The organism is Paraburkholderia sejongensis (assembly GCF_020880815.1).
GTDB classification, from domain to species: domain Bacteria; phylum Pseudomonadota; class Gammaproteobacteria; order Burkholderiales; family Burkholderiaceae; genus Paraburkholderia; species Paraburkholderia sejongensis.
The window spans coordinates 1-43,715 of the sequence record NZ_JAJITD010000030.1; the positions used below are offsets into that span (position 1 = coordinate 1).

Here is a 43,715-nt window from a genome sequence, read left to right on the forward strand (position 1 = left end):
CGCACGGCTTCCAGCTTGAACTCGAGCGTGTACTGCGCTCGCTTTGCCTTGCTTGTCATCAATGTTTTCTCCTTGCGTGAGTTTACCGCTCAGCAAGAGATTCGTTTTTCGGGGGCAAGCTCAATCCGGGCCTACGATGGGACCGCAGGAATTCGATCCCCGCTCGTGAAACGCATTATAACCCCCAACTTTCCTCCATTAGATCATCAGTTCGCGTGGCGCTACGACTCCAGACCGCTTACTGTCGCATCGCATCATGATTTTTCAGAGTACGGTAAGGTGAGACACACTGAATCAGCGCACATTCGAGTAAAACGAATCGCATGCGGGACCTGAGCGGAGTACTTGCCGTCGCCATACAGCACATATCTCGGTTGCTGCACCATGCTAGGCGACATGTGGGATTCGCGATTCCTCACCGATAGGTTCTACCGACCTCGATCATCTTAAATAGTGATCGATCTGAAAGATCAACCTTCTCCCGGAGCTGCTCAGCCCGATGACTAACCACAATCAGAAGTTTGAAATTCTAGATGGGCTGCGAGGCATTGCCGCAATAAGCGTTATGCTCATGCATTTCTTGCAGGATCTGTCAATCCCAATGCTACAGAGTGCATATCTCTCTGTGGACATATTTTTTATAATAAGCGGATTCATTCTCACACACTCGTATGGCGAAAAGTTGAGTAAAGAATCATGGAAAGTCGAATATTTGAAACGGAGATTGATACGTCTATATCCGATGGTATTTATTGGACTTACGATCGGAGTTGTGAGTTTAATCGTAATGAAAATTAACGAAAACACCACGTTATCGTTAGGGAATTTGGCATCGGCATCAGGTCAAAATTATCTTCTCATCCCCTACCTCGGCCATTTTTCAGTGGCGGGCTTCGTCGACACCGTCAATCAGAATCTCCCTACAAACAACGACCCGGGCCTATTCCCATTGAATCCGCCGGTCTGGTCGTTATTTTTTGAAATGTTTGCCAGTGTTATCTTAATTGCGGCAATCAGGCTTGGGGAGCAGCAGCTATTAAGAATGGCATACGCATGCCTTATTGCATTTGTGATTTACGGAATCCTGATAAATATCAACGACCATAAAATGGCTATGAATTTCAATCAAGGCTGGTCCGCAGATAATTTCATTGGTGGTTTTTTTAGGGTTGGCTATGGTTTCTCTCTCGGGGTTATTATTCGAAAGATGTATGACACCAAAATTCCAGCTAAGCCGCATTGGTTCCTTGTTAGATTCATTAAAAATGATAAAATACTGTTTCTCGCTTTTTTATTGATTGTCGCGTTCCCGACATCAATTAAGGGGACGTACTCGCTAGCGGTTTTGTTATTCATGGCTCCCGCACTTGTCTACCGGGGTGCCATGCTTAATCCGAGCGAAAAAATTATTGCGAAAATCTGCTCGTTCCTAGGCTGGCTCTCGTATCCACTTTATTGCGTGCATTTTCCGATAGGGCGCTTGGTATTTGCATATATACCGCATAGCGATCTTCATATCGTCAGAACAGCAATGTTCGCCGCATGCCTTTCGATTGCGACCGCCGCGCTGCTGGCAAAATTCGTCGAAGAGCCTATAAGAGCGCACCTCAATAAACGTTTGTTCAGAAAACACCAAGCCGCACCCGGTCGTCCTGTCAATGCCGCTTGAGTTAGTTGATCATCAACGCGTGTGGTAACCTGCTGGGGCACTGTCAACTTGCGAAAGTGAAGCGGCATGACAGCGCGTGTGACGAAAATCAGAAAGCAGTCGACAGAGTAATGAGATGGCCACCCCCGCCCCCCCACGAGCGGGTTACGCTCGCGGAGTATTTCCTCACGCGGAGAAGCCATCATGCAAGAAGTCACGCTGGTTGCGATTGATCTGGGCAAGCATTCTTTTCACCTTCACGGATACGATCGGCACGGTAAAGCCGTGTTTCTCAGGAAGGTGAGCCGCAAGCAACTGGTCGAGCTCTTCATCACTTTGCAACCGTGCAGCGTAGTCATGGAAGCCTGTGCCTGCGTATTTCGGCGAACGTGACAGCGATTTCGGTTGAAGGTGAACGGGCGACCGGGTTGCCGGAATGCTCGGAATATCGGTTAGCGACCGGGATGGAATGGACACCGCCCTCCCTCCGGGGAAGTGGGCACGCTGGAGGGCCCCTAGGACCGAACGGCATCAGTGTGCCAAGGTGGAGTTGCGACTCAACCACTTGAGGAACGGAGGCCCCAGATGGATGCTACGACATATGGACTCGACATTGCAAAGCGGGTGTTCCAGCTGTACTGGGTGGACGCCCAGACCGGCGAGGTCGCAAATCGGCGGTTCGGACGCGACGACCTGATTGCGTTCCTAGCGAAGCGACCCGCGGGTCGAATCGCCCTCGAGGCGTGCGGAAGTGCTCACTGGTGGGCGCGTAAGCTCCGGGCGCTAGGTCACGAAGTTGTGCTATTGCATGCCCAATTCAATCGACCTTTCGTGCAAACGAACAAGTCCGACGCGGCGGACGCCCGGGCCATCTGGACGGCAGTGCAGCAACCCGACATGTGCACTGCTGCCAAGACAGAAGATCAGCAAGTGATGCTGAGCCTTCACCGTATGCGCTCGTTGCTCGTAAAATTCCGGACGATGCAGATAAACCTACCGGTTCGAAGCCGATCGTTGCGCACGTGAGACCCTGCGTCTCACCATCTTCTATCCATCGGCAGCTGCGGCGCGCTTCTCTTCTGGGCCCAACACATCCAGTCAGCCTTGCTCTGGCGGCTGCATCTGGCCGCGCAGTCGTCCGAGACGCTTTTCTTCATGGTGCGGCCACTCGCTACCCTTCAGGATGCGTCGGCGGCGCTGCTGCGCCTGGCTATCAAGCCTTCAGCTGACGGTCTGACGGTCGATATCGTGAAGCGGCGCGGGCCGTCCGCGGCAGATCCGCTCTCGATCCCGTTGCGACTGACGCCGGTTCCCCTTTCCCGGCATAGTCGGGTTTCCCGTCGCTCGCGCACTCCCGTCGCCTCGCGGAGTCTGTCCTGATGCGGTCATATGAATCTGTGGAGCCCATCGGTTCCCATCGGATTTTTACTCCGGAAACCAGATGTGCCGCAGCGCGAGCTTCACGATATTTTCATCACTCATCTTTTTTCGCTGTTGACGTGGTCGGAACTACACTGGATACGAATAGCGCGTCCCAGTGGGAACCCTCGCCGCATGCGGGCGATGCGCGGCAGCGCACACAACCACGATATCTGCAAACGGCAATCGGGTTTCTCAAGGGCTAACCCGTTACACTGTCTTTGGAGCCCGCTCCTTTAGCACCTGAGTAGGCTGAAGGCCCCGATGGACACGTCGCTCTAACGAAAAGATATGGAAATGCGCATCAGTTACGAACACAGCCTTGCTTCGTCTCCAGACCACTTCATCGTTCAGGTCCCATCCCAGCTCGTGAGCGATATTCCTGCGAACGTCCGCGCGCATTGCTGCCCGAGTACATCGCCAACCTCATCATCGAGCGCTCGTCGACAATCGGAATTCGCAACCTCCGGATTCTGTAGTCCTCGAGGCCCGGCATTCCCGTTGCGATCCTTCCATCACATCGCTCACACGCTGGCCATGCCAAAGAGACCTCGGTCAGTGCATTGACGGTTTAGGGCTGCCAAGACCTGCTTGCAGCCCGTCCTCATACTTATGCTTCGGCAGACGTACTCACGACCTCGGACGCCGCTTGCGGTGAAACGCCTTCGACCTGAGCTACCGACTTCGCGGCGCTTTTCGCGGCACGGGGCTTGCGCAATACAGGTGGCTTTGCCCTTGCAATACCAACAGTCCTGCGGCTGTTTTTTTTCGCGGGTGCAGCGGCTTTTTTTACAGGAATTTTCCTGGTCACCGGTTTCGCTGTTGTCGACCTCTTGCCGGCCGGCTTTCTTGCAACCGTGTTGCCGGAGGGGACTGCTTTGCCTGCGCTCGTCTTCGGAGTGCCGGCCGGCTTCGCGGTTGTCGCGGTCAGGAACTTTGTCCGATCCTTTGCGCTGGCGATCCACCCCGGTGCCCGACCACGACCGCTCCACGTCGCGCCCGTTTTGGGATCCTGATACATCGGAGCCTGCGTCGCTTGGCCAGTCTTCCCGGTTTTCGGCGCTTTATTTGCAGCCGCGGTCGAGTTCTCTGTCGTCCCCGCAATCAGGAACCTGCTGCGGTCTCTCGCCTTAGCTATCCACGCGGGAGCCCGACCGTGCCCAGTCCAGGTCGCGCCCGACTTTGGGTCGACGTATTTCGCAGCCGATGCTCGCGGCTTTGCCGACGAACTGGCGCCAGGTTTGCGACCGCGACGCTTGGCCACCGACGCTTCAATATCAGCAACGGTCAGGGCGTGCTGATCCATGAGGCCCCGGATTTGCGCAATCACTTTGGCAGAGGCTTGAGTGGCTACCGCGGCCGCCTGGGCCTCGAGCTTTTTGATTTTTTCCTGAATGGATTCCAGCGTTGCCATAGGTTGCTTTCCTTTGCATTAGATGATGAGCCGCACTATGCCATATCATTCGGCGAATACAACACCCGGAACGAAACCGGAAGAAAGTTAATACGCTGGGGGCGCCCGGCACATCGCTGTTGCAGATATGGATACTCAAATAGTGCGGCTGCGCATGCGAAGGAGTCCGGGTCGTGGGTTGAACAGATTCGCAAGCGCCGGCCACCAAACGTGGTGACCGTTGCGTTGACCGACGCTCCGGGCCAAGGTGCGACGTGTTCCCCGGAAAGGCGGCAAACCGGGCGGCATATTCGTGGAGTTACATCTCGACGCGTCGGATCCTGAGAGCGAATCGCGACTTGAAATACTTGTGGGCTGTCTGAATGTCGAGTTCGCAGGCCGCTTGGCGAAGGCGAATAGCGTTGCGAGAGCAACCAGCCGCGTCGTTGAGCCATCCGTAGATCCGCGCCGGCACTATCTCGTTGAGCAGCAACGGAGACTCAACAGGCCGGTCCCCCTTTCTCGCCTCTCAACACCTCCGCACTTGTCCGGCTCCGTAGGCTCGAACCGTGGCACTGCGAGGCCTCCTGCTGTCGCTCCCGACGATCAATCTGCGCTGGAACATTGGCTGTCTAATTATGGGAACCCAACGACGAGGAACAGGTACCAAAACGAGGTAGAGCGTTTGCTGCTGTGGGCGATTATCGCGAAGGGAAAGCCACTGTCGAGCATTGATGTCACCGATGCAGACGAGTACATCAACCAGTTTGTCGTGGATCCTCAACCGCGCTCGGTCTGGGTAATGAAGGGGCGGCGCTCGCGCGAGGAACCGACTTGGCGTCCCTTCCGTGGACCCCTCTCATACGAGAGCCGCCGGAAAGCATTTGCAACACTGAGGAAGTGCATCGACGATCTGGTCTCAGATCAATACCTTGTAGAGAACCCGTTCGAAACCGTTAAGGTTTGTTGATTTGCGCGGAAGCCTGACCCGCGGGATTACGGACAATCCTGGACTACCTAGAGGTAGTCCGTGTACTCATACCAAGACCGCATTCGAGCAGTTCAGCTTTATCTGCAGTTGGGCAAGCGCATCAGGGCGACCATCAGGCACACGGGTTACCCGACAAAGAATGCGCCGAAGGCATGGCATCGCGAATACCAACGGTCTCATGATTTGCGAACCGGCCATGTCCGTGCCGCACGAAGGTTTTCAACTGAACAGAAACAGACTGGCGGCGATCATTTTCTGAGCCATGACCGATGTTCTGCTGCGACCTGAAGGCTTGACACCCTGAAACAAACCTATCCGTTGCTGGACCTGTTAGCGCAACTGGAAGCGGTTTTTAACGCTGTGATTGGGAAGTTCGACGGGAAGAAGAAATTGCCGGTACCTCCCCGAGCAGGAATGCAGCGGCGCTTGTACGGAGGGAGCGAAGTCTGGACGATTCGAACATATTGGAGGCGTGTCAGGTCTCGCCGCCCGATTCCCGGGAATTAGTTCGCGTTGACGACATCCTTGTCGAACATCTTCGACACGTGCCGGAGTTCGCGTCTTCTACCAGAGCCTCGAATTCGCCACGTGAAGAAAACGGCATAGAAGCATTTGCAACAATCTCTGTAATTCGCACAGCTTAAATCTAGTCGACAACGACTGGGCGACGAGACACTCGCGCGGCCCGTGCTTTCGGCAATCGCTTTGCGGCGACGAAGGATCCGAATGCGCTGTACACCTTGGGATCCGTGAGCTGCGTGAGCAAATCCATGGGATCGGTCTTGATCATTTTTGCAATCAGTATCGCTCCGGGGCTGGTCGCGAATTCTGCAGCTATGCTAGCTTGTTCTTCTGGGACGAGCGCGTTGTAGTGCTCCCATCCCAGTGACACTTCTTTCTGTTTTTTGTCTGCGTCCGCAGCGCTCACCTCGGCTTCTCGAGTGAATGCGTCCTGTCGCGCTACCTGCTGGGCTGACTCGAGTGCCAAGGCCTGCTGATGGATGTCCTTGTCAATCGTACCCAATAGATAATCCTCGCGTAGCGCCTTCATGAAATAGCCGCCAGCGCGCACCTTAACCTTCCCTCGGGCAGCCATGTGGCGAGTATATTCGATGGCCTGCTTGATCCGGTCATCGGTGTATGTCGACCGATTGGCGATGATCTCATTGAACTCAGCCCTGTTAAGCGCGAACTCCGTGCGCAGTGTGTCGTACAGCGATTTCAGAACGATGAGCGCCGTTTTCTGTTCATCGCCGTGTCGCTGTCCTTGCAACCGGAAGCGTAACTGGCCGATGCGCTTGGACCCTGGAACGTTTTGCGTGAGCATGTCGATACGGATGCCTGTAACTTCGAGGATTTCCGTCATCGCGACCTCAAGCACCTTGCTGCGGAAGTGTTTGAAAAGATCGTAGGTCTTGGTCTCACAACCCATCAAGGCTCGCATTGCAGTGACCTCGAACCATGGCGTGATTCCGTCCTCCATGTAAGGCTGAAGTCGGTCGTAGAGAACTTTCGAGTGAATCGACTTGAATACGTATCTCAGACTGAGAAAGTGCGATGCACTCGGATTTTTAATGGCGCGTTGCAGCCGCTCCGCCAATTCAAAGGTGAACTCACCGTCGTCGACGAATGCTGGCCCCATTAACGGAACTGAACCCCAGCGTTCTTTGGTGGGATCGGCGACGTCGATTTCAGTCAATTCGATCGCAGCCTTTTGGGCTTCGCGTATCAGCTTGGTCAGATGTCGTCTGTTTTCGCTCGTGGTGCACATTAACCATTTAAAGAGCCCGAAGTCGACGCGATATTCCTTGCGGATCTCTGGATCATCGGCGACGAGAAAGTATGCAACGTCGACCAGCCGGCGAGCCGCGAGGCTGAGGTCGACGATTTTGACGAACGCGTTGCTTCGTCGAAAACCGAGATCATGCGGGGCGGCAACAATGCTTTCGCCTCTAGCGGTGTAGTCTTCAAACAAAGCCAGAGCCAGTTGATGCGCCGCAGTATCCATACCCTCTCCAAGTCGTCTGGGCGGGAGAGTGACCTGGTAAGGTCGAAATGTCAAAACATTTTCGGTGACTTTGCCTCGCTGATACCGTCTTATCATTCGCCCAATAGGTGTACGGGTGGATGCCCGGGCGTAGGCCTGGATGGCATGAGGGCTCCTCAATGCCGGCGATAGCACAATTTTGGTGACCTTTTGCATTCGGGGGGTTCTTGAGGTTTTGCGTGAATTGAGGTTTCCGCATGTCGACGGTGCGACCTCTCGCGATGGTTTGGTAGTTAGTGTCTTTATGAAAACAAAACATACAAACCAAGCAGATGCCTGGGCTAAAGGAATCAAGTAGTTAGCGCGGCAAAGTCACTCATAAGCCCCGGATGGGTACTGAAATTGTGAGGCAAGGTCACTGTGCACGACTGATACGTCACCGAATTTGTGGTCGGTGCTGATCCGCGGTATCCGAAGGTCACCAAAATTGTTCCGAAGGTCACTGAAATTGTGGAGATGGGCTGACAGCCCGGCTGGACGGCGTGAGCGGGGAGTTGGTCTCGGGAAAGGTCACAAAAATTGTAGGATCGTCGTCCTGTTGGCGCTGCAAGGCCGGGGAACGTGTCGAGCATTCCGATGCTTAGGCACATCAAGAAGGAAAAGGTCACCAAATTTGTGGCGCTCCGCCCGTCCGAACGTTAATACGGTCAGGCAAAGTCACCAAAATTGTGGGATCGGCGGTCGTTTTGAACGGGCCAAGGTCACCGAAATTGTATCCTTCGGGTGAAGGAATGAGCCTGCGCGGTTCCGGTGTGTTAGCGGATGACGGCGCGTTGGTAGCCTCATCCGTGTAGGGACGGGCGCAAAAGCGTGCTAACCGATTGATGCTATTAAAGAAAATTCGCCCGCGGCGCCGCCTTCGGACAAGAGCAGTGCCTTTCTGCAAGGTCACCGAGATTGTAATGAGGTTAATCGGAGGCGGACCAAAGTCACCAAAATTGTGGGGTTGAACGCTCCGGCGCTGTGGGGACCTCTCGCCGTATGCGCAACTCGGGCCAAACCTAGTGACTTTGGCCCGTCGGCGGCCTTAAAAAGCCAACAATTTTGGTGACCTTTGGCCCGGTACCCGATAAGGCAACAATTTTTGTGACTTTGCCTATTGGCAGAAGTACCGGAAGCCATTCGCGCCCCGTTTCCTTGCGCCTTTCCCTGCAAGAACCGACTCGGCGGCCCAACGTGCGCGGCGCCGTTTGGCGCGAAGCTCGCCCTGAGGGTTTAGAAGCCTGTGGCGGGCACAGCGATTCCGCTGATGGTTTGGCCTCCACCCAGCGTCCCGAGGCCTTCTTAAGGCCTTCTAACGCGCCGATTTTTCGCCCGGAATTTAAAGTAAAAGATGAAGTTTTGCGTCCCATCGCTTATTCTACGCAACATCACAAATTTCGAGGGGATCGTTGAATATGCTAGTGAAGAGTGAATTTCCGGAACTGAACAGGACGGTGACTCTTGACGGAGTGGAGGAGCTGTCCAAGAAGCTCGACCAGCTCACGCGCGATTTACGCAAGGACATTTTGACGCCCAATCCGCGCAAACATGCGCCGACCTTTACATCGACGCAGCTTGCTGAGATGTGCGGTATCGACCGTGCGCGACTTCACTACTTGGCGACCCGCGAAGGCAGCACGCTTCCCGTCGGCGAGGTTCAGGGCAATGGCCGTAGCCGCAATTTCAGTCTAGCCGAGGTCCGCGCATGGGTTCAGCAAGTAGCTCCCATTAAGCGGTCGCCGTTGATCGAGAAAGGCGAGGCAGAGGGGCGGATCGTCGTCACGTCGAACTTCAAGGGGGGCAGTTGCAAGACCACCACGACGATGTGTATTGCGCAAGGGCTCAGCCTACGAGGTCGCCGGGTGCTGTTGGTCGACTTGGATCCGCAGGCGTCGCTGACTGAGTTGTGCGGCCTGTATGCGGAAAAAATGTTGGGCGAGGATGACACGGTCCTGCCTTTCATCTACCAACCGAACGAAGCTAGGCTCGAGGACGTCGTGCAGCCGACCTACTGGGACGGGATCGACGTGATTCCCGCTCACCCTACGCTTTTCGCAGCCGAGTTCTGGATCCCCTCGCAAGTGAAGACCGTGAAGGGGTATAAGTTTTGGTCCATTCTTCGTGATGGCTTGGCGCCGCTGCGCGGCAAGTACGACTACATCATTCTCGACACCGCACCGTCGCTGTCGTACCTGACGATCAACGGACTTATGGCCGCCGACAGCATGGTGATGCCGCTCGTCCCGGAAAGTTTGGATTTCATCAGTTCCGTTTCTTTCTGGAGCCTGTTCAATGACATGACGCCGGCGTTCAGAGAAGGCGGCGACAGTGACAAGAAGTTTGACTTTGTCAGTGTCCTTCTTTCGCGCGTTGACAATAGCTCGACCTCCTCTGCGCCGATCGTTCGCAGCTGGGTGCAAGCGGCCTACGGTCACTGGATGAGCCAGACCGAAGTGCCGGCAAGTTCGGTGATGAGCACGGGCGCTGTGGGGTTATCGACAGTGTTTGACGTATCGAAATGGGAGGGCGGCAACAAGACGCTTGCCCGGATACGCGAGCCGCTGGAAGAATACTGCCGCTGGATGGACGACTTCTACGCCAACAAGTGGGGGACCGCAGAATGAACATGCGCGAGCGCCTCAAGGCAAACACACAGAATCTGGTGCCGGCGGCCGAGCGACAAGTCGTAGAGCCGGCAGCGGACAATCGCCCGAAGACGGGCATTGGCTTGATGACTAAGCTTAGTCAGGCTGAACAACGAATTGCTGAACTGGAAGCGCAAGGGGCTCAGAGCGTCTTACCTGTCAGCAAGATTCGGCCGAACCCGTGGCAACCGCGGACAAGGTTCGCTGAGGCCAAACTTCGTGAGCTCGCGGAAAGCATCAAGGAAGTAGGCTTGATGCAGCCAGTTCTGGTCCGGCGTATCACGTTGCAAGTCGGCGAAGAGTATTTCGAACTGATCGCCGGCGAGCGTCGTTGGCGCGCGCACCAGCTGCTGAAACGGGACGACATCAAGGCGATTGTCGTCGAGGTCAGCGACGCGGACATGGCCGTCATGGCGCTGACCGAAAATATCAGCCGGGAAGATTTGACCGACTACGAGATCGGGAAGGCGATGCGACGTGCTGAGAAGGAGTTTCCGGACCGGAAGAAAATGGCTGAAGAGATGGGCTTGAGTCGGAGCTCGCTTTATCGCTACATGGCGTTCGAGAATCTTCCCCCGTTCATGCTCGAAGATCTGGAACGTAGTCCAGCGCTTTTTAGCGGTAACGCCGCTAGCGACACCAACACGGTGTTGAAAAAGTTTGGTCCGCCGGCGCATGAGGTCGCTGGTGAGCTTTGGAAGCAGCTCGTCAGCGGTAGCGTTGAACAAAGCAAGTTCGCGAAACTTCTTGAGGGCTCGATGCTACGGCGCGGAACCGTGCCGGCGACCACGAACCGGGATATCCATAAGGTATATGCGGGTAAGGCTCACGCGGGCAGCATAACGAAAGACTCGGTCAGCTTCACGGTCAAGTTGAAGAGCGCCATCCTCACCGAAGCCCAGGAGGAACGGATTCGGTCGGTGATCAACGAGCTTTTTGGGGATATTCCGCGATCGTAGTCAGAGGTCGTGGCTTCGAAGCCCCTCTCCGGAGGGGCTTTTTTTTTTGCGTGTTCCTAGTAGGAACAGGACATGTGACGGGTGTCGACGATGCGAGCCCTTCACCGCGATTTCGCAGTCGTGCGCCATGCGCGACATAGGGCACATGCGTTGTTGTCGCGTGCGCGGTTACTAGTAATGGGGTTTTTTAGCGGGTGAAGCGGACTGCTTGGACGGCGCGGCACTGTTTGATGCTCGCAGGAACCAGGCTAACGATCCGTAGCGCGCAGCGTTCACGTGACCGCGGTGCCTGCGGCCCCAACTCTTCCACTGGACGCTGGGCGCGCCATCCGCTGCTGCCGTGTCTCCGTATTTCGCATAGGAGGGCCCATGCTACGACGAATCGGCCAACGGCGGCCTATTTGGATCGTTGTTGTGTTAGGGCCGTGCGGCTGCAGCTTGGGTTTCGCCTTGCGGGTGTTCCTACTAGGAACTCCTTCAGGTCACGGCGCGCTAAACCGGCCGCGCGACACCCACTAGTCGGGCTGCAGTCCGAAATGATGGCCGCGCGCAGTGTCTCACGCGCGTGCCCCGGCTTCGGCGCAGGCCGGTGCCACTGAAGGCCCGTGTTCCTAGTAGGAACACTGAACGCTGCGACAATCGATGGCCGCCAACCGCTGCGCCACGCCGGGCCGCAGGTGGAGGAGCGCACGGGATAAACGACGCACAACGGACACATATGCACGAAGGCTCACTGTGCTTCATTGCATGCCGCTGCCGGCGCGTGTTCCTAGTAGAACAGTGGACCGTCCTGCGATCGAGCACGCCGCCCGGCAGCGTGACGCGAGGCTGGTAGTTTCGAAGCGCGCCTCGTGCACGCGCCACAGTGAATTCACGTAGGCGTACCGTGCTTCGTCGCTGGGCGTCGCCATTGACGGCGGATGCTTCTGGTCGAAACCCTGAGGACTCGACCGGTCGGGCACAGCCGACCCGCAGCGACTCACGGCCTTGCGTCGCGCTGCGCGCAGTGCCCACGAAGAACGACATCTCAAGCGGGGCCCCTTTGACTCACACGCCGCCGCGGCTGCCGGCGCGGGTTCCGAGTAGGAACATGGAAACCTCGTCCACTCAAGCACGCCCGACCGGCAGGGCGAGGGAGAACGAAAACATAAGAACGAATACGCCGCACAAGGAAACTGCACGTCCCCTGTGAGACGGCCGCGTGCCGCGGACACTAAGGAACAGTTACCCGGACGTATCACCGGTTTAAGCGCGCTCTTTCCGGCTGAGGGGCCATGCCGGCGCGCGCATATTGCACTGTCCGAGTTCCCATGATCAAGTGACACTCGATCGCTAAAACCGCGAGACTGGACGACGGCTGCCTAACGCAAGTGCGAAGAGGATATCGGTGCTCGCACGGCAAGGTTGCGGCCCGGCAGTACCTAGCAAACGCCGAAGTCCCATCGGCGTTTGATGCGCCTCGTGAGGCAGCGTCGGATGATTTCCCGCGATAATTGTCGCTCCTTCGTCCAGCACTGAGTGCTTGATAAGGACGTGAGAGTATCGCTGCGGAAAGTCGCTGCTTTCAGTTGGTGAAATCTCCGGCCCCGACCCGAATCGCGCCGAGAGACTGCAAACACGAACGCAATTGCCGCGATCCTATGGGCGCAATAGACGCTGGGGTGTAGGCGGGTTTTCGTTCCTGTTTTGATGGGTGTCCCGTTGGCCCTGATGTGTGCCTTGCGTTCGCTTGGTCTCTTTCCACAGCAGCTGACTGCGCCTCGCCAACTCACGCAACTCGCACGGCTGCACGGTTGGTCCCTCTTGCAAGCACGTCCCGTTAGGGCCACCCACCCCATCGCTACGGCTCCCTTCGCAGAAGCCATCCCGCCGCCAGCAACATGATCAGTTAAGTCCAGGGAGAGCGAGACCATTTGTGGATCGGTTGATAGGCGCCGGACTTTGATGCAGACGCGTGGATGGTACGGGTAATCACCGAAGGTTTGCGCAGTTGCACCTTGTTGCCGTCGCAAGAGGCTACGATGTTCCGGGGAAAACCAACCGCGGCAGGCGCGCATATTCGCTCGCATCAGGAGCGGGACCTGAGAATACCTTTGCCTTCGAAAACAGCGAGCGAGACGGGTAGCCGCAAGTTCCGAGCGCAAGAGCGGCCAATGCAAAGCGCTCAAATGAGGGCCGCCAGGCTTACAGTTGCTGGTCCCGTGAAGAGACGTTTCGTGCATCAAACGGACCACGACGCGGCATGGGCTCGCCCACCGCGCCGGGATAACTCGTCGAGTTGGCCGTGCGGCTGATCGGGTTGGGAATTGACGTGAGCTACCGCCGCGCTTACCACTTGCAGATCAATGGCAAGGATGAACGGTCGCATCGCTCGCTGAACGCCGACGTCTTGCTGCAGCACGCGTTGACCAACAATGCACGCGTGGAGCGGGAACTGGAGCGTTGGCGTCATGTGCGCAACAACGAGCGACGGCACGAAACGTTGGGCATGGCTGCGCTCCTCACGCGTTAATAGACCTCGCCCCCCCCGCCTGCCGCCGACACTGCCCGAGTCGGAGTGCGCCGCCGCGGAGGATATCCTCAAGGTCAATTCGAATGACCTCGTGTGTTTCCTGGGCCACCAGCTGCGCCTGCCGATTGCATTCAAGCGGTTATGAATGGCCGCCACGCCGAGGAGATGCCAAGACCACCTGATCAGTCAGGTTCTACAATCATTGCGATGCCCGACTTGACCCCGAGCAAGCCGAAACCTTAACCATGACCTGTGAACGATGTCCTCGTACCTAGACAATCACGAACAGCGGCTCGCCATTTGATGGGCGTTGAACATTCAATGGTCAGCTCTAGTTCGACCTTCCACCATGCTGATGTATAGAATCAGTTCTTCTAATCTCGGAGCCTCGAAGCAGACCCCCGATCCGGATCCTGAACGATGGGTAACTGCCGGATAACGGTTCGACAGAATGCTTCGGATATCTAATCATTGCCGCTTTCTCAGCATGGCCGGTCGCCGCGTTCGCAAACCAAGCGGTTGCACGTCGCAACGGCGCGTGAAACACTCGGAGAAATTTTAGACATCGCGGGAAAGCACGTCAGGCAGGGCTTTGCGGCCATTATGAACATTTGTTTCACGAGAGTTTCGCAGCGACGCGGAAAAAATGGCGGCACTTCGTCGGCGGAATGAGCAGCTTGTTGATGCTGAGGTCATGCTGTAGTGATCATTACGTGATTTGTAGCGGAAGTGATTGCGTGTCGACGCGCTGTCTTCGCTGGAGCGATCGTGTCGAAACTGAAGCCGGCCGACCATGGTCTCGACAAGGAGCCGATTTCCACCTGCCGCATTCGTCCGCGATCGATTGCTCGGGGCGCTGTACCGGTGAGCATAAGCGCTGGTTTTTCTGCACAGCCTGCTGCCCGTCAGTCGAAAAGTTCGCCGCTTCGTCACGGGGCGTGAAGACGTTGGCGCGTAGGGAAGAACCGAGGGCAGCGTCAATGTGCTAAATCCCGACCCGCTCACGAGAAAAAGAAGGCATCGAATGGATCGAGGGATTGGCGCACCCGTCCGCGCTGGAGACGCGCTGCGAGAGACCCCCTCGCAGCGTGCCGCGAACTGACCGGCGGGCGGACAAGTGCCCTCACTGCACCTCGCGATCTGATGGATCGCCGCATTGGCCGGCTGCCCCAATCGACGTCATGATCCACCATCGGTGCCACGCATCTTGCAAGTTCCCTTCGTCTTGCACGCATTTACCGAAAGGTTTTACATCTTCTGTCCACCCCCCGTAACTTGGACGACAACTCAGCCCTTCAAACGAGTGGCTCGCGCGAACTCGGCAGGCTCCTTGAGGGACGAAAGTGCGGCGTGCGCTGTGCTCGATGTGCTTACGAACGACCCCAATGAGTGCCTCGCTGCACTATGCGATGTAAGACTCCGACGATGAAATTCCGGCGCCATAGCTTGCGCTGGATGCTCGGATGCCTAGCATGTCGTGTAGGAACGGCTTCGGCCGGTCACGCAGCTCGAGAGGGCGTCTTCTTCATCACTAGACCGGACTGCAAGGCGGCGAGCGCTCAGTAAAACTCGACGCGTGCGAACCGGCTCAACTGGCAAAAGTGAAGGGGCGGGTAGTTGGGGCTATCCGACCCTTCGTTTCTGGACCTCGTGTCCGAGGAGCCGGCGACTCCACCGGTTTGCCGCCCGAGGTAGCCAGCTGTGAGGCCGGCGGCGGACACAAGGGCGCCACCGGAGGGCGTCGCGCTGAGTGCGCTCGTTTCCCCCGAGACTCACGTCGCTGGCTGGGTCCTTTCGCTGTAAGATTCGACGAACCACGCCCGTGGGCGGAAGCGGCCGCACGCCCGGACGTGTGGGACGTTCCGGCGGCCGGATGCGCCCACCGTCGCCAAGGCGCGACGGCGATTGCGCGCACACATGCCGATCGGGTAGGGTGGGAACCTCACTCCACCACCGTCGCAGAAAAGACAATGAACAAACAGGAACTGATCGATGTCGTCGCGGCGAAGACGGGCTCCACGAAGACCGAGACCGCCGAAACGCTCGATGCGCTGATCGGCACCATCACGGCAACCGTGAGGAAGGGCGATACCGTGCAACTGATCGGGTTCGGGGCGTTTTCGACAAGGGCGCGGGCTGCGCGCGTTGGCCGGAACCCTGTGACCGGTGCCGAAATCCAGATTTCCGCGGCAAAGACGGTGAAGTTCACCGCAGGCAAGGCGTTTAAGGACGCCGTTAACGGCGCCTGAAACGGATCATCCGGTCGGACAGTGTTGACCAGGACGGTTGTCGCGAGCGAGCATCCGCGAACTTGTGACTGCTCCGGTTGCCGGTTGCGGCGATTTCTCTACGCGGTGTCTCCGCTTAGATCTCGCGATCGCAGCCTCGGAGCCCTGCGACACGTCCATAACCGGTATTCCCAGGGGCGCCGGCGAGGCGCTACGGTGCCGGGTTGATCTCGCAATTGGGGCCCAAACATGAACCCGTCGACGTGGCGGCCGCCGACAGCGGCTAAAGAGCGTCGACCGGGCACTAGACTATGTGTTGGAAGAGTCATGACGCAAGACTGGATCGAGCCGTTTGTGTACGCAGATCTTCAGCAGGACATCGCGGACGTCGTTGCGGCGACACGAGCGGCTGCGGCGCGCAATGTCAACGCGATAATGACCGCGAGCTACTGGGCGATCGGGCGGCGCATTGTCGAGTTTGAGCAGGGCGGAGCAGAGCGCGCCACCTACGGCGAGGCGTTGATTCGACGGCTGGGTACCGATCTTTCGGGGAGGTTCGGCCGAGGTTTCGGCGGCCGCAACCTCGCCCAGATGCGAGCTTTCTATCTGGCGTGGCCCGTCGACCAGATTGTGCAGACACTGTCTGCACAATCGACTGACGCTTTAATGGTGCAGACGCTGTCTGCACTGTCCGCAGGGCAATCGATTTCCAGTCTGGCTGCGAAGAACGGACTCGAGTTCAGCGCCATCGCACGGGCGTTTCCGCTGCCGTGGTCCGCCTATGTTCGCCTCCTCTCCGTGAAAACCGCTGAAGCTCGGACCTTTTACCAAACAGAGGCTCTGCGCGAAGGCTGGTCCGTGCGGCAGCTCGACCGTCAGATCGGCAGCCAGCTCTATGAACGGCTCGCGCTGTCACGGAACAAGACCGCCCTTCTCCGAAAGGCAGCCGATGCCGGGCCGGGAAGGATGCTGACACCTGAGGAGGCGATCCGCGATCCGTTTGTCCTCGAGTTTCTTGATCTCAAAGACGAGTATTCGGAGTCGGACCTTGAGGCCGCGCTGATCGAGCGCCTGACGGACTTCCTGCTCGAACTCGGCGACGACTTCGCGTTTGTCGGCCGGCAGCGGCGGCTGAGAATCGACGACACCTGGTTTCGCGTCGACCTGGTCTTCTTCCATCGGCGCTTGCGATGCCTGGTGATCATCGACCTGAAGGTGGGCAAGTTCAGCTATGCGGATGCCGGCCAGATGCACCTCTATCTGAATTACGCGCGCGAGCACTGGGTCAAGCCTGACGAAAATCCGCCGGTCGGGCTGATATTGTGTGCCGAGAAAGGTGCGGCCGAGGCGCGCTATGCACTCGACAACCTGCCGAACAAGATTCTTGCGGCCGAATACCAGACGGTGTTGCCCGATGAAACTTTGATCGTTGCCGAACTCGAGCGGACTCGCGCCGAACTCGAACAGCGTCGCTCGGTCGCAGGTCCCGGGACCCGCTCAACAGGAGACTGATGAAGGGTCATCCACGGGTTCACCTGTCGGCTGATGCACCAAGATTTGCGAGTCAACAGGAAGAAGATCGCTCGCACGCCTCCCCTTGGGCTGCAAGAGTATGAAAGTTGTGGCTTTCATACCCTTCGTTTCTGGACACTTTGCCCCGGCCGGTCACGCAACTAAATCTGTTACAAGTTGCCAACTAATTTGGTTACTACCGACGGACTGGTCACGGCGTGCGCGGTTTGGCGTCCAGTGCGCCGGACCCATTCCGAACTCACGTGCAGTGACGATTTCTGGTTGCCGGGCCGCCCATCGCGTTGCAACATCGGACGAAACCCGAGCACAACTTTAGTTGACCGGGCGGCAGCCAGTAGAGACAACTTTGGTCGAAACGGAGTTGGCCCCTCGGCCTTGAGCGACAAGGGTCGCCGGGAAATTTTGCGCAACAGCGGTAACAACTTTGGTCGTGCGAGCGATTTGCCAAAAGAAGGGGGCCTGGTTGTCGCTATCCGTCCCTTCGTTTCCGGGTACTCTGTCCCATAACCTGTGACTTCACCGGTTCTGCGCGAGGTATCCGGCTGTGCGGCGGCGGCGGCCACGAGGCGACACGTGTGAGCCCCCAGCGGAGTGCGCGTGTTTTTCGGGAGACCGGCGTCGCTGGCAGGGCCCTGTCGCGCAAGCTCTGTCGCACCCTGGCCGCGGGCGGAAGCGCAGCACGCCTAGACGTGTGCGACGCTCCGGCGGCCGGAAGCGCCCACCGTCGCCAAGGCGCGACGGCGATTGCGCGCACACATGCCGAAACCCAGCGACGTGGAAATCGCGGTTCGGGATTCCAAGGGTAACGCTGTGCGCTATCAGCCCAGACGGGTCCGCGTGGCCGGATCGGGCGCATGAATGTAGCGTTTCCGGCCCTAGTTCTGTTCATCGTCGTTCTTCCCGGCTTCCTCTTCCGGCAATTCTTCCACCGAAACGAAGTTCGCACCTTTTATCACACTCCGTTCAGCGCGGTGGTTCTCAAAGCGCTGCTGGGTGCTGCGCTATTTAATGCCGCCGGCGCTGTCGTCGCCGTGCCGGCGGATACGAGATTGAACTGGGCGATGTTGTTCGGCTTCTCGTCGGCGGACCATCTTCCCTCAAGGACTTGGACGGTCGCCTAATCTGGCTCAATGTGCACCCCATCGCCGGCGCGAGCTATTTCGTGCTCACGAACGGTCTCGCGCTCATCGCTGCTTTCCTGTGGCGCGGCGCTGTGCAGTGCAACTAACTGTCATTGGCCGCAAGCCCTTCCACTAGCTTCGCCACAAACGGTTTGTCAAAAGAGAGGGTGGATTGTTACTCCGCGGATGGCACCGAACCGGGGCGATTTCTGTTAGCCATGCCCGGGGTATCAGCGCCTAGTCGTAGAAGCACTCGCTCCTGGATCGCGAGCCGGTCCTGCCGTCGCATCGCCTGCATGGTCGAACGGACAGGGAGGAGCCCATAGCAGAAATGTGAACGACACCAGACGCAGCGGAATGGCGCTTCGATGACGCTAATGTTGATAATGAACGGACTCTCCCGGTGACATTGCGGACATCGCGTCCGGAGTCTTTGCCGATGGGCCGCGCAACGAGGTTCCTCCGCGAGCTGATGCAGCACACTATGGTAGCCGTGAGCGGCGCACTGCCGGCAATACCTGAACGCCGTGTGATACCGATCACCCGAGGTCCTGTCGAGCAACGATATGCACAGCGAGTTTGATGGTAGGCGCAACAGTCGCCGAAGTTTATTGAAATCGATCGCGCTTCGTAGTGGGACCACTCCTTCAAGTGGATCAGCGTCGGGGCACAACAGGCGCATCAGCACATCACCTGGCAGTGCGTTTGCGCAGGCAAATTTCCACAGAATCGAGACGAGGGATTCGCCCGGCATGAGCCAATCAGGATTGAACCCGCAGCGTGGCCGCCCGCCTTGCTGCCATTCGTCAACTGTCAGAATAGGGGGGCGCACTGCCTCGAGCACTTCGCAGCTAGGCGGTTGCGAGCACGCGTCCGGTTGCATGGCGGGACTGAATATAGCCGCAATGATGAACAGCGTGGGTCCACAATGCTGGCTCAGGGCAGTAACCCGGCGCATCTGTGATCTCGCTTTCCTTGAGGAAAGTCTCGACGGCGCGGACAAACGACTCCATCGGCAGATCGAGGTTGCCGGGCAAGCTCGCCTTGTGATGCGCAGCCTTGAACGTCTGCCACAACTGGCGCGCGTCGCTTACCAGGCGATAGCCGGCGTCAAGCGCCTCGGGTATGTAAAAGCGTGTGAAGCTCCAGGGCGTGCGCTCCGGGTAGGCGGTCTGATCGTAACCGTTCAGGCACGTGGCGACGTCCTGGGCATTACGGATACCGTAGAACGCGAGTTCGTCGACCATGAGCCGAGCAACGATCTGCGTCTTGCCTGCGAGCTGCAAGGCGGTCTTTTGCGCGAGCAGTTCCTCCTGCCCGACGAGAAACGTGAAGAGCTTGATCTGCTGGCGGTCAAGCACATCATGCACGTCACGCAGCCACTCGTATTCATTTTCATTGAGCCTTTGGGCCTCGTCGAGGAACATGAGCACGGCGTTGCTTCCTGAGCGCGCGGCTGCCTCGCGAATGCGCAATGACAGGCGCGAACGTTTGGCCGAACTGGTGCCGGTGCTCGGTGGTGCATGGTCGCCCACCGCCTCCAGCAGAATCGCGAAGAAGGGGCCCTCCGCATGCCGCGGCTTGTGCTCGCACTGCGCATGGTAGGTGGTTATCTTCGGGTACTGACGCGCGAGAAGCAGCCGAACGTATTCAATGGCCCTCGTTTTACCAACCTGCGATGGCCCATAGATGAGCGCGCCCATGATGCGGTAGCGCAGGCAGCGCGTGACGAGCTCATAGAATGCCTCGATCGCTGGTGTTGCCAGACGATAGTTGCCGGTAACGAGTGGGTGCAGCGATGGGTCGACCGGACGGGGAATTTTAGGCGACATGACACACCTCCCAGCTTGAACAGCGGAGTTAAATCACGTGACCGGTACCAATCGAAAAAAAAAGCTTTCGCGGGCGAACCACGATGCGTGGCTTAAGTTCGTTGACCGTGGTCGCTTGCGCATCCACGCCTGATGGTGTGACCGGTGTGTCGGTATTTGTCCCGGGAGGGGGGGCGGACCGACGGGACTGCGAACAGTCGGCGCCGATCCGAGCAGGCGCGTCGCATGAGCGAGCTCCGTCGCAGCTTTGCGGGTTCTCTTCGCCTGCCTCATCTTCTCGTCGACGTAGGCTTCAATCGGGTTGGGAGCGAGGTCAGCGTTGCGTCGCCGCCCGCGCGCCCGATTGCCCGAGAATCTGCTGACGCAGCTTGAGGTTGTGTGGCACAACACGCCACGCGCCTTGCGCCTCGAGTACGCCGAGCTCCATGCCGTCAGCTAGGAAAGCGCGCACGGAGCGAAGGTCGACGGCGTTCATGTAGATCAGCAGATGCTGGCCGATGAGGTGCGCACTCATTGCAAGGACATGGTTTGTATAGCGTACGCCATACAGGTTGATGTGCGGACGCACCCCTGTTGCAGGTAGGCGCGCACGCGGCATTGCCGTGCCGACTGCATCAGGCAAAGCGTCCGACGCTGATGTTCGGCCAGCCAGACGAGCATCGTCTCGCGGCCCCGCACGAAGTATTCCATCGCCTCTAGCGGAGTCGCATTGTTGAGTCCCCGGTGCGGTGTGCCGTTGTAACCTGCGAAGGCGTACTCAACGAGTTCCGCCAGTTCATCGAGGGAGACGTAGAGACGCAGATCGCCTTTTGGATCCGAGAGCGCCCGGCGAAGGTCACGTATATGAGAACCGGTGTATCCCGGCAATCGTGAAGACAGCCGACTGGCAATCGTGCCGAAGAACCGTTCGATGTAGGGCCGCTCGTCCGGACTGTGGTTCGTCCGGCATCAGCGAGGCAGCCGACGAATTCGCACCACGCCGTCATCGTTTCGTCGGCGAGGTTGGCCTTCGCGTTGTCGAGCCTGATCCACTGCCAGGTCACGTAGCCCAGTTCAGGCATCTTCCCTGACGGAAAGCCGTCGTGCGGTCCATACGTGAGGCCTGGTATTGTGAACGTTCGCGGGCAGTGAGGCATCAGTGCATTCTCGATAGTCTTGATGACGTCGTAGCGGCCATATTCCCTCGCTAATGCAATATGAAATCCGATCACGGCACGCGTGCAAACGTCGATGATCACCAGCAGCCACACTCTTTCCATCTCGAATTCATCCGCGAAACCTAGCGGGTCGCGCACGACCACCTTGAGACGGACGTCCAGTCGGTGACCGTCGAACTCGACGACCAGATATGGCCGGACCGCTGCGGGAGCAACAGTGTCGTCAACGCGCGGCAGGCCTTTGAGATGCGTGGCGCCCGCAGAGCGCGCAGCCGAGCCGAAGTTTTGCAGCATCTCGGCCTTCGCCCGTCGCGAAAGCGAACGGATCGCACGGTCTGCCGTGTTCAGCGGGTAGTCCGCCGCTGTCAACCCGACTGACCGGCATTGGCGCAGAAAATTGTCGTGCAGCGATTCCAGACCACGCAGCCGCGTGCGCAGGTGCCCGTCACTATGGATCTGTTCAAGCCATACCTTGCGTTGCTTCACCTGTAGCAACAACCACCCTGTCAGCGTCGGCTAGCGTTCAAGCAACTGAGCGAGCGCACCAGCCGCACCGCGGCTGCCGTGCTCACCGCGCAACTGCACATCACGCACCGTGCGTAGTCTGCGATGCGCACGTAGTGGATGAGTGCCCGGAAGCCGAAGGGGCGGCCGTCAGCGTGAACTGTCTGGGCGCGCTCAAGCCCGCGGTACAACTGCCGGCGATTGAAGTTTGTCGATTTCTCAATGGCCCTGATCGGTTCGCCCGCGACGTAGCGCAGAATGGCCTGCCGCCGCGCCTGGAACATACGGCGGACCGGCTCTTCGAACTCGGTATTGGCGACAGTAGGCCATGCGTTCACATCAATCGCCTGCAACTCCGGCTTGCGGCGGCTCATTATGTCGCCTCCACAGCGGTGAAAGTAGTCAGCAGCGAGAAAGGTTGCGTTTGAATCTCCGGAGCGTTGACGCGACCCATGTGCATAAGGCCGAAGAGGGCAGCGCGAACGATCACCGGGTCGCTGGTCAGGAACTCGCGCTCGATATCGAGCAGTCGCCGTGGCTCCTGCACGAATTGCATGATGGCCGGCGGTAACGTTGTAGGCACGAGGCCCCGGTTCGCAACAAGGTACGGGAGGATGCGCTGCCAGTTGTCCGTCCACGCACGCGCCGCGGCGAGCTCAGCCGATGCAACAAACCGGACCTCCGCGGTGCAAGCGTCAATCTCGGCGCATGGCCCGTCTGGATTGGATGCCCAAAGCAGTTCGCTTAGTATCACTAACTCATCGCGATCAACGTAACGCACCCAGAAATCGGCGAGGTGACGGTCTTCGCTGATCAGCACGTAGCCCGGTCGCTCGCAGAAGGTGATCATCTTCGGGTTCGCCTCGAGCAGTAACCATTGTTCAAGCAACGCACGACGATAGAACATGACGCGGCGTGCGAGCTTGGGGCTGAAGGCTTCGAACCGGTGTGCGCCGCGTGGACGGCCAAGCGCGATCGGCCTGGTTACCTGAAGGGTATCCGCCATGAGGTCAGCCTCCTGCGAACGGGATTCGAAGCGTAGGAGGCGAGCTGACAAATTTAATACGGACATACGTGAGTTGACACTTTTATGCCGATTCGTAGGGCAATAAAAGTGTCAACATGCGCGCGTTCTGGCCCGCGGTTACTGGGAGAGACCGGTGACAGATTTATTACGTCCTGCGGCAGCTCGCGCGCGAAGGCGTACACGTGGGTCGCAAGCGGGTGGCACGTCTCATACGTAGGGCGGGTCTGTGCGGGGCCAGCCGGCGGCGCTGGCCGCGCACCACACGGCCACGCGCAGGCGCGCGGCGGGCGCCTGATCTGGTGCGCCGGCACTTCAGTGCCGAGGCGACAAATGTGCTGTGGGTCGCAGATGCGACCTATGTACCCACGGGCGAAGGATTTCTCTATCTGGCGATCGTGCTGGATGTGTTCAGCCGTCGCATCGTCGGCTGGGCGATGTCAAACCATCTGTATACCGAACTGATGTTGCGCGCGTTGGACATGGCGTTGCAGCAACGACGCCATGAAGGTGTGATTCGACATTCCGACCAAGGCTGCCAAGGCGGATTCAACCGGTCCTCGCAACACTGCATTGTTGAACAGATTTCAGGTAGTCGTCCAGGGCTTCCGCAGGCGTCTTCCATCCAAGAGTTTTTCGTGGCCTTGAGTTCAATGTGTTAGCAACGGCCTGGATCTCCCGGGCACTCCACCGGGACAAGTCTGTGCCTTTTGGAAAGTACTGTCGTAGAAGGCCGTTAGTGTTTTCATTCGTACCACGCTGCCACGGGCTTTGCGGGTCGGCGAAGAATACCTTCACGCCAGACTCGATTGTGAAGCGGGCGTGATCGGAAAGCTCCTTGCCACGATCCCATGTCAATGACCGCCATAATTCGGCAGGCAAGTCAGTCACAGTCTTCTTGAGTGCGTTAGCCATCGTGACGGCCCCGTAGCCGGCTAGTGCAGGCCCGTTCTTCGTCCGCGGAATCAAGCCGTAGCCTTTCTCTCGAGGTAAATGCACGAGCATCGTGAAACGGCTTGATCTTTCCACTAGTGTACCGATGGCGGATCGATTCAGGCCAATGAGGAGGTCGCCTTCCCAATGGCCCGGCACCGCACGATCTTCCGCTTCTGCAGGGCGACTGGAAATCATCACCTGCTCACTGACATGCGCCCACGCCTTGGCACGCGCTCTCGCTCGAGGAACGCGCAACGCGCGCCCAGTGCGCAGGCAGCCCACCAGCTCGCGCTTGAGTGCGCCGCGTCCTTGAATATAAAGCGCTTCATAAATGGCTTCGTGGGAAATGCGCATCGATTCGTCATCCGGGAAATCTACCCGCAACCGGTTGGCAATCTGTTCGGGTGACCAGCCATTGACCCAGGTTCGATCGCCGCGATGGGGCTTATTCCGACCCTTAAACGGTGCCTGTCGAGGCCCAGCAATTGCACGGCCATTAGCGTCATGAACTTTGCCTTCCAGGCGCTCCTGTACATATTGGCGCAGTCGTTCATTAGTTGTCAGCTTCGCCGGCTTCGGTCGTTTCGCGAATCGATCCGCCTTCCACTGCGCGACAGAGGCACGATACTCGAGATACCCACTGCGCGTTGCAGCATTGCGCGTGAGTTCTCGCGGAACGGTCGATGGACTGCGTTCGATACGCCGAGCGATTGCGCGCACTCCGAGGCCTTGGGCAGCGAGCAATGCTATCTCTTCCCGCTCGGGGAACGACAGGTATCGACCAGCGATAGGTTTGGACATGAATAGTGGCATGCCGCCACGATAGCGGAACCAGCGTGAGCCCACCGCCTGAGATGCGCCTACCCTGCGCTGCCTTCTCGCTTGTAATGCCAGTCGCAATCTGTTGCCAGAAGCGACGCTCGATATCGTTTCCAAGCGATGGCGCGCCTGGCGAGTACATCGCTGCTCGACCGGTCAACCGATACACCTGCTTTGCACTTCGCACCACGCAACACCTCCTCGATTAAAGGTGTTGCGAGGACCGGTTGAATCCGCCCAATATACATCCATTGCCTTTGGACGGCGCTGCCGCGAAGCAGGCTTACAGCCATCGATGGGCCCGGTCGGCGATGCTTACTACAACGCGATGTGCGAGTCGTTCTTCGGCACACTCGAAGCCGAACTGCTCTGTCGCGAACACTTCGCGACCCACGAACAGGCACGGCGGTGCCTCTGCTCGTTTCTGGAGAGCTGGTACAACATACGCCGCCTGCGTAGCAGCATCGGCTACCGTTCGCCGCTCGAGTTCGAAAATCTGCATGCGCAAGATCAAAGCTTATCGCCGCGCGGGTTGTCCACCGCCGGGCAGCGTCGTGGTCGTGACAGGCGACCCGCCGCCCGGCCGTGGACAACCCGCGATTCAACCTTATCAGGAGGTGCCGCACCGCATTAGACTCAACTGCAAATCTATCCGTCGAACCGGGTCAACTTCAGTCAACTTGTTCGGTAGGCGAAAGAGGTGATCCATAGGAATGCATATCTACCGTCTTACGCCGCCTTGCGGGCGCACGAAGCCCAATCCCAGGCCGCGCTGGCCTGAGCACGCGCTTCGCGTTTGTGCTGCGCGTTGCGATTATAGCGACACCCCATGAACAGATTGGAAACCTGTCTGTGAACCGAAGCGAAGCGTTGCAGCTGGTGAGCCGATTTGAAGCGCCCCATCACCTTCTCGCGCACCGGCGTAGGCTAGTGCGAATTCTCCGCCCGGTTGTCCAGCCCCTCGTGCTGCCGGTGTTCGAGGTTCAGGCCGAGTTCTGCATTGGCCGCCGCGTAGCTGCGCAGCCTGTCCGTCACGATCACACGTGGACGTCCGTGGCGCCTGAGCAGCTTGCGCATGAGCCGTTTGGGGGGCCTGGTCGCGCCGGCTTTGCACCAGCACGTCGAGCCGTGCGCCGTGCTGGTCGACCGCCCGCCACAGCCAGTGCCTGCTGCCGTTGATCGTCACGACGACCTCATCCAGGTGCCACTTGCCGCCGCGCCCCAGCGCCGTCGAGCGGATGCGCTTCGCGATCGCCTGGCCGAACTTCGTCGCCCAGCTCCGCGCCGTTTCATGCGTGAGCTCGACGCCCCGCGCGGCCAGCCGTTCCTCGACCATGCGCAGACTTAGCGGGGGAAAGCGGTAGTAGAGCCCCACCGCATAGCTGATGATTTCAGGCGGGAATCGATAGCCTTGAAGGCGATCGATGCGTCGACCGCCGGCAGAATGGTGGCACTGGTTTTCTTCATGCACCATTCTACTCGCCGAACTCGCAACAACCTGACAGTACCCGCCGAGGTCCTTAAGGGAAAGGGCATATTTGGCGGAATCGCTGCTGGAATTCGAAAAGCGTTCGATCACGAGGAGAGCGACAATCTGAGGATGAAGATCGGCCAGAAAAATTTCGCGGGCTTCGGCGAAAAGCTGGTCAACCCGGTGAGAGATTTCGCCATCCCAGCCGGGCTCCTTACCCGGCAGCAAATGCAGGACAACCCTCAGGAGAACGCCCGCCTGCTCAATCGTGCGCCCGTGAAAACGCTCAGCAATCCGATGCCGTCTGAAGTCTCGATCAAAGGCCCGGTACAGGTCGGCACAAAAGGGAAGCTCGGCACCGATCCGCGCATCGCTGCCGATCAAGGGCTGAAAGTCGCTCACAGCGGCGTCGACAAGAGTGGGGCGCCGAATATCGTCGGAGACGGGATGTGTCGACGGTGACGCCGCAACGGGCGACCAGCTTGAGCATTATCTGAAGCCGCCTCGGGCGGTTTTTATTTTTGTACTCCCCACGTCAAGTGGAAGAACTCGCGGCGCCGGCGAGCGCGCTATCTGACAACAGTTAACCTTTTCCCCATCGGAATCCGCCTAGCATTGACCTTGCCGTGCTACTGAAGCGCGGCCTCTCGCATGGTCCACTGCGCGACGATTCCTCCCCCGGTTCGGCGCGCTTTTTTGCGAGAGCGGAGATAACCGTCACGATAACGAGCACCGCGATCTAGAAACGGAGAAGCGAGATGAAAAAAGCAAAATCCCTGCTGCTGGTGACTCTTGTTACTGGCGCTACCTTTGCGGCTCTGGCGCCCGGGATGGCGCAGGCTCATGCTCACCAGGTATGTCACCGGGACCATCCTCATCATCGTGTCTGTCACTGGGTGCGCTGACCAGCGGGGCATCTGCGACCGCCTTCGGGCCGTTTTTGTTTCTGTAGTGCCCTCCGCGCTCGCGCCTGTCGACCCTCCAGTCTGGCGCGCTTTTTGTGGGCAGGCCGCCCCAGCAAGAGCAGTGGCTGGGCTTTTGGATGCCACCAGCCAGAAGGCCCGAGGGAAGACCGTGACCACAAGGCAGAAATGAAGCCAAAAAATTCGCTGAGCAAGCGCATTCAAGAGATCATGTCCGATGGCATGGAGCGTCGTATGACGGAAATCGCGAAGCTGGCGAGGTGCCGGCGGGGTTCGGCAAATAGCGCCATGCTGCAGTTGATCGAGCAAGGCGAACTTTACTTGCGTATTGACTCCCGCACCCAAGCGAAGATTTATCGTTTCGGCTCGCCACCGTGTGCCGTCACACCCGGTTCCGGGTCGATGGCCGAACAACAAGCGGTCAATGCCGCTTTCCATGCGATGGTGTGTGCTGGGCGACGCGATGATTGATGCTTTGCCCCAGAAGCCGCAAATTCCAGCCCGAAGAGTGCGCCTCTAATGTATCTGCCCGGTAACCTTGACGACGATGCCCGCGCTGAGTTGCTGTGCTACCTGCTAGTTTCACAGCTTCTAGCTCGACGTCGCACGGGTAACTGGCTTAGCAGTAATCGCCTAATCGAACGTGCGCGGCGCTGGCTTGGCTTGAATGACGGCTATAGTGGCTGGTTCGACCGCGCCCGGCTGTGCGCACTGTCAGAGGTGCTGGCCGCCGATCTTGAGCCGCAGATAAGCATTGTTGCCTCGAATCGCCTGGCTGCGCTGTTCTACGAGAACCAGCGGCTCAACTACCGCAGACCCCTTACGCGATTCCTGCACAACATTTGCGCAGAACGCTTGCGAAAAACGCCTCCTTATGGCGAGCCGCCGACTTAGTCGCGCCGGGCGTATGCGCCAACGGCGTACATCCACCCCGTATCACGCAAGAAAAAAAGCGCGCCAACCCCGGGGAAGGTGGCGCGCAAAGACGACGTTAGAGAGGATCGCCCACTGGCAGAGAGGGCGATCGATTCCATATTAGGCCCGATCGCAACGGCGAATTGATAAGGATGGTCAGGCGGAGTCTGGATAGCCACGCAGCATCACGACACCGAGTTCGACGCTGCAGTTATTCACAGTTTCGGTGGATAACCCTGTGGACGAAAAAAAGCCCGCACGCGGCGGGCTCAACATACTACGCCGAGGGGGCTGTCCGACGGCTCGGTCAAATTCCAAATCTTCTACGTCAGCGCCGAACATTGAAACGATGTAAGCGCGCATTCCCGCGGCGAGATATGTCGGCCCATCAATATCGTCGTCGCTCAGGAAGATAAATGCTGACCAATATCCGGGTGCATCCGGGTTATCTATTGGACCATACAAACGCTTATCAGCGCGCGCTCGAGGATCGGGCCCCCATGCGCACAATTTGATGAGGGCATAAAAGGTACTCGTTGCTTCACCCCTCAAGCCGCGAGTGAACATACGTGACTCCGCGCCGGTCAAGTCGCAGATCCTCAAGACCGATAGTGCGACCGACCCAATAGTCCGACAGATCCCCTTCCCGTTCAACAGTCTTCATCGTTTTACCTTAGGTCGCTCTTCGCCGTCTGCGCCGATTGCGTCTATCCAATAGACACAGCCGCGCTCTGTTCGATTGGCGCGCAACTTACCTGGACTGACAGCGTTTAAACGTGGGTAGTTCGGACAACCAGACGCCAACGGACCCCCTTGGGCCGCGGTGTGCTGATGATGAATTTGCGGCGGGAGCGGACGCTCTTTCGTGGATACGACGCTCGAATGACAGCCGTCGCAGCGATAGACCCCCGAAAGCGCGGCAATCTGGCCAGGGTGATGCGTGGTGTTGTATTCTGGCCGTTGTTCGTGGGTCAGGAAATCGCCGTTTTGATAGAAAGCCATGGTCGCCTCTTGTGGAGAGACCAGATGCTCTCGTAAACGCCGCTTAATTCCTTTGAGGTACGTCGAAGATGTGCGCCGGACTGTATATTTCTTGGAGTATTTGAAATGAATTTTCTGGAAGGTAGTGATGACCGCCGCTTTATGTGCTTCCGCGCCCACATGGGCCGGGGATTTGACCGGGCCTCAAAACAACGCCGTTAGATCGGCAAAACAGTATCTCAGTATGCGAGGTTTCTCACGGAACGGGCTTATCCAGCAACTCTCTTCGGATGCAGGGGATGGTTATAAGGTTGCCGACGCCACTGTGGCTGTGGACAGCCTGAACGTTGATTGGAATCAGGAGGCAGTGAAGTCCGCGAAGCAGTATTTGAGTATGCAGGGCTTCTCGTGCAAAGGCCTGATCCAGCAACTTTCATCAGGTTCCAGAGACCGGTACACCGTTAGCCAGGCAACCTACGGGGCAAAACAGGCGGGCGCTTGCTAACACGTCTTCGACGCATCGACGTCGGATAACGAGCCATCTGGGCAACCACCTGGGCGAGCAAGTCGTATAAGGAAAAAAGCACGCCGATCCCGAGGAGAGTGGCGCGCGAAGGTACAAATTCCGAGCTGACTGTCCCCATGGACAACAAGCGGTCAACGCAATGTTAAGTGTGATCGCCGTCGAAATACATCAAGAATGGTCAGGCGGCACAGACAAGCGAGACGCGCACGCCGACGGGGTGCGGCTAAAATCTTGGACTGTTTTATGCCACGATTCCGAGACTTTCCCGGTATTCGAGAGGGCTCAGAGAGCCGGGCGAGACTTTGATTCGCGTTGCGTTATACCAGCGGATATAAGCGTCCAGGGCTTCGATGATTGATCGACAGTCGTAGCCGGCCAGTCACGAGGGTAAAACAGTTCGGTCTTGAGCCGACCGAAGAAACCCTCACAGGCAGCGTTATCGGGCTAGCATCCTTTGCGTGACATCGAGCGAACGAGCCTGGCACCGCGCATCCGGGGTAGCCGTCCCGGCCAACGATAGTGCGCACCGCGATCCGAGTGGATCGTAGGCCGCTGATCACTATCAGCCACCGACTCGATGGCCAAATCCAGCATGGTATTTACGAGTTCAGCATCTGGCCGCGTGCCGATTGACCAGCTCACTACGAGACCGTCGAAGCAGTCGATCACCGGCGACAGATACGCCTTGCCTGCCGGAATCTGGAATTCGGTAATGCCGGTGAGCCATTTCTGATTCGGGGCGGCTGCGTGGAAATCACGATTGATGAGGTTCTCCGGCGCTGGGCTTATTTCTCCCCGATATGAGCCATAGCGACGGCGTCTGGTCGTGGCTGCGGTCAGGCCTTCCTGTCGCATCAAACGTCGCACGACCTTCTCTGAGATAAATACCTGCTGCCTGCTCAACGCCGCCCGGATTCGACTATAGCCGTAGCAGCGGTAATTGCATTCGAAGATGTCTGCAATGACGCGACGCTCGCCAGCGTGCCTGTCAGTGACAAGCAGACGTGCACGGTGATAGAAGTAGGAGCTGTGGGCAAGCCTCAGGGCGGATAACCAACTCTGGCAACGGATACGTTTGTTTCAGGGCATCAACCAGCATCGGCTTCTCCTGGTTGCTCAGGAGATGCGGGTCGATGCCCATCCCTTTTTTACCAGTTCGTTCGCTTTCTTGAGGAGATCGCGCTCGAGCTCCAGCTTCCGGATGTCGCGTCGAAGCGATTCGACCTGCTGCTCCCGCTCCGCGCGCTCAAGGTTCGGTGCTGGCTTCTTCTGGCGCCTCATGGATGCTGGAACCTCCCGACCGAGTAGCTGGTTCTTCCAGTTGTACAGCAGAGGCCTGCTTACGCCTGCTCTCTGAGCAACTACGCTTGCGCTCTCATCTCTGGTGCACAGTTCAATGACCGCCGCCTGCCTGGCCTCGCGCGATTTCGGAACGCTGCCAGCCACTCTGCCCACCATACGCTTTCCGACCTCGGGACACAATTCTTCGATCCACTTGGCAAAGGTTCCGCGACTTGGATAGCCCAAAGCCTTCAAGGTCGCAGCAGCACATCGGTCATGACTCAGAAAGTGATCAACGCCAGTCTGTTTCTGTTCAGCCGAATACCTTGGTGCGGCACGAACATAGCCGGTTCGCAAATCACGACACTGTTGGTATTCGCGATGCCGGGCCTTGAGCGAATTCTTTGTCGGGTAACCCAGCTGTCTGATGGTCGCCTTGATGCGCTTGCCCAACTTCAGACAGAGCTGAACTGCTCGAATGCAATCTTTGTACGAGTACACGGACTACCTCCAGGCAGTCCAGGATTTTGTCCGCACCCCCAGTGGGTCAGTTCGCCGTGCAAATCAACGAGCGGGTAATGGAGGCGTTTGAGCACACGGGCTACGGCCGGATTCAGCGTCTTCGTCGAGCTTGCAGTCGTTCCTCTTGTTCCGCACATCATAGCGGAACGCCTGATTACAGCAGAACCCTCCAGACTCAGGATTTTCATTATTTAATAATTACAAATTCATATTTACCAATTCATAACAGTCATCCATCCCTCGTTCAAATAGAGTTAACCCATCTGGTGGACCTAATGGTTTAGTTAAAACGGAGTTGAAAATTGACGGTGCTGACAACGTCGCGTTTGTTGCGTGGCTGCCCATCAAAAATTTTTCATCATTCTACTTAAAGCACATATTTATTATACAAGAAAAGTTTCGGAATTCCTGGAAAACCATTGAAGAGTCTCCATGATCGGAATTTTTAGTGCAATAGACACAGTACACAATCAATACAACTAACGACTTGCCATTTTCCCAACTGGGCGGCACGGATGGCGGCTCATGAATGAGCCTCACCCTTGCCCCGTCAGGTTTTTCGGGTAACCGACGTACGTTTCGAATTAATCGTGAAGGCATCCCTATTGGAACGCCCTTCAGGTCGAGGCATGGATTTGATGAAGTCGACTTTGCGATAACCGTCGTATTGTGGCGATGACTAACTGGATTACTTAATAAAGCTGGGATTATTTGTCAATAATGAACACATCATATAGAAGTGTCTGGAACGAGTCCCTCTGCGCGTGGGTCGCCACGTCGGAAATTACCTCGGCGCGATGCAAGCGAAGCAGGTCATCGGTAGCCAAAGCCATCGCCACCATCGCGCTTCTTGGCGGATTCGGATGTGACGCTGCATTCGCTCAAGTTGTCGGCGCCGGTGGAGCACTCGTTCTCGGCACCAACACTCCTGGTGGTAGTTCAGGTCGTAATAGTAGTGCTACCGGCGTCGGCGCGATCGCGGTGGGCAGCGGAGCCACTGCGATTTCACCAGCGAACGGTGGCTCGAACAATGCGATTGCGATCGGTACGGACGCATATGCGAATCCTGGCGCTACCTCTGTTGGGAACGCCGCAATCGCGATAGGTCAGGGCGCGAGCGCCACCAGCTACTCAGCGATTGCCGTTGGAGAAAATGCCAAGGCTTCCGGAACCGCTTCGCCAGTCGCAATCGGCTGGGGAGCTATGGCTACTGGAACCGGCTCGGCGACGGCCATTGGCGACAATGCCGCCGCGACAGGCGAGAATGCCATCGCCATCGGCGGGAATCCGGGATCTGCCGGAGCCACGGCTAGCGGGGACTTTACAACTGCGATCGGGCAAGGTGTTCAGGCGACCCAGACAGGGGGTGTCGCGATCGGCCACAACGCGACGGCGACCTATCAGAACGACGTCGCACTGGGCTCCAGCAGTATTACTGCGGCTCCGCATATCGGCACGACGGCCATGTTCGGTGGTGTTGCTGCGGGGGTCGAGTCGGCCAAATCGACGAATGGTGTCGTAGCGGTGGGCGCGCCGGGCGCTGAGCGTCAAATCCAGAATATGGCGGCGGGAGTCATCTCGGCAAGCAGTACGGACGCCATCAATGGCTCGCAATTGTTTGTCACGAATGCCGCGGTCACGGCGCTTGGAACGACGGTAACCAACCTCGGCACCAGTGTCGCCACCAACCTCGGCGGTGGTTCAACTTACAACACCACGACGGGCGTGGTGTCGGCACCGAGCTACAATGTATACGGTACGACGGTGAACAATGTCGGTGCGGCGATCACTGTGCTTCAGACCTTGTCGCCAGTGCAGTATTCCGACGCTGCCGGCAACGCGACTCCGCAGACTCCCAGCCAGAGTGTGACCCTCGTGGGCGAGGCTGCCGGTCCGGTGACGGTCAACAATGTGGCGCCCGGCGCGCTCACTTCGTCGAGCACTCAAGCGGTCAACGGCTCGCAGCTCTACGCCGTTGAGCAAACGGCGAACAAGGGCTGGAGTGTGACAACGGCACAGACCGGCAGTGGCACGGTGACCGGCACGACTGTGAGCAACGTCGCGCCGGGCGACACGGCAACGTTTACGGCAGGCAACAACGTTGCCATTTCACAAAACGGATTGAACGTCGCGATTGCGACCAGCATGACGCCGACATTTACGAGCGAAACTATCGGCGCGGCTGGTGCGACCGGAAACACGACGATCGGCGCGATGGGCTTGACGGTCAACAACGGCGCGAACAGTCCGAGCATCACCACGGCCGGTATCAACGGCGGAAATCTTGCCGTGACGAACATCGCGCCCGGAGTGAACGGCACCGATGCGGTGGACGTGAACCAGCTCAATGCTGTGGCGAAGGCCGCTGGAGCAGGCTGGGGTATCAGTGCCCAACACGCTAATGCAACGACAGTTTCCGCAGTGAGTCCGACGGGCGCGAATGTTGACCTGACCAATACCGATGGCAACATCGTGGTGAGCAAGACGGCGGCGAGCAATGACGTGACGTTCGGTTTGGCGCCGACGGTCAATGTCGCGAACGCAGTCAACGTCGGTGGCAGCAATGGTACGTCGATCACCGCGAACGGCGTGACGACGGGTGGCGGCACGGGCCCGAGCCTGACTACGAACGGTATCGACGCGGCAGGCACGCGCATCACGAACGTCGCTCCGGGTGTGAATCCGACCGATGCGGCAGCGGTTAGCCAGTTGCCTGGCCGATGGCAGGGCTCCAACACGTTCGTGATGGGTAATCCCTCGTCTACCGGACCGGTCACCATCACGAACGTTGCGCCGGGCCAGATCAACGCGACCAGCACGGAAGCCGTCAATGGCAGCCAATTGAGCGCCGTATCGCAGGTGGCTAACGCGGGGTGGAACGTCACGACGGCCCAGACCGGTAGTGGCAGCGCAACGGGGACGGCGGTGGCGAACGTGGCGCCGGGCAGCACGATGACGCTGACCGCGGGCGACAACATGGTCGCAACCCAGAACGGCACGGACGTCACCTTCTCGACCAGCGCGACGCCGTCGTTCACCAGCGTGACGACCGGCAATACCGTGATCAACAACAACGGCCTGACGATCGTCTCCGGTCCCAGCGTGACGGTCAATGGCATCGACGCAGGTAACAAGACCATCACCCACGTTGCGCCGGGCGTGAACGGTTCGGATGCCGTGACCGTGAACCAGCTGACCAACACGGTCGCCGCAGGCGCAACGCACTACTACAGCGTCAACGACACGGGCGCCGCACGGGCGGCCGGCACCGGCACCAACTACGACAACCTGGGCGCCACGGGCATCCGGTCGATGGCCGTCGGACAGAACGCCACAGCGACGACCAACGACAGCATCGCGATGGGCTATGGCGCCAGCCTGGGCACCAATGCGAAGAATGTCATTGGCAACTATGCGGTGGCCATGGGCAACAACAGCCTGGCTTACTTGGCCTCCGTGTCCATAGGCTACCAGGCGGGCTACCAGTCCACCTCGCCCGGCGGCCCCAATCACGTCAACGGCGGCGAGAACGTCTTCGTCGGCTTCCAGTCGGGCGCCCAATCGTCGGTCAACGACAGCGTCTTCATCGGTCAGCAGGCCGGTCAGCGCGCCAGCGGCGAACACAACACCGGCGTGGGGGAAGACGCGCAACGCGACACCGTGGGCAACAACAACGCGGGCTTTGGTACGGGCGCGGGCCAAGGCTCCAGCGCTGCAAACCAGGCTGTGGGTAACCAGAACACGGCCACGGGCTATTACGCCGGCACGAACTTCAAGGGCAACAACAACACCGCCGTCGGAACCTATTCCGGGCAGTCTGTCACCGGCAACCGCAACGTGGCCAATGGCGATATGGCCGGAAGCTCGGTAACCGGCGACAACAACGTCGGCACCGGGTATCTCGCGGGATACGGCGTTCAAGGCAACAACAACATCGCAAGCGGCAACGCCGCAGGTTATAGGGTGGTGGCCGACGACACGATCTCCGTCGGCACTCAAGCCCGCGCCAGCGCCAACGACGCGATCGCCATCGGTCACGGCGCGATCGTCTACGGCATCAGCAGCATCAGCATCGGCACGGGCAACGTGGTCAGCGGAAACCGCTCCGGCGCCATCGGCGACCCAAGCTACATCAACGCCGACGACAGTTACGCCATCGGCAACAACAACACCATAAACGCCAGTGCCAAGCAGAGCTTTGTACTGGGCAACAACGTGACGGTGAATAACGCCAACAACGTCGTGCTGGGCAACGCCAGCGCCGACAAGGCCGTGGTTCAAGTCAACAGCGCCACGGTGCCCACCACTATCGCCACCCTCAACCCCGACGGCACGGTGACCTACACCGCCGGGCCGGTGCTCACCTACGGCGGCTTTGCGGGTGCCGCCCAGGCGGCAGGCGTTGTGAGCGTGGGTTCCGCCACGGCCACGCGCCAGATCGTGAACCTCGCTCCCGGCGAGATCAGCGCCACCAGCACCGATGCCGTCAACGGCAGCCAGCTGAACGCCGTCTCGCAGCTCGCGAACGCAGGGTGGAATGTCACGACCGCCAAGAGCGGCACCGGCACCGCCACCGGCACCTCGGTGTCGAACGTCGCACCCGGCAGCACGATGACGCTGACCGCGGGCGACAACATGGTCGCGACCCAGAACGGCACGAACGTCACCTTCTCGACCAGCGCGACGCCGTCGTTCACCAGCGTGACGACCGGCAATACCGTGATCAACAACAACGGCCTGACGATTGCCTCCGGTCCCAGTGTGACGGTCAATGGTATCGACGCAGGCAACAGGACCATCACCAACGTCGCGCCGGGCGTGAATGCGACCGACGCTGCTACGGTCGGTCAATTGCCGGGGCAATGGCAGGGCTCCAACACGTTCGTCATGAACAACACTTCGTCCACCGGCCCGGTCACTATCACGAATGTCGCTGCAGGAAAAAATCCTACCGACGCCGTGAACGTGAGTCAGTTGGCAGACCAGACTTCGGCAGTGACAAGTGCCGGCCTGAATTTCACGGACGCCACGGGTACGAACGTCATTCACGAGAATCTTGGCGGAACGCTTCCGATTATCGGCGCGACCGTGGCACTGTCCGGATTGACATTGTCGACGGTTGCCCCGACGGCTGGCGCTTACAGCTCGAGCAACGTACAAACGGTCGCGGACCCGGTCACCGGTAAATTGCAGGTGCAGATTGCCGACAACCCTGTGTTCCAGAGCGTGATTGTCGGCGGCAATGTATTCAACACGAACGGGATGTACATCGGCGGCGCTGGCAGTGGCGGCCCGAGCATCAGTACCGCCGGCATCAATGGTGGCGGCAAGATGATCACCAATATTGCTGCCGGTCAAAACGGTACCGACGCAGTCGACGTCGATCAACTCAATGCGTTGGCTGGCAAAGTGGACAGCCTGGGCAACACGGTTGCCAATAATTTCGGCGGCAGTTCCACGTACAACTCCTCGACGGGGACTGTTAACGCGCCCTCGTATGGATCGGGCAACATTTCTACCGCGGCGGGAAGCGAGACGAACAACGTCGCTGCGGGATTGCAGACAGCCGCCAACACATGGGTGACCGGGAATCCGACTACCTATACGCCGCCGGTTGCGTCGGGTACGAACAGCACCGCCGTGGGGAACGGCGCTACCAGTTCGGGTAACAATTCGGTCGCACTCGGCAACAACTCGACCGATGGCGGTAGAGCAAACGTCGTCAGCGTGGGCTCACCCGGCGAGGAACGGCAAATCACCAACGTGGCCCCAGGTACGCAATCTACCGACGCGGTCAATGTCGGTCAGTTGAACAATGCCATTGCACAAAACCAGCAACAGTTCAATCAGCTCGGCAACGCCATCAATAGCTATCGCAAGGATGCGATGGCCGGAACGGCCGCCGCGATGGCGATGGCCAATCTACCGCAAGCATATTTGCCGGGCAAGAGTATGGCGTCCGCCGCGGCAGCGACAACGGGTGGTCAATCGTCCATCGCAATTGGTGTATCGACCCTCTCGGACAACGGCAAGTGGGTCGTCAAGATGAGTGGGACAGGAAACACGCGCGGCCAGTTCGGTGTGGCCGCAGGTGCTGGCTTCCAGTGGTAAGCGTGACGCGACGAGGGGGGCTTTCGAGTATCCCCATCGAAACGTGCCATCGCTCCTGATTCGATCGAAATTCTTTACGAGTACCTCAATGAATCTGCAATACTCCAAGCACTTCGCGCCAATTTTGCGTCTGGCCCGGCTGACAGTCGTCGGCCTGGCGGCAGCGGTCTTTTTGACCGCATGCGGTACATCGCGTCTGTCGAACTTCGACGACAATGGCCATCTCGCCGCCAAATCCGCACCCGTCTTTCCGAAAATCGAGGACAACCATTGGCAACCGGAAGGAACGTTTCCAAATCTCGATAATCTGCGGCGCGTCGGTCCGGGGCTGACCAAGAACCAGCTCTATGACCTGCTTGGGCGTCCTCATTTCGACGAGGGGGAATTTAATGTCCGCGAATGGGACTATGTATTTAACTTTCGCACTGGCAAAGGAAACGAATACATCACGTGTCAGTACAAGGTCTTATTTGATCACAACAAGCTCGCGCAGGAGTTCTACTGGAAGCCCGACAGCTGCGCCGATCAATTGACGCCGAAAGTCGCTGCGCCCACAGCGAATATCATTGTTCCCGCGGCAGCCCCCCGCAAAGTGACGCTTTCGGCCGATGCATTGTTTGCATTCGATCGATCGGATCTCGGCAACATGCAAAGAGCCGGCAAGGAAAAGCTCGATCAACTGGCCGTGCAATTGCGTCAGATGAAGTCACTCAAGAACGTGCAGGTACTCGGGTACACCGACCGGCTGGGTTCGGATGCCCACAATCTGTCTTTGTCGCAGGCGCGAGCCGCTACGGTGCGCAGCTATCTGATGCAGCGCGGCGTGCCTGCCGTGGTCATCGACGCACGGGGCATGGGATCCGCTGCTCCAGTCGTAATGTGTAGCCAGAAAAGCAAACGCGCCCTGATCGATTGTCTGCATCCCAATCGACGCGTCGAGCTTCTCATCGCCGGTGAGGATTGAGCTTTCACATGCCAGTTTAAACGCTGATTTCAACTCCCTCCGGGCTTGCATTACCCCCGCAGATCCATGTCATGCTCGACAGTTGTGAATCGATGGATCGCCCGCTCGCCAGCAGGATATCGATACGTGTCGCTTTTCGTTATGTAGATAAAGTCGGTTTTCGTAAACAGACCTTTTTCGGGGAAGCCTACGCGAGCGGCTTCGGAACATACGCGGATGTCGTCCAGAGGGGTGTCAGAATTTGCGTGTTCAAGGCAGGTTGAGATTTACACGGATGGTCGAACGAATCGATCCTATAAAGGATCGCGAACTGGTTCATCGCAGCCTTCCAGTCATGAGCGGCACGCCCCCAATCAGCAGTAATGTTGCGCATTGCCAGCCAGATAAGTTTCGTGGCTGCCTCATCGGTCGGGAAGTGTCCCCGTGTCTTGATGATCTTGCGTAGCTGCGAGTTGATATTTTCAATAGCGTTCGTAGTGTATATAACCTTGCGAACGGCGGGCGGAAAGGCGAAGAACGGAATCACGCGATCCCAGGCGCTGCGCCACGCCGCGCTGACCGGCGGGAATTTCTGCCCCCATGGCCCGTCGGCAAATGCATCGAGTTGCGCCTGAGCGGCTTCGGCGCTGGGCGCGGTGTAGATCGGGCGGATCGCGGCAGCCAGTCCCGTGCGGTCTTTCCAGCTCGCGTAGTCCAGGCTGTTGCGGATCAGGTGAACGATGCAGGTCTGCAATGTGGTCGCCGGAAACACGGCCGACAGCGCCTCGGGCATGCCTTTGAGGCCATCGGTTATGGCGATCAGGATGTCATTGACGCCGCGAGTCCTGAGGTCGTTGAACACTTTCATCCAGAACTTCGCGCCTTCGGTGCTCTCGATCCACAGCCCCAGAATATCGCCGTGTGCCGTCGGGCAGAATGCCCAGCGCAAGGTAGATCGCCTTGTTGCGCACCACGGCGTCTTCGCGGATCTTGACCCGCAACGCGTCGAAGAACACCACCGGATACATCGGCTCAAGCGGGCGGGCCTGCCAGGCCGTCACTTCTGTCATAACCTCGTCAGTCACTGAACTGATGAAGTCGTGAGAGACCGCCGTGTCGTACTGCTCCTGCAGAAATCCCTGAATTTCGCGCACCGTCATGCCCCGGGCATACATGGCGACAATCTTGTCGTCGAATCCGGTAAAGCGTCGATCGTGTTTGGGAATGAGCAGCGGTTCGAAACTGCCGTCGCGATCCCGTGGCACCTCGATGCGGATCGGGCCGTCTTCGGTCGGTACCGTCTTGGCGCCCGTGCCGTTGCGCTGGTTCGTGACGGCGGCCGGCTTGACCGCGCCGGACCGATAGCCGAGATGATGGCTCATCTCGCCGCCCAGTGCCCGCTGGATCAGGGCCGTCATCGGGCCGTTGCCGAACTGCTCAAGCAGCTCGGCGGGAATCGTCGGCAGGTTTGCCGGCGGGGTCTTCGGTTTGCGAGGCATATTTTCTCCTGTGAGCAGGATATGCCTTGAACACGAAATTCCTGACACCCTCCGTTCAGATCATATGCCCTTATCTCCGGCCCGCTGAAATAACCGCAGTCCGCAACAACCTTCAGCTTCGATTTGCCCATCGCGCGCTTCGCGGAAATCGCCATTTTGCAGAGTTGTCCATGATCGTTGCTGACATTGGTTATTGCGTGTTCTACGATCAGATGATGTTTCGTATCAACTGCTACCTGGACGTTGTGCCCACCATGCCGGAGCCTCTTCCACTCGTTGCCATCGAGCGTGCGTCCGGATTCGTCAGCGACAACTGTTTGTCTGGCTGCTCTTCCAGTTGCATGCCGATCTGCTTGAGCTCACGCATCTGCTGGCGCAGCACGGCGATCTTATCGTAGAGCCTGACCGTCTTTACATCGAACCCGGTAGGAGTAGTGCGCTCTGCGCTTTCAATCAGATCGAGATATCGCTGCACGCTTTCCTCGATCAAAGGAGTCGATTACTCTCACCGGACCGTCCTGCCCGACATAGTCATCGACACGTTCGGGAAGTAGTGCGACCTGCTTGCGGTCATCGCCTTCAACGAATTGCTTCATGAGTCCTCCGGTCTCAGCGCGTTAGGCGATCAATGCGTTTTCACACCGACTGGACCCACAAGGGACGGTCAATTGTCCGAAAAGCAGACGCTCTAGGCCATGATCCAATCTGGGGAGAATGCGCTATCCGGTTTAATTCTGAATGGGCAAATCGCTGATGAAGTCGTTATAAGGTAAGCGCCCGGTCATCTCATCTTGAGTTGGGCTAAAAGTCTTGGGAGCATCGTGTTCACTTAAATAGGTGGACACGTGAACACTATTGAAGAAGCAGTGGCACCTGGTCGTCGACGCCGCCGGCGCTACAGTGTCGAGTTCAAGGCTCAGGTTGTGGCAGCTTGCCAGGGGCCCGGGGTATCGCTCGCGGCGATCGCGTTGCACCACAAGTTGAACGCCAATCTGCTTCGACGTTGGGTCGAGCAGGCCGAAACGAACGATTGTGTGCTTGTGGCCCGTAGCGACCTGGCAGCGCCATTGACAGCGGCGCCGGCACCGGAATTTGTACCGCTGCCACTTGAGACGCGAAACACGCGTACAGCTGAGATTCGCGTCGAGGTGCGTCGCGCGGACCTGTCGATAACGGTTAGCTGGCCAACCTCGGAGGCAGCGCAATGCGCCGCGTGGCTACGCGAGTGGCTCGCATGATCCGCATTGACCAGGTGTGGCTGGCAGTTGACCCGCTGGACATGCGGGCTGGCTTTGATACTGCACTGGGTCGGGTGATCGCCGTGTTCGGCGCCGCGCATCCGCACCATGCTTACCTGTTCGCCAACCGGCGGGCCAACCGCCTGAAGGTTCTGGTTCACGATGGAATTGGCATCTGGCTGGCAGCGCGACGGCTCAATCAGGGGCAGTTCACCTGGCCGCACGCTGGTAGCGAGCCAAAGCAACACGCGCTCACACAGGAACAACTGGCCGGCCTGGTGGTGGGTTTGCCATGGCAGCGCATCGGCGCGGACGGTGTGATCCGTGTCATTTGAAGACGCCAGGGACGTAAACTGTCGCGCTTTCGTGCTCTCCGGGGTTCTGGCAGACTCGTCTGCATGGACCTGCCAGCCGACCTCAACGCTCTTAGCCCGGAACAGTTGCGTGCGCTCGCCACACAACTGATTGCGCGCGTCGAGGACCGGGACAGGGAGATTGAAGAGAAGACCCGGGAGGTCGGTGAGAAGGAGCGGGAGCTACGCTACCGGCAGACCCGCATCGACCAGTTGACCCACGAGATATCGATTCTCAGACGTTATCAGTTCGGCAGGCGCAGCGAGCAGCTCAGCAGCGATCAGATGAACCTGCTGGATGAAGCGATTGATGCGGATCTCGCCGCCATTGAAGTCGAGCTCGACCAACTTCAGCCACAGGCCACAGCGGAGCCCTCACCCCAGCAACCGAAGCGCGCAGCGCTGCCGGCGCAACTGCCGCGTACGGAGATTCGCCACGAGCCGGAGAGCACCGTATGCCAATGTGGCTGCGAGCGCGTGCGCATCGGTGAGGACATCAGCGAGAAGCTGGACTACACGCCAGGCGTGTTCACCGTGGAGCGGCATATCCGCGGCAAGTGGGTGTGCAGAAACTGCGAAACACTGATTCAGGCTGCGGTGCCTGCGCACGTCATCGACAAGGGCATCCCGGCCGCGGGACTGCTGGCGTCAGTGCTGGTTGCCAAGTATGCAGACCACCTTCCCCTGTATCGTCAGGAGCAGATCTTTGCGCGAGCGGGCGTTGCGATTCCGCGCTCGACATTGGGCGCATGGGTCGGTGCGTGCGGCGTGCAACTACAACCGCTAGTCGACGCGTTGCATGAGGAAATCCTGCAGCAGGGCGTGCTGCATGCGGATGAGACGCCGGTACAGATGCTCAGTCCCGGCAAAGGCAAGACACATCGCGCGTATCTGTGGGCGTATACGCCGACGCACTACAGTGAGCTGCGCGCCGTGGTCTACGACTTCGCCGACAGCCGAGCAGGCGAACATGCCCGCGCGTTCCTTGCTGGCTGGCAGGGCAAACTGGTATGCGACGACTACAGTGGGTACAAGGCTGGATTCCAGCAGGGCATCACTGAAATTGGATGTGCAGCGCACGCGAGACGCAAGTTCTTCGATCTGCACGCCAATCACAGCAGTCAGATCGCCGCGCAGGCGCTGCCGTTCTTCGCTGCACTGTACGACATCGAGCGCGACGCTGCAGTGCTGCAAGCCGAGGAACGATACACGCTCCGGCAGAGTCGGGCCAAACCGGTCTGCGACGCACTTCACGAATGGATGATGGCGCAACGAAAGCTGGTGTCGGAAGGTTCGGCGATTGCCAAAGCACTGGATTACAGTCTTAAACGATGGGATGCGCTGACCCGCTATCTCGATGACGGTCGTGTGCCTATAGATAACAACTGGGTCGAAAACCAGATACGTCCGTGGGCCATCGGCAGGTCGAACTGGTTGTTCGCGGGTTCGCTTCGAGCCGGTCAACGAGCCGCAGCCATCATGAGTCTGCTACGTTCAGCGCAACTGAACGGGCACGAACCACACGCCTATCTGAAAGACGTCCTGACGCGACTGCCATCCCACCAGGCTAACGATATCGCAGCCTTGCTGCCCCACCGCTGGCAGCCAGCGAATCCTACCCGCTAGTTCAATTCGTCAAGATGGGTTTGCCGGCCGCTTACGTTATAAGTTGGGGAATTCGAGATCTAGATTTTCGCGAATTGCTATGCCGTTTCCGTAGTTGTCAATTTCGACATCCGCTAAATGACCCGAATCATCGGCGAAGAGCAGAATCTCAATCGATCTCCGGCGTCTGGTTCCGCCGAGTGCTTACTTACGAACATTTCGTCCAGGTGCCATGTGCTTTCGGATTTGCGCCGCGCCGATTTCGCGCAACGGAGAAAGCCGGCGCCAAACTTGTCGCACCAGCGACGCATTGTTTCATACGCGACCGCGACACCACGCTCAAGCAACAACTCCTCGATATCACGCAGGCTCAAGCTGAACCGGAAGTACCTCCGAACCGCGCAGCTCGTGAAGACGGTAGGGAAGCGGTGGCGGTGATAACGCGATTTCGTCTTCTTCATCGCTTCATTCTACGTAAGCGCGCAATAAACCGCGTGGCTTGCGCCGGTCGGCCGACTATGCGTCAGTCCGTGGACGTGATCAGCCGCCAGGGCAACAGCGCCTCGTAGTCATCGGCACTCTGGGCAAGCGGCAGTG

Annotated in this window: 29 protein-coding genes and 10 pseudogenes; 22 read left to right on the plus strand and 17 right to left on the minus strand. The window is 58.5% G+C overall.

Going from position 1 to position 43,715, the window contains the following annotated elements; translation table 11 throughout:
• Window positions 1–499: 499 nt before the first annotated feature.
• From LJ656_RS33465 to LJ656_RS33475, 3 genes and pseudogenes are all read left to right on the plus strand, one after another.
• Window positions 500–1,669 (plus strand): acyltransferase family protein, encoded by a 1,170-nt coding sequence (locus tag LJ656_RS33465; protein ID WP_268998879.1) that lies wholly within the window; start codon window positions 500–502, stop codon window positions 1,667–1,669.
• 183 nt (window positions 1,670–1,852) lie between these two features.
• A pseudogene (locus tag LJ656_RS33470) lies at window positions 1,853–2,020 on the plus strand (IS110 family transposase); the annotation flags it as partial.
• 213 nt (window positions 2,021–2,233) lie between these two features.
• A pseudogene (locus LJ656_RS33475) lies at window positions 2,234–2,641 on the plus strand (IS110 family transposase); the annotation flags it as partial.
• A gap of 1,036 nt (window positions 2,642–3,677) precedes the next feature.
• On the opposite strand, the gene LJ656_RS33490 reads toward LJ656_RS33475, so the two are convergent.
• A complete protein-coding gene (locus LJ656_RS33490; protein WP_230513730.1) occupies window positions 3,678–4,481 on the minus strand; it encodes an H-NS histone family protein in 804 nt (267 codons plus the stop codon).
• A gap of 1,009 nt (window positions 4,482–5,490) precedes the next feature.
• Between LJ656_RS33490 and LJ656_RS33495 the strand changes: the two are divergent.
• Window positions 5,491–5,736 (plus strand): annotated as a pseudogene (locus LJ656_RS33495) (IS3 family transposase); the annotation flags it as partial.
• 361 nt (window positions 5,737–6,097) lie between these two features.
• Here the strand turns inward: LJ656_RS33495 and LJ656_RS33500 are convergent.
• On the minus strand, window positions 6,098–7,459 hold the full coding sequence (locus LJ656_RS33500; protein WP_230513731.1) for a replication initiation protein: 1,362 nt from the start codon (window positions 7,457–7,459) through the stop codon (window positions 6,098–6,100).
• Between the two features lie 1,436 nt (window positions 7,460–8,895).
• Here LJ656_RS33500 and LJ656_RS33505 point away from each other — a divergent pair.
• The 6 genes from LJ656_RS33505 (at window position 8,896) to LJ656_RS33530 (ending at window position 18,478) form a co-directional block, all read left to right on the plus strand.
• Window positions 8,896–10,104, plus strand: coding sequence for a ParA family protein (locus LJ656_RS33505; RefSeq protein ID WP_230513732.1), 1,209 nt, complete (start codon window positions 8,896–8,898; stop codon window positions 10,102–10,104).
• The gene (locus LJ656_RS33510) at window positions 10,101–11,084 is read left to right on the plus strand and encodes a ParB/RepB/Spo0J family partition protein (RefSeq protein ID WP_230513733.1); all 984 of its coding nucleotides are present in this window, start codon (window positions 10,101–10,103) and stop codon (window positions 11,082–11,084) included. Before LJ656_RS33505 ends, LJ656_RS33510 begins: the two co-directional genes overlap by 4 nt.
• Window positions 11,085–13,368: 2,284 nt before the next feature.
• Window positions 13,369–13,596, plus strand: a complete 228-nt coding sequence (locus LJ656_RS33515; protein ID WP_230513734.1) for an integrase core domain-containing protein — start codon at window positions 13,369–13,371, stop codon at window positions 13,594–13,596.
• Between the two features lie 1,850 nt (window positions 13,597–15,446).
• On the plus strand, window positions 15,447–15,845 hold the full coding sequence (locus LJ656_RS34930; RefSeq protein ID WP_329958924.1) for an HU family DNA-binding protein: 399 nt from the start codon (window positions 15,447–15,449) through the stop codon (window positions 15,843–15,845).
• A 306-nt stretch (window positions 15,846–16,151) separates the two neighbouring features.
• On the plus strand, window positions 16,152–17,336 hold the full coding sequence (locus LJ656_RS33525) for a PDDEXK nuclease domain-containing protein (RefSeq protein WP_230513736.1): 1,185 nt from the start codon (window positions 16,152–16,154) through the stop codon (window positions 17,334–17,336).
• A gap of 875 nt (window positions 17,337–18,211) precedes the next feature.
• Window positions 18,212–18,478, plus strand: coding sequence for a hypothetical protein (locus tag LJ656_RS33530; RefSeq protein ID WP_230513737.1), 267 nt, complete (start codon window positions 18,212–18,214; stop codon window positions 18,476–18,478).
• 851 nt (window positions 18,479–19,329) lie between these two features.
• Here LJ656_RS33530 and LJ656_RS33535 read toward each other — a convergent pair.
• The 5 genes from LJ656_RS33535 to LJ656_RS33555 form a co-directional block, all read right to left on the minus strand.
• Window positions 19,330–20,310: an AAA family ATPase gene (locus LJ656_RS33535; protein WP_230513738.1), complete on the minus strand. Its 981-nt coding sequence runs from the start codon at window positions 20,308–20,310 to the stop codon at window positions 19,330–19,332.
• 313 nt (window positions 20,311–20,623) lie between these two features.
• A complete protein-coding gene (locus LJ656_RS33540; protein ID WP_230513739.1) occupies window positions 20,624–20,824 on the minus strand; it encodes a hypothetical protein in 201 nt (66 codons plus the stop codon).
• 181 nt (window positions 20,825–21,005) lie between these two features.
• Complete coding sequence (locus LJ656_RS33545) at window positions 21,006–21,953, minus strand: hypothetical protein (RefSeq protein ID WP_230513740.1); 948 nt, start codon at window positions 21,951–21,953, stop codon at window positions 21,006–21,008.
• A 20-nt stretch (window positions 21,954–21,973) separates the two neighbouring features.
• The gene (locus tag LJ656_RS33550; RefSeq protein WP_230513741.1) at window positions 21,974–22,345 is read right to left on the minus strand and encodes a hypothetical protein; all 372 of its coding nucleotides are present in this window, start codon (window positions 22,343–22,345) and stop codon (window positions 21,974–21,976) included.
• The gene (locus LJ656_RS33555) at window positions 22,345–22,977 is read right to left on the minus strand and encodes a hypothetical protein (protein ID WP_230513742.1); all 633 of its coding nucleotides are present in this window, start codon (window positions 22,975–22,977) and stop codon (window positions 22,345–22,347) included. The genes LJ656_RS33550 and LJ656_RS33555 overlap by 1 nt, the downstream gene beginning before the upstream one ends.
• Window positions 22,978–23,150: 173 nt before the next feature.
• On the opposite strand from LJ656_RS33555, the gene LJ656_RS33560 reads away from it, so the two are divergent.
• Entirely contained in the window at window positions 23,151–23,657 is a 507-nt protein-coding gene (locus LJ656_RS33560; RefSeq protein ID WP_425606068.1) for a DDE-type integrase/transposase/recombinase, read from the plus strand.
• Here LJ656_RS33560 and LJ656_RS33565 read toward each other — a convergent pair.
• Window positions 23,545–24,892: pseudogene (locus LJ656_RS33565) on the minus strand (IS30 family transposase). The gene LJ656_RS33560 and the pseudogene LJ656_RS33565 overlap by 113 nt on opposite strands.
• A gap of 186 nt (window positions 24,893–25,078) precedes the next feature.
• Here LJ656_RS33565 and LJ656_RS35200 point away from each other — a divergent pair.
• A complete protein-coding gene (locus LJ656_RS35200) occupies window positions 25,079–25,384 on the plus strand; it encodes an IS3 family transposase (RefSeq protein WP_425606069.1) in 306 nt (101 codons plus the stop codon).
• A 95-nt stretch (window positions 25,385–25,479) separates the two neighbouring features.
• Here LJ656_RS35200 and LJ656_RS33575 read toward each other — a convergent pair.
• Window positions 25,480–26,224: pseudogene (locus tag LJ656_RS33575) on the minus strand (IS6 family transposase).
• Here LJ656_RS33575 and LJ656_RS33580 point away from each other — a divergent pair.
• The 4 genes from LJ656_RS33580 to LJ656_RS33595 all read left to right on the plus strand — a co-directional run bounded on the left by LJ656_RS33580 (window position 26,216) and on the right by LJ656_RS33595 (window position 28,038).
• Window positions 26,216–26,683: a hypothetical protein gene (locus LJ656_RS33580; protein WP_230513743.1), complete on the plus strand. Its 468-nt coding sequence runs from the start codon at window positions 26,216–26,218 to the stop codon at window positions 26,681–26,683. The pseudogene LJ656_RS33575 and the gene LJ656_RS33580 sit on opposite strands and share 9 nt — an antisense overlap.
• Window positions 26,684–26,979: 296 nt before the next feature.
• Window positions 26,980–27,126, plus strand: coding sequence for an HHHH-motif protein (locus tag LJ656_RS33585; RefSeq protein ID WP_230513744.1), 147 nt, complete (start codon window positions 26,980–26,982; stop codon window positions 27,124–27,126).
• Between the two features lie 186 nt (window positions 27,127–27,312).
• A complete protein-coding gene (locus LJ656_RS33590; protein WP_230513745.1) occupies window positions 27,313–27,615 on the plus strand; it encodes a hypothetical protein in 303 nt (100 codons plus the stop codon).
• A 48-nt stretch (window positions 27,616–27,663) separates the two neighbouring features.
• Complete coding sequence (locus tag LJ656_RS33595; protein WP_230513746.1) at window positions 27,664–28,038, plus strand: hypothetical protein; 375 nt, start codon at window positions 27,664–27,666, stop codon at window positions 28,036–28,038.
• Between the two features lie 177 nt (window positions 28,039–28,215).
• Here the strand turns inward: LJ656_RS33595 and LJ656_RS33600 are convergent, their stop codons facing one another.
• Window positions 28,216–28,626 carry a hypothetical protein gene (locus tag LJ656_RS33600; RefSeq protein ID WP_230513747.1) on the minus strand — a complete coding sequence of 137 codons (411 nt, stop codon included), beginning with the start codon at window positions 28,624–28,626 and terminating at the stop codon, window positions 28,216–28,218.
• A gap of 93 nt (window positions 28,627–28,719) precedes the next feature.
• Complete coding sequence (locus LJ656_RS33605) at window positions 28,720–29,061, minus strand: hypothetical protein (RefSeq protein WP_230513748.1); 342 nt, start codon at window positions 29,059–29,061, stop codon at window positions 28,720–28,722.
• 127 nt (window positions 29,062–29,188) lie between these two features.
• Here LJ656_RS33605 and LJ656_RS33610 point away from each other — a divergent pair, with 127 nt between their 5' ends.
• Window positions 29,189–29,545 carry an Ltp family lipoprotein gene (locus LJ656_RS33610; protein ID WP_230513749.1) on the plus strand — a complete coding sequence of 119 codons (357 nt, stop codon included), beginning with the start codon at window positions 29,189–29,191 and terminating at the stop codon, window positions 29,543–29,545.
• A gap of 262 nt (window positions 29,546–29,807) precedes the next feature.
• On the opposite strand, the pseudogene LJ656_RS33615 reads toward LJ656_RS33610, so the two are convergent.
• Window positions 29,808–31,348 (minus strand): annotated as a pseudogene (locus LJ656_RS33615) (IS3 family transposase).
• A 741-nt stretch (window positions 31,349–32,089) separates the two neighbouring features.
• On the opposite strand from LJ656_RS33615, the gene LJ656_RS33620 reads away from it, so the two are divergent.
• Together LJ656_RS33620 and LJ656_RS33625 are read left to right on the plus strand one after the other, a co-directional pair.
• Window positions 32,090–37,480: an ESPR-type extended signal peptide-containing protein gene (locus LJ656_RS33620; protein WP_230513750.1), complete on the plus strand. Its 5,391-nt coding sequence runs from the start codon at window positions 32,090–32,092 to the stop codon at window positions 37,478–37,480.
• Window positions 37,481–37,568: 88 nt separating this feature from the next.
• Window positions 37,569–38,444 carry an OmpA family protein gene (locus tag LJ656_RS33625; RefSeq protein ID WP_230513751.1) on the plus strand — a complete coding sequence of 292 codons (876 nt, stop codon included), beginning with the start codon at window positions 37,569–37,571 and terminating at the stop codon, window positions 38,442–38,444.
• Window positions 38,445–38,500: 56 nt separating this feature from the next.
• Here LJ656_RS33625 and LJ656_RS33630 read toward each other — a convergent pair.
• From LJ656_RS33630 to LJ656_RS35205, 4 genes and pseudogenes are all read right to left on the minus strand, one after another.
• A pseudogene (locus tag LJ656_RS33630) lies at window positions 38,501–38,658 on the minus strand (IS5/IS1182 family transposase); the annotation flags it as partial.
• A gap of 52 nt (window positions 38,659–38,710) precedes the next feature.
• Window positions 38,711–39,922 (minus strand): annotated as a pseudogene (locus LJ656_RS33635) (IS256 family transposase).
• A gap of 50 nt (window positions 39,923–39,972) precedes the next feature.
• Window positions 39,973–40,409, minus strand: a pseudogene (locus LJ656_RS33640) (IS5/IS1182 family transposase); the annotation flags it as partial.
• Entirely contained in the window at window positions 40,372–40,518 is a 147-nt protein-coding gene (locus LJ656_RS35205) for a hypothetical protein (RefSeq protein ID WP_425606070.1), read from the minus strand. The gene LJ656_RS35205 and the pseudogene LJ656_RS33640, both read right to left, overlap by 38 nt.
• 270 nt (window positions 40,519–40,788) lie before the next feature.
• Here LJ656_RS35205 and tnpA point away from each other — a divergent pair, with 270 nt between their 5' ends.
• The 3 genes from tnpA (at window position 40,789) to tnpC (ending at window position 43,139) form a co-directional block, all read left to right on the plus strand.
• On the plus strand, window positions 40,789–41,160 hold the full coding sequence (gene tnpA, locus LJ656_RS33645) for an IS66-like element accessory protein TnpA (RefSeq protein WP_329958925.1): 372 nt from the start codon (window positions 40,789–40,791) through the stop codon (window positions 41,158–41,160).
• Window positions 41,157–41,495, plus strand: coding sequence for an IS66 family insertion sequence element accessory protein TnpB (gene tnpB / locus LJ656_RS33650; RefSeq protein WP_230513752.1), 339 nt, complete (start codon window positions 41,157–41,159; stop codon window positions 41,493–41,495). The genes tnpA and tnpB overlap by 4 nt, the downstream gene beginning before the upstream one ends.
• 63 nt (window positions 41,496–41,558) lie before the next feature.
• Window positions 41,559–43,139 (plus strand): IS66 family transposase, encoded by a 1,581-nt coding sequence (gene tnpC, locus LJ656_RS33655; RefSeq protein ID WP_230513753.1) that lies wholly within the window; start codon window positions 41,559–41,561, stop codon window positions 43,137–43,139.
• A 185-nt stretch (window positions 43,140–43,324) separates the two neighbouring features.
• Here tnpC and LJ656_RS33660 read toward each other — a convergent pair.
• A pseudogene (locus LJ656_RS33660) lies at window positions 43,325–43,579 on the minus strand (IS6 family transposase); the annotation flags it as partial.
• Window positions 43,580–43,715 lie beyond the last annotated feature (136 nt).

Coding starts and splice junctions, on each gene's coding strand:
- LJ656_RS33465 (WP_268998879.1), top strand. CDS start 500: ATGACTAACCACAATCAGAAGTTTGAAATTCTAGATGGGCTGCGAGGC.
- LJ656_RS33490 (WP_230513730.1), bottom strand. CDS start 4,481: ATGGCAACGCTGGAATCCATTCAGGAAAAAATCAAAAAGCTCGAGGCC.
- LJ656_RS33500 (WP_230513731.1), bottom strand. CDS start 7,459: ATGGATACTGCGGCGCATCAACTGGCTCTGGCTTTGTTTGAAGACTAC.
- LJ656_RS33505 (WP_230513732.1), top strand. CDS start 8,896: ATGCTAGTGAAGAGTGAATTTCCGGAACTGAACAGGACGGTGACTCTT.
- LJ656_RS33510 (WP_230513733.1), top strand. CDS start 10,101: ATGAACATGCGCGAGCGCCTCAAGGCAAACACACAGAATCTGGTGCCG.
- LJ656_RS33525 (WP_230513736.1), top strand. CDS start 16,152: ATGACGCAAGACTGGATCGAGCCGTTTGTGTACGCAGATCTTCAGCAG.
- LJ656_RS33530 (WP_230513737.1), top strand. CDS start 18,212: ATGAATGTAGCGTTTCCGGCCCTAGTTCTGTTCATCGTCGTTCTTCCC.
- LJ656_RS33535 (WP_230513738.1), bottom strand. CDS start 20,310: ATGTCGCCTAAAATTCCCCGTCCGGTCGACCCATCGCTGCACCCACTC.
- LJ656_RS33540 (WP_230513739.1), bottom strand. CDS start 20,824: ATGAGTGCGCACCTCATCGGCCAGCATCTGCTGATCTACATGAACGCC.
- LJ656_RS33550 (WP_230513741.1), bottom strand. CDS start 22,345: ATGAGCCGCCGCAAGCCGGAGTTGCAGGCGATTGATGTGAACGCATGG.
- LJ656_RS33555 (WP_230513742.1), bottom strand. CDS start 22,977: ATGGCGGATACCCTTCAGGTAACCAGGCCGATCGCGCTTGGCCGTCCA.
- LJ656_RS35200 (WP_425606069.1), top strand. CDS start 25,079: ATGTGCGAGTCGTTCTTCGGCACACTCGAAGCCGAACTGCTCTGTCGC.
- LJ656_RS33580 (WP_230513743.1), top strand. CDS start 26,216: ATGCACCATTCTACTCGCCGAACTCGCAACAACCTGACAGTACCCGCC.
- LJ656_RS33585 (WP_230513744.1), top strand. CDS start 26,980: ATGAAAAAAGCAAAATCCCTGCTGCTGGTGACTCTTGTTACTGGCGCT.
- LJ656_RS33590 (WP_230513745.1), top strand. CDS start 27,313: ATGAAGCCAAAAAATTCGCTGAGCAAGCGCATTCAAGAGATCATGTCC.
- LJ656_RS33595 (WP_230513746.1), top strand. CDS start 27,664: ATGTATCTGCCCGGTAACCTTGACGACGATGCCCGCGCTGAGTTGCTG.
- LJ656_RS33600 (WP_230513747.1), bottom strand. CDS start 28,626: ATGTTCACTCGCGGCTTGAGGGGTGAAGCAACGAGTACCTTTTATGCC.
- LJ656_RS33605 (WP_230513748.1), bottom strand. CDS start 29,061: ATGGCTTTCTATCAAAACGGCGATTTCCTGACCCACGAACAACGGCCA.
- LJ656_RS33610 (WP_230513749.1), top strand. CDS start 29,189: ATGACCGCCGCTTTATGTGCTTCCGCGCCCACATGGGCCGGGGATTTG.
- LJ656_RS33620 (WP_230513750.1), top strand. CDS start 32,090: ATGAACACATCATATAGAAGTGTCTGGAACGAGTCCCTCTGCGCGTGG.
- LJ656_RS33625 (WP_230513751.1), top strand. CDS start 37,569: ATGAATCTGCAATACTCCAAGCACTTCGCGCCAATTTTGCGTCTGGCC.
- LJ656_RS35205 (WP_425606070.1), bottom strand. CDS start 40,518: ATGAAGCAATTCGTTGAAGGCGATGACCGCAAGCAGGTCGCACTACTT.
- tnpB (WP_230513752.1), top strand. CDS start 41,157: ATGATCCGCATTGACCAGGTGTGGCTGGCAGTTGACCCGCTGGACATG.
- tnpC (WP_230513753.1), top strand. CDS start 41,559: ATGGACCTGCCAGCCGACCTCAACGCTCTTAGCCCGGAACAGTTGCGT.